Origin of the sequence: Halalkalibacter wakoensis JCM 9140, assembly GCF_000513095.1 — a bacterium.
In the GTDB taxonomy this organism is placed as follows: Bacteria; Bacillota; Bacilli; order Bacillales; family Bacillaceae_D; genus Halalkalibacter; species Halalkalibacter wakoensis.
Window position 1 is genome coordinate 57,672 of record NZ_BAUT01000003.1, and the last position, 57,671, is coordinate 115,342.

Here is a 57,671-nt window from a genome sequence, read left to right on the forward strand (position 1 = left end):
AGGAGATATGAATAAAGACGCCATCGTCGCTAAGTTTATGTGGGCTCTTGGGAAAACGAGCAATTTAAAAGAAGTAAAAGAAATAGTAGAAACACCAGTAGCAAGAGACTTGTCGGCACGGTGGGGATAGAAGAGTAGGGGAGAATGTTAAATCCATATTCATGCTAAGCTGCTGTAGAAAAAGACACAAGGAAACGGGGTTTCTCTAAAAGGTCAATATCAGACTTTTTAGGGACACCCCGTTTCTTTTTTATGTAAAAATAATCGTACTTTTTTCTAAAGGTAACCGGACATGCATTCGGTCATATTTTAATAAAAAAGGAGGAGGTTTGGTTCGTTTGAAAGCAACATTGCTCTGGATCACTGCTGGCATTATGGGGCTTTATATATTATATGCCTTGATATTTGGTCTATATCTTTTTAGATTTCAACCAATTACAGTTATGACAAATGAACAAGAGAGACTATTGGAGGAATCAAACCATGAGGAGTCTCAAGATCGCGTAGTGCTCGTTGAAGAGAGGGAAGAAGCGTTTTTGGCACGGATTCATTTAATACAACAAGCACAGAATTCACTAGACATCGCTTATCATACGATTCATGAGGGAACAGCAAGTGATCTTTTCTTTACGAGTATAGTAGATGCGGCTAATCGAGGTGTTCAAGTTCGTTTGATCCTTGACGGCATTCTTCATCATTTAAGAGGCAATAACAAAGACATTATTTATGCTTTTGCAGCTCATCCAAATATTGAAATTAAGTTCTACGAGCCATTTGATGCACTTCGTCCCTGGACATGGAATAATAGACTTCATGATAAGATCATGATCGTTGATCAAGAAATGGCTATGATAGGTGGAAGAAACATTGGTGATTCCTATTTTGCACCAGAAGGGTATGAAGGGGCTAAGTATGATCGGGATGTGGTCATTTTAAATACTCTGCCTGAAATGATAGAAGAAAGCGTGATAAGTGAGATTAAAGATTATTATGAACTTGTTTGGAATCATGATTACACAAAAAAAGCGATTAGGTCTGTCACAAAAAAACAGAAACATAGAGGGGAGAAAAGGTTAATAGAGCTTAAACAAGTAAAGAACAAATATACAAACGTCTTTCAGAAAGAATACAATTGGATTGATCAATCAGTTCCGACAACAGGGATAACGTTTCATCATAATCCCATTGAACGCTTCCATAAAGAGCCAATCGTATGGGAAACGATAAAAGGATTAATGAATCAAGCCGAGAATTCAATTTATATCCAAAGTCCGTATATCATTCCAAAGAATAACATGATTAATTATGGTGAAATAAGGAATCTGTCTGCTACAAATATGATTATTTTAACGAATTCATTAGCAGCAACGCCAAACGTTTTAGCTTATTCTGGTTATATGCAGCACCGGAAGAAGTTTGCCCACTCCGACTTTTTATTATATGAATACCAAAGTACGACAGAGTCCCTTCATACAAAAACATACATTTTTGATAGCAGAATAAGCGTTGTTGGATCATTTAATCTAGATTCTAGGAGCGCTTATCTTAGTACAGAATCTGTTGTAATAATTGATAGTAAGGAGTTTGCAGACCTTTTAGAGAGTAACATTGATTGTAAGATTGAAAAAGATAGCCTGCTAGTAGCTGGCGACGGGGCTTATGTTGAGGATCCTACTATAGAACCTTCTAAGGTTTCCTTTTTTAAGAGAGGCTTAACAACAGTATTAAATAGGGTTACAAGGCATTTTCAATATTTACTATAACAAGATAGGTTATTCTCAAGTTTGGGAATGGCCTTTTTTGTATGAGACTCTTTTCGTAGGAATGGTTGCTATTGATTGTTGGTAAATATAAAGTGAAACGGAGAGGCAATCCCGCCGTTCAGAGTAAGAAAGCGAGAGGTAGCGTGGAAAGTGAGCGGTTAAAGTGCAATCGAACGTTTTCCCAAATAAAAACGTTAAAACATCCATAACAATCTTGTCTTAAGATTAATTCGTAATTAAATGAACGATTTCATAAAGTTAGTTCATGAACAGTTCATAAAATAATGCTATTCTCATCTATAGTTCTTTTTACATGAAAATAAGGGGATGAAGAAAAGTGAATAGAATTTTAGTAGTCGATGATGATTCTCATATTCGTAAATTAATAAGGCTTTATCTTGAAAATAGTCAGTTTTCAGTAATAGAAGCATCTGACGGAAAAGAGGCTCTGGACGTTCTTTCACATCAGCAAGTTGATTTAGCAATTGTGGATGTCATGATGCCTGAAATAGATGGAATTGAGTTAACTGAAGACATTCGGTCCTTTTTAAATATCCCTATTTTAATGGTGACAGCAAAAGGGGAATCGCATGATAAAGTAAAAGGATTTAACGCAGGCACAGATGATTATTTAGTGAAACCATTTGATCCAGTTGAATTGATCCTACGAGTAAAAGCTTTATTAAAGAGGTACAATGTTATGTCAGACCATATTGTAAAAATTGGGTCAATTACAATTGATTTAGAGAAACATGTGATTGAATCGCCTGATAACGCCGTCCATTTAAAGAAAAAAGAATGTGAACTGCTTTTTATGTTAGCCAATTCACCCGGGAAGATTTTTACCCGAACTCAACTTATTGAGCAAATATGGGGATATGATTATGAAGGTGATGAAAGAACAGTTGATGTTCATATTAAGCGTTTACGTGAACATGTCGTACCTTTTCCTGATTTAACGATTACAACCGTTAGAGGTTTAGGATATAGGTTGGAGGAAGTATAGGTGTTTAAAAAAAGTCTATATGTAAAAATTGTCTTCATTTTTATTAGTGTCGTCATCATAAGCTTAATAACATCCTATTTAGTCACTTCATTCTTTTTTCATAGTGAAATGATCTTTGATGAAGAGGTTGCACATGTGACCACTGGAGTTGCTGAATTAATTGAGAGATCTGGCCCGGAGAATATTCCAGAGCTGATAGAAACATTACAAACGTATTATTTTGACATCTTGATTGTAAATGAGGATGGGGTACCATTTATAGAGACCACTTTCCCCACCGATGTTCCGACAGAAGCAATCGAAAGTTTGTTTCAAACAGTTGGACAGAACCCAACCATCCTCCCTTATGGAAAGAGAGAAGCGACGAGGGTTGTTGGGATGCCGATAGAAATTTTGGGTGAGACTTATGCGATGTTTGTTCATCTAAGCTATGAGGAGGAGTTAAGTGGGTTTAAAAGGGTCATTCATTTTGCCTTATTTCTAGTCCTTCTAATAGGAAGCTTATTGATTGTATTTTCTTCACGGTATCTCGTTAATCCGATCAAAAAATTAACCGATGCAGCAAAAGAAATGGCAAAAGGAAATTTTTCTGTTCGATTAAAGAGCAAAAATAAAGATGAAGTGGGCGAGTTAATTACAAGCTTTAATCATATGGCAACTGAAGTAGAAAAAATTGATAAAATGCGTGAAGACTTTGTTAGCAGTGTCTCGCATGAAATTCAATCACCTCTAACATCGATCAGAGGGTTTACTAAAGCGATAAGAGATGAAGTCGTACCGAAACAGCATCAAAAAGAGTATTTGGACATCATCTATCAGGAGACGGAGAGACTCTCAAGGCTTAGTGAAAATTTATTAAGACTTGCTTCACTTGATTCAGAGCATCATCCTTATCATCCTGAGACGTATAGGCTTGATGAGCAAATAAGAAGAACCGTTTTGGCAACAGAACCTCAGTGGAAGCAGAAAAATCTGCAAATTTCTTTGGAATTGGAGTCTGTTGAAGTGTATGCCGATCAAGATTTGTTAGAGCAAGTTTGGCTTAATCTACTTACAAACGCGATTAAATACTCACATCAGAATGAGAGCATTCGTATAGAAGTTGAAAAAGGTAAAAATATTAAAGTCAGCATCAAGGATACAGGGAAAGGCATTCCAGCAGAGTCCATCCCTTATCTATTTGATCGATTTTATAAAGTTGACAAAGCTAGAAGTAACAAAGTTTCCGGAAACGGACTTGGCTTATCGATTGTTGAAAAGATCTTAATGATTCACAAGTTCTCAATAGATGTTGAAAGTGAAGAAGGGAAAGGATCCATTTTTACGGTAACCATTCCGAATGAGGATGAAAGGAAAAAGACATCAGAATAAAAGGGAGCTGAAAGCCCAATTTATACCATAAGTTGGGCTTTCGCGTTCTTATTAAAAATAAAAACGTAGCATTTTTCTAAATACTCTAGACAAAACGAGCAATGTTGTGTAAAAATATAATTGTTGCATTAGGGAAACATATATTTTTTTATCCAAAAAGTTTCCTTTGTACAAGATAATTAGCGGTGGTAAAAAATAAATGAATGAAAAAGGAGAGGAAAACAGTGTTAAGAAAAAAGATTTTATTGATGTTTGTTATAGGTTTTGCGCTTTTCATGTTTGTTGGTTGTAACGCTGAAGAGACACAACAAGAAGAGGTTGCCGAAGAACAAGAAACAACGGGGGCAATAGATGAGGCCATTGAAGTAGCTGAAGAAGATGAATTGTTTATCACAACTAGTTTTTCTATCTTAGGCGATGTTATTAGTACCATTGTAGGAGACAGAGGTACGGTAGAATATATTGTTCCAATTGGTGAAGAACCACATGAATACGAGCCAGTTCCAAGTGATTTTCGAAAAGTTAGTGATTCAGATGTGTTCTATGTTAATGGTCTTGGGCTAGAGGAATGGCTAGAAAAGTTAGTTGAGAGTGTTGGAGATGTTGAAGTTATTTCAGTAAGTGATGGTGTTACACCTATTATGTTAGGAGGAGACGAGGAAGAAGATCCTCATGCTTGGATGAGTGTAGCAAACGTACAATTATATGTAGAAGCGATCGTTGCGGATTTAATTGAACGCGACCCAGCTGGAGAAAGCACGTATCGCGAAAATGCTGATGCTTATTTAGCTGAGCTAGAAGAACTAGACGCTTATATTAAAGCTGAAATTGAGGCAATTCCTGAAGAAAATCGAGTCATTGTTGTAAGTGAAGATGCTTTCAAATATTTTGGTGAAGCATACGGGTTCCAAACAGAAGGTGTTTGGGAAATCAATTCACATGAAGAAGGTACACCAGGACAAATTGCACGTGTCATTGATGTTGTAAATGATCAAAGCATTCCTGCAATCTTTGTTGAAACAACAGTTGACCGTCGATATATGGAATCTGTAGCAGGTGATACAGGTGTTGAAATTGCTGGTGAAGTATACACAGATGCTATTGGTCAAGAAGGCAGTGGTGCTGAGACATACATTTTAATGATGAAGCATAATGTGGATACATTTGTAAATGGTTTGAAATAAGTAAGCTGTATTTGCTAAGGTTATTGAACATAAGAATCAAGAACATCACACCATGCAAAAGCAGTTAATCTAAAAAACGAAGAAAGTAGCTCAATTAATTTTGGGCTGCTTTCTTTTTTTATGTTTGATTCCAGACGAATAATCCTATACAATAAAACGTAATAATTACGATTTAAATCAAGTTGAGAAAGAAGGGTTATGTTTTGTTGGAATGGACGATTATAGGCGGAGGAATACAAGGGTGTACTCTTGCTAATTACTTATTGAAAACAGGTCGAATAAATCGATGTAATTTAGCTATTATTGACCCCAATACAGAACCGTTAGCAACGTGGAAAAGATGTACAAAGGAAATTGAGATGCCTTACTTGCGCTCACCATCCATTCATCATCTTGACATAGATCCGTTTGCACTTGAAAAATTTGCAAAAGGGAAATTTGGTAAACAAAGTAAGCATTTCTACGGTCCTTATAATAGGCCATCATTGGAAATTTTTAATACGCATTGTGATATGCTGTTTGAAGAAATTAAATTAAAAGACAGTTGGATTACAGGAAAAGTGGAGAAGGTTGAGCGCTTTAAACAAAGATGGAGAATCTTCTTAACGGATGGAAAAATGATTGAAAGTAAAAATGTTGTGCTTGCGATTGGACTAAGTGATCATCCGCATTTACCGATATGGGCTAGTGATTTACAACAAGAGGGGGCAGATATTAATCATATTTACGATCAACCAAAGAAGAGACCTATAGGGCATCAAGAGAAACTATTGATTGTGGGTGGGGGAATTAGCGCTATCCATACCGCACTCAAATGGAGTAAACAAAAACCAGGAAAGGTACAATTGCTTACAAGACATTCTATAAGAACCCATCCGTTTGATTCAGACCCAGGTTGCTTGGGCCGAAACATATGAAATCGTTTGAAAAAGTAACATGTTTAAAGAAAAGAAGGCAGATGATTATGCAAGCAAGGTACCGGGGATCTGTTCCGCAAGAACTAAAAATGAGATTGCTACGGGAAGAGCGTGCAGGTCGACTAGACATTATTTTGGATGAAGTTGCGGAAGCAAGTTATAAAGACAGCCAAATTTACTTGACCTTAAATCATGGATCAACAGTAGCAGATCGAGTGTTATTAGCGACAGGTTTTCACGCCACTCCTCCAGGGATTCATTGGTTAAATGAGACCATTGAAAAAGAACACTTGCAATGTGCGACGTGTGGCTACCCTATTATTTCAGAAAAGTCGTTAGAGTGGGGAAAGAATCTTTATGTAATAGGTGCACTTTCAGAACTGGTTGTTGGACCAGTTGCCCGCAATATTTCTGGAGCTCGAAGAGGAGCCGAGAGAATAGTTTCTCAATTGATTTAGTGGACGGACAAAGTATAATAAAAAAAGCTGTTGAATAGTTTCAACAGCTTTTTCGTATATCTTAAGCTTCAATATACTGTGGAAGCGGATCATACAATGTCGACCAATCTTGTGTCATTTCTTTATCTGTTAGTAAACATTTATCAAGCGAATCTTTCACTTCCTTATGATCCATATCAATTCCAATGAAAACGAGCTCTGTCATACGGTCACCGAATTTCGGATCCCATTTTTCTTGAAGTTCTGGGTCTTCTAGAAGTGTTTGTTTTCTTTCGTCTTCTGGGTATGCTGCTACCCATTCTCCTGCGCCTTGTATCGTTACTAAAGATCCTGATTGAGAGATTAACCCAGCCATATTGTTTCGAGATGCTACCCAAATGAAGCCTTTTGCACGGACAACATCGGTAGGCCAATCCTCTAACCAGTTCATTAAACGCTCAGGATGAAATGGTTTTCTGCTACGATAGACAAAAGAAGAAACCCCGTATTCCTCTGTCTCAGGTGTATGTTCTTCATTTAATTCTTTAATCCAGCCAGCATATTGACTTACTTTCTCAAAATCAAATTTTTCCGTTTGTAAAATGGTAGATAATTCGACATTGGAAAAAGATGTAGGGAGGATGGTCGCGTCAGAATTAAGTTTTCTCATGAATTGAACTAACTCATCCAAATCGACTTTTTGTAACATCTCAACTTTATTTAAGATAATAACATTGGCAAATTCAATTTGATCGACAAGAAGATCAGATATTTCACGTGTATCAGACTCATCTGTACCCTCCTTGCGATCTAGCAGTGATTCTCCTGAAGCATAGTCTTCCCAAAAACGATTTGCATCTACTACGGTCACCATCGTATCTAACTTGCATTTTTTTGTTAAATCAATTCCTGTTTCTTCATCAATATATGTGAATGTCTGGGCAACGGGAACAGGTTCACTAATGCCAGATGATTCAATGACAATATAGTCAACACTACCGGCATCAACAATGCGCTCGACTTCCTTCATCAAATCTTCCTAAGTGTACAGCATATACAGCCATTCTGTAACTCAACCAACTTCTCTTCCGTCCTAAAAATACCAGTATTTTTAATTAGTTTTGCATCAATGTTTACTTCACTCATGTCATTTACAATAACAGCTACTTTTAAACCTTCACGATTGCTGAGAATGTGATTTAGTAAAGTGGTTTTACCAGAACCTAAGTATCCACTTAAGACGGTAACAGGTATTTGTTTCATTTAAATATCTCCTTTGATAGATAAAAATAAATAGTAATGATTACGATTTGTATTTTAGCTTTCTTTTTTATCTTTGTAAAGAGGGGTATTGTGAAAAGGATGAAATAGGGGCTTTTTGTTGAGGAAAGTCGAAATTTAGTTTACAAGGAACGAAAACTCTCTTATAATGCTTTTAGAGCAAAATTGAATATCGAGCAAATAGGTTTTTAGGAACGTTTCGTTCTAAACTAAGAGGGAAGTTGGTGCAAGTCCAACACGGTCCCGCCACTGTAAACGATGAGGAAGATTAGTATCGTCCACTGTGCGAGTTAGCATGGGAAGGATAATCGACAATGATTCGTAAGTCAGGAGACCTGCCTATTTGTCTTTAAGCTTCCTCGAGGAAAGGAATGTTTAAAAGTGCAGGATGTTTGCGATCCATTCGCAGACGGCGATTGTGTTGGTTAGCATGAACTAGATCCAATCTGTACCTTTTACATTCACGCTTTTCCATCGGACAAGCGTTTTTTTTGTTGCTCATAAATTAAGGGGGTAAGAAAATGAGTTTTGAGTTTTTGAAGAAGTGGGGTTTACTAGGTCTTGTTTTATTTGTCGCGATGTCTATTATTGTAGGCTGTGGCACGGTCGAACAAAACGAGCAAGGTGAACCAGCAGAAAATGAAGAAGAAATTGCTGAAACGGATGATGCTGTAGAAGAAGAGACGGGAGACCAGTTCCCAGTAACATTTGTTGACGATGCAGACCGCGAAATAACAATTGAGTCGGAGCCAGAAACTGTTGTTTCCATCCAACCAAGTAATACAGAAATTACTTTTGCTCTTGGTCAAGGGGATAAAGTAGTTGGTGTTTCAGATTTTGATAATTATCCGCCAGAAGTATTGGAAATTGAAAAGGTAGGCGGACAAGATATGAATGCAGAACTTATTTTAACACTGCTTCCAGATGTGGCTTTAGTGACAGATTATCATTACAGCACTCACGCTGATATTTTAGAGCAATATGAAGAAGCAGGAATTAATGTTGTTGTTGTCGGAAGTGCTACATCATTTGATGATGTATATGAAAAAATCAACATGATTGCGACTGCTCTTGGAGCACAAGAACAAGCAAGTGCCATTATTGCTGATATGCAAGAGCGCCATGATGCTCTTAAGACACTAGCTGAAGAATCGATCACCGATAAGAAAAAAGTATGGGTAGAAGTTTCGCCTTCACCAGACATTTTTACAACGGGACAAGGAACATTTATGCATGAAATGTTAGAATCGATTCAAGCCATTAATGCAGCAGAAGATCATGAAGGTTGGGTAAGTTTAACAGAAGAAGAAATTGTTCAGCTTAATCCTGATGTTATTATTACGACATACGGTTATTATGTAGAAAACCCTAAAGACGAAGTCCTATCACGTGACGGTTGGGCTGAGGTTCCAGCTGTGAAGGAAGAACAAGTATTTGATGTAGATAATGATACGGTTGTAAGACCTGGTCCTCGTTTAATCGAAGGAGTCGAGACACTTGCAGAACTTATCTATCCAGAAGTATTTAAAAAGTAAAATTGTTTGGTTGTATATATTAAGCGGAGGGTTTGTACTTGGTACAGCCCTCCTTGGCTTATTAGTGAGTAGTGTCGTGATTCCTGTACCAACCATATTACATATTGTAGCAGAAAACAGTTTCGGTCTCGGTTGGTTGAATGATGTTCCGAGAAATGAGGAAATGATCATTTGGAACATTCGGTTTCCAAGAGTACTACTTGCCCTTTTTGTTGGAGCATCGCTAGCACTAGCAGGTGCTGCCTTTCAGGGACTTCTAAGAAACCCATTAGCTGACCCTTATACGATTGGCGTGTCATCAGGTGCTGCTTTAGGCGCCGTTTGTGTATTGTTTTTTCAAATAACCATTGTTGGCTTAGGCAGCTTTACGTTGCCAGTTGTGGCAATTGCTAGTGGTTTTCTGACATTATTAATTGTCTTTGGACTTGTTCGATTAAGTAGTAGAAGTTTAGCAATTGAAACCATCATTCTTGCGGGGATCATCATTAGTGCCTTTATTGGTGCGATAACGTCTCTTATTATCTCTTTAGGTGATCGTGATTCGATGACCCAAATTATTTATTGGCTGTATGGCAGTGTAGGGATGAGAGGATGGAGTCATGTTCAGTTAATCATTCCTTTTATGGTTGTCGGTGCCTTTATTCTTTTTATGCATTATCGGGAATTAAATGCGTTGGCTTTAGGAGAAGATGCAGCGGACCATATTGGGGTCGATGTAAAAAGAGGAAAAACTTATATTTTAATTGGGGCTTCGTTATTAACAGGAGCAGCTGTTGCTGTTTCGGGATCAATTGGCTTTGTTGGACTAGTCATCCCACATCTTGTCCGTTTGCTCACAGGACCGAACCATCGTCATGTTCTGCCGTTATCCATGCTTACGGGTGGGGCTTTTCTGATTTTAGCCGATCTTGTTGCTAGAACGATTATTGCACCAAAAGAATTACCTATCGGTGTGATTACAGCTTTAATTGGGGCGCCAGTATTTGCTCTACTGCTAATTAAAGAAAGAATCGGAAGGAGGGGATAACAGATGATTGAAGTATGCAGCTTAGTTGGAGGTTATGGAAACAATACGATCATTAGTGACCTTCATTTGAATATAAAAAAAGGTGAATTCTTTACCCTTTTAGGTCCCAATGGAAGTGGCAAGACGACGTTATTTAAACTGATTACAGGCCAGCTACCTATTGAAAGTGGAGATATTCTCTTATCTGGTATCCCCATTCTTTCGATGTCAAAGCTCGAAAAAGCAAAAAAAGTAGCTGTTCTATCTCAGGAAATTCACGTTTCGTTTGATTATACAGTTGAAGAGATTATTAGTTTAGGCCGTTATCCTCATCAAAAGGGGTTGCTCAAACAATTATCAAAACGAGACAGAGACGTGATTAATGAAGTGATGGAACTAACTCAAGTTAGTCACTATCGTAAAACACAGTTTCGAATGATAAGTGGAGGAGAAAAACAAAGAGTATTGCTAGCAAAAGCGTTAGCCCAAGAGCCAGAAATTTTATTGTTAGATGAACCTACGAATCATTTAGATATTAAGCATACTTTTCAAATGCTAGATCTTATTAAAAAGCGACAAAAAGAAAAAGATTTGACCGTTTTTGCGATTTTACATGATCTAAATGTTGCATCTTTATATGCAGATCGTGTTGGACTCCTTCACGAAGGCAAATTTCTAGAAGTTGGCGATGTGAATACACTACGAAAAGCAGACCAATTAAAAACAGTGTATGAAGTGGAAGTTAAAACACAGTCACATCCAACTTTACCTAAACCACAACTCCTCATGACACCAAATTATTCCGAACCAACTGGAGATTTCCCATTTAGTGAGTCCTATAACATCAAGCAAAATGACCAATATATCCATGTTCAATTTGAGAAACCGCTTAAGACAATATCCAATGGGGTGTTAGGAGAAGGCATTCAATGGTTACAACATTTTTGTAATTTTCATGTTGATAAAAACTATAACTGTGATGATCCAAAGGCTGACTTACAAAGCTGGATGAAAAACAAGGGTATTCCTTCTGAATTAGCAGTTGGAATGATGACAGCTGTGAAACTGAAAGATATGGTTATGATGTCCAAAGAAACTGAAGGGATATCCATGTTTGTTCTTGTTACAGCTGGTGTTGGAAATGCCGTGGATATCACTTCGAACTCATTGACAAAAAAAGCAAGGACAATCGGTACCATTAATACGATGTTGTTCATTGATGCTCACTTCACTGATGGGGCACTAGTGAACGGATATATGTCCGCAACAGAAGCGAAAGTAAAAGCACTTCATGACCTACAGGTTAAAGATCCCCATACGCATACCCTTGCAACAAGTACGTCGACCGACGCGCTTTTAGTTGCTCTTTCCCAACAAGGGCTTCAGACAGCTTATGCTGGTTCAGGCACAGTTGTGGGAAAAGGAATTGGTCAGCTTGTCTATGAAGCGACAAAAAAGGCGATAGAGATGAATCTTCGAAAATAATGGTTTCATTGGAGGTGTTTATTATGAGCAATCGAATTGTGATTGCAGGTACGAGCAGTGGTGTTGGAAAAACAACCGTAACAATTGGTCTAATGGCCGCATTTAAGAAGCGAGGATTGACGGTTCAAGGGTTTAAATGTGGCCCAGACTATATTGACCCTTCCTATCATACAGCAGTAACTGAACGGGCTTCACGTAACTTAGACAGTTGGATGCTGACAGAGGAGACACTGCTAGATGTATTTACTCATGGAAGCGAAGGAGCAGATATGTCTATTCTAGAAGGCGTGATGGGTTTTTTTGATGGGAAAAACCCTGAAAACAACGATGGCAGTACAGCTGATATCAGTATCATCACGAGAAGTCCGGTTATTCTCGTCGTTGATTGTTCTGCTATGGCTAGAAGTGCTGCTGCTATCGTAAAAGGATTTCAAACTTTTGATGAAGAAGCAAAAATCGTCGGTGTCATCGCAAATAAAGTGGGAAGTGAAGGCCATTTTCAGTTAGTGAAAACCGCCGTCGAGAAAGAATGTAACATTCCGGTTATTGGGTATGTGAAGAGTGAATTAGGAATTGAAATGCCTGAGAGGCACCTGGGTCTTATACCTTCCATTGAAAGAGGCGAGTTGGAGCCTTTTTTTGATCAATTGGGTGAACTTGTTAGTCAAACCATTGATCTCGATCAACTTCTAGAACTATCTGCTGCCGAGTCATTGCCTGCTAAAAGCCTTTCTATGTTTAAGCGAGCTGAACAATGTGTAGTACGAGTAGCAGTTGCAAAAGATGCAGCTTTCAACTTTTATTACCCTGAAAATCTAGAGCTGATGGAAGCAAAAGGCATGGAGATCGTTTATTTCTCACCATTGGCTAATGAACCGTTACCTGCAAATGTTGATGGTCTCTATATTGGTGGTGGTTTTCCTGAGGAATTTGCGCCTGCTCTTGCTCAAAATGACATTTCAAAAAAGGCAATAAAAAAAGCAATTGAACAAGGAATGCCCACGTTAGCAGAGTGTGGTGGATACATGTATTTATCGGAGGCAATTAAGACTAGTGATCACCTTAGTCATGAAATGGTAGGAATTATACCTGGAGTGGCAAAAATGGAGAAGCATTTAATGGCTTTAGGATATAGAGAAGTCCGAGGAATGAATGAAAATTTTTTACTTGGTGATCAAGTAGCAAAAGGACATGAATATCATTATTCTAGTTTTCATAACCAATCAGACGATTTTCTTCATGCATATGAAACGAAAGGGATGCGAGGAACAGGGAAGGAAGGGTATGTAAGCCATCATCTAGTTGCTGGATACACCCACTTTCATTTTGCTTCTTGTCCGGATATGATTGATAATTGGAAGCGCAAATGCGTGGAGACTATGCCTAATGAGGAGAAAATATGAAACAGTATAACATTCCAAAACGTAATAAAGAGATTGGGAAACAAGTAAAGCAGTATATAGATACATTAACAAAACCAATCGGTAGTTTAGGTCGATTAGAAGAGCTTGCGATTGAGTTAGCCGAAATGAAAAATGAGAACTTTCCTAGTGTAGAACAGCCAGGGATTCTCGTTTTTGCAGCAGATCATGGGGTTACGGCACAAGGAGTGTCGGCCTATCCACAGGAAGTCACAGAACAGATGGTTCATAATTTTTTAACTGAAGGAGCCGCAATTAATGTTTTTAGTAGCAGATAGGGGCCAAGTTAGAGATTATCGATATAGGTGTAGCTGTTTCACTCGAACATGCAAAACTCATAAACAAAAAAATCCGATACGGTACTGCTGATTTTTTCGTAGAGGATGCTATGTCGCGTGATGAAGCGAAAGCGGCGATTGAAGTTGGGTATGTGCAGGCAAAAGATATGATCCAAAAAGGAATAAACTGTTTAATCCTTGGTGAAATGGGAATTGGCAACACTACGTCAAGCAGTGCAATTGTTTCTTTTTTGGGCGATGAAGAAGTTGATGCAGTAGTAGGAATGGGTACCGGAATTTCTTCGGAACAATTGCAGCATAAAGGAAACATTATTAAACAAGCGATTGAAAAACGAAACCCAAATAGCGAGGATCCGATTGATGTACTATCGAAAATAGGTGGGTTAGAAATTGCGGGCATGGCAGGGGCCATGATTGCAGCTGCTGAAAATAGAACTCCGATTCTTGTAGATGGATTTATTTGTACGACAGCTGTACTAGTTGCTAAAGAACTTGCACCTCATGTAGTTGATTACATCATTCTAGCTCATAAATCGAGCGAACCAGGACATGCCATTGCAACAAGCTTATTGAAGAAGAAGCCATTAATTGATTTACATTTAAGGTTAGGGGAAGGAACGGGAGCTGCAATAGCTTATCCAATCGTTCAATCTGCAACTCTTATGTTAAAGGAAATGGCTACCTTTACTTCAGCAGGCGTTTCGACAAAAACATAACGATTTATATGGAGGGGAATATGAAAACAGAAAAACAAAGAGGACTCACTTTCGTTTATACCGGTGATGGGAAAGGCAAAACGACTTCTGCGATTGGTTTAGTCGTTCGAGCTACTGGAAGAGGTTTGAAATCAAAAATCTATCAGTTTATTAAATCACCTGAACGGTCATACGGCGAACAAATTGCTCTTAAAAAATTAGGAGTTGAAATGGTTCAACTTGGAATTGGATTTACTTGGACAAAGACACCAGAAGAACATAGAGAGGCATTACGAAACGGATGGCCAAAAGCAAAGGAAGCCGTTATGAGTGGAGAATATGACCTTATTATTTTGGATGAATTAAATAATGCATTGGCGATCGATGCATTTCCGGTCGAAGACGTTTTGCCATTACAGGAAGTGATAGATGTTATTAAGAATAAACCAACACATGTTCATCTTGTGATTACAGGAAGAAATGCTTTGCAAGAAGTAAGAGACTTAGCAGATCTGGTATCTATTATTGAACCCGAAAAACATTACTACAATGAAGGAATTCCGGCTGTAAAAGGAATCGAATTTTAATTGGCTCGACCAATGAGTAAACGAGGCAGGAGGGATTTGCTATGAACGACGCTATTCCATTAATGATCCAAGGGACGCATTCGGATGCAGGGAAATCTGCGCTTGTGACAGCACTCTGTCGAATATTTACAGAAGAAGGATATAAGACCGCTCCGTTCAAATCACAAAACATGGCTTTAAATTCATATATCACCTTGGATGGAAAAGAGATTGGTCGCGCTCAAGGTGTTCAAGCAGAAGCATGTGGGATAAAGGCAACAACAGATATGAATCCCATTCTAATTAAACCTAGCGGCGAATATCAATCGCAAATTGTTGTTCATGGGGAAGTATTTAAAAACATGCAGGCTGGAGAATATAGACAAGATTTCTTTCAGCAAGGATTAAATATTATAAAAGAGTCTTACGAGAGGCTGTCAAAACAATATGAACGAATTGTGATTGAAGGAGCAGGTAGCCCTGCTGAAATTAATTTGAATGATCGTGAACTTGTTAATATGCGTGTAGCCCAAATGGCGAATGCTCCTGTTATATTAGTCGGTGACATCGAAAAAGGTGGGGTATTTGCAAGTTTAGTTGGGACATTACAGCTTCTAGAAGAAAAAGATCGAAAACGAGTAATGGGCGTCTTTATTAATAAATTTAGAGGAGATGTAGAACTCCTCAAACCAGGTCTCACATGGTTTGAGGAATATACAGGCATTCCTGTGTTAGGCGTTATCCCGTACATAGAGAATTTACGGATTGAAGCAGAAGATTCTGTCGTCTTAAATCAGTACGCAACAAAGGTTGATTCCTCAAAAGAGCTAGATATTGCGGTGATCCGCTATCCGTTTATTTCAAACTTTACAGACATCGATCCTTTTTTTGAAGAACCAGATTGTTCAGTGCGATTTGTACAAAACGTTGAGCAATTGGGTCAACCTGACTTAGTAATATTACCAGGAAGCAAAAATACGATCGAAGACATGATGTTTTTGCACGATACCGGTTTAGCTAACAGAATTTTGCATTTAGAACAGGATACGAAGACGACAGTAGCTGGTATTTGTGGCGGGTATCAAATGCTTGGACAGAGTATTGAAGATGAGTTTGGGGTGGAGTCTTCATATACCCATGTTGACGGACTCGGTCTGATCGAAATGAAAACATTCATGAATCAGCAAAAAATGACGATTCAATCTGAAGGAATTGCTCAATTTAAAGGAAAAGAAATTCCGGTTTCTGGTTATGAGATTCATATGGGTGAATCTCGTTACAAAAAAACTGGGAACGAACTTGTGAAATTAGCTGATCGATGTGAGGGGACAGTTTCAGAAAATGAACGGATTATCGGAACGTACTTTCACGATATTTTTCATAATGATGTTTTTAGAGAAGTATTTCTCAATGAAATCCGCATTCAAAAAGGCCTTGAACCCATTTTTCAACGAGCGTCGTTTGAAAAAAAGAAAGAAGACGGCTTTAACATGTTGGCGAATGTCGTTAGAGAAAGCATTCAGTTAGAAAGGATTCAACAAATGATGGGGGACTTTTCGAAAAAAATGGGTAGTCATGAGGAAGAGAAAAGGAAGTAATCAAAATGGTTTTTGTATTTGATACAGGATATGATCCGATTTTAATGCTCTGTTTTATCATTGTAGCAGCTATCTTATTGGATTTGCTTATAGGAGACCCTAAATGGATCCCACACCCGGTTGTCCAAATAGGTAAGCTGATTACGTTTATTGAATCGAGATTAAACAAAGGAAAATATATAGTCAACAAAGGATACCTTCTTACTGTTTCCGTTATAAGTGTAGTGTTTTTAGTTACCTATCTCATTGTCTATGTTTCGTATCATTTTCATATTTTTGTTGGAGTGCTAGTGGAAATTTACATCATCTCAACGACAATTGCCATTAAGGGTTTACGTTCGGCTGCAGTAAACGTTTTTATCCCACTAACTAGTGGGGACTTACAAGAAGCAAGATATCAGCTAAGTATGATCGTAGGCCGTGATACAAAGGAGCTATCTGAAAGTGAAATTGTTAGAGGAACGGTTGAAACAGTAGCTGAAAATACGGTTGATGGAATTACAGCTCCATTGTTTTGGGCATTCATTGGAGGGGCTCCTTTGGCAATGGTGTATCGAGCAATTAATACGTTAGATTCTATGGTTGGTCATAAAAATGAACAATTTCTTTATTTTGGGCGAGCATCTGCGAAACTTGATGATGTTGCAAATTGGCTACCAGCAAGAATAACAGCCTGTTCGATGTGGGTTGCTTCCTTTGTAATAAAAGGTTCGCATAAGCTACATGCATGGAAAATTACTTGGAGGGACGCTCGTAAGCACCCTAGTCCCAATAGTGGCTGGTCAGAAGCGATGGTGGCAGGTTTACTAGGTATTCAATTAGGTGGTATGAATTATTACAATGGAGTTGAGTCTAAAAGAGCTCTAATGGGTGAAACGTACAGGACGTTAAGACGCTGTGACATTAATAAAGCAATTGGTTATATGCATGGAGGTTGGATCGTTTTTTTTATGTTTGGAGTTAGTGTTTTGTTAGGAATAAGATGGATGTAGGTGAGGTGAAACGATGAAATGGCCGAATCATGGGGGACAACCTGAAACAATGAAACAGTTATTTAATATAAAACCGGAACACAAAATGTTGGATTTTAGTGCTAATCTAAATCCACTTGGGCCTCCTTCTTGGTTAAAGCAAGCATTAGAAGAGCAATATGACACACTTGTTCATTATCCCGAACCATCGTATGATCAGAGTCATTTGGCATTAGCGAAGCATGAGGGAATACATAAAGATCAGGTTTTACTAACAAATGGCGGAGCAGAAGCGATTTTTTTAGTAGCGAAATACTTTGAAAAGAAAAACGCATTAATTGTTCATCCAACTTTTTCGGAGTATGAACGAGCGTGTCAACATTATCATTTAAAGGTCGATCATGTTTTTTATGATATCGACAACGAATTTCAATTACCGATGTCGTGCATCCTTGCAAAGCTCCCCGTAACAGATGTAATCTTTTTGTGCAGACCGAATAATCCTACAGGAACGGTTGTGAAAGAGGAAGACATTATCCAATTATTAAAAGCAGGAAAAAAATTTGGTACAACCATAGTTGTAGACGAAGCTTTTGTAGACTTTTTACCAGGTTCGATAGCACCATTAACAAAATGGTTAGCCTCTTATTCAAATATAATTTTGTTGCGATCCCTGACAAAGATGTATACAATTCCTGGACTTAGAGCTGGCTATCTCATAGCTACTGAAAACATCATCCAGACCTTGAAGGATGTGCAAATTCCTTGGAGCATTAACGCTTTAGTAAACTCAATTATTCCTAAGTTGCTAAGTGATACGATGTTTGTTGAGCAAACAAAGCAATGGTTACAAGAGCAATCTCATTATGTAAGAAAAACATTAACGCAATTAGATTTTTACCTTTCTCCTTCAAGTGTTAATTTTTATTTGTTACAAGATCTAAAGCGGCCGCAAACAGATGAGCTTTTTCAATTTTTATTACAACATGGAATCGTTACAAGGCATACGCATAATTTTAAAGGTTTAGACGGGAAGTATATTCGCATTGCCGTTCGTTCAAAAGCTGAAAATGAACAATTTCTCCATTTCCTGAAGAAATGGAGAAATGAATGATGATTTCGTTTATTTCAGGTGGTGCCCGTTCAGGAAAAAGTCAGTTTGCAGAGAAGCTCGCTGTTTCAGCTTTTCATGAAAGAAAAAGTCGATCTGAGAAAGTCTCCTTGTATTACGTTGCAACATCGAAAAGAAGTGATGCTGAAATGAAGGAGCGAATTCGGATTCATCAACAAATGCGAATAGTAGACTGGGAGACAATAGAAGAGCCTTATGACTTTTCGTTGTTCCTTTCTACATGTACGAAACAAGACGTCCTATTAGTTGACTGTGTAACGATTTGGCTAAATAATGTGATGTTTAATCAAAAGTGGGGCATTCACAAAATTGAAGAAACCGTTGACAGATGGATCAAGATTATAAAAGAAAAAGAACTTTATGTTATTTTTGTTTCCAATGACGTGAATGAAGAGCTACCTCATTATTTTTCGCGTGAGGTACTCCAATATGTGTGGACATTGCAACATGTACATAAACGGTTGGTTACGCAAGCTGAACAAGTAATACAAGTTACAGCAGGACTTCCGATTTTTTGGAAGGGGGAAGCATAATGAAACAACTATTGTATGGTTTTTTATTGGCGATTCAGTTTCTTACGAGATTACCTGTTCCGGTCCAATGTCCATGGAATAGAGACACTAGTAGATGGGCAATCCGAAGTTACCCCCTTGTGGGGATGATTATGGCGGTTTTCCTTATGGCCATTCATCTTTTATTGGAGCCGTTTCTTCCTCTATCTATGATGGTACTGGTCCTTTTAACTGCTTGGGTTTGGTTAAGTGGTGGCTTGCATTTAGATGGTTGGATGGACGTGGCAGATGCAGTAGGATCAAACAGGTCGCTAGAAAAAAAGTGGGAAATTATGAAGGATCCCCATGTAGGAAGCTTCGGAATCATTGCACTATTTTTTTTATTAGCTTGGAAATGTCTATTGGTTTATTTACTGATTGATGGAGGCACTCTTATTTATTCCTTTTTATTTGTTTTAGCTTTTTCTCGATTAGGTGCCGTTATTCTTATGCTAGCTCTGCCCACAGCGAAACAACATGGGTTAGCTTGGGAATGGAAAATGAATATTAGCTGGTTTGACGGTTTATGCGCTTTTTTACCTATTGCTATTATTCTCTTTTGGTTTAATGACTTTCTCTTTTTACTGCCAGCATACATATTCTTTTATATTCTCTTCGGTGCATGGATGGCTTATCAATTTAAAGGATCTAACGGTGATTTGTTAGGGGCGGCGATTGAAGGAGGAGAATTATGGGGACTTGCCATCATATGGACTTATTTCTCGTTCGTCATGGGGTAACGACTTGGAATAAAGAGAAACGCTATTTAGGTCAGACGGACGTAAGTGTGATTAAAAGCGAGTTAAATGAGTTAGATGAGTTAAAAAACGAATTAAAAAAGATTGAATTTGACGGTGTCTTTTCGAGTGATTTGCGACGCTGTCAAGAAACATTGTCTTATTTGGAAGTTCCGTCACACAGTTTGATTGATAAGAGATTAAGAGAAATTAACTTTGGAGATTGGGAAGGAAAAACGTATGAAGAGCTCCAGCATGTTCCCATCTATCGGCAGTGGCTAGATCAACGGGAAAGTGTGCGAATACCAAATGGAGAATGCTTTGAATCATTTCAGTCTAGAATTGATTCATTTATAAATGAGCTATTTAAGCGGGAAAGACCATATAATAACGTTCTCGTCTTATCTCATGGAGGCGTTATTCGTTATGTCGTCTCAAAATTGTTACCGCATGTTTCGTTTTGGAGTGTGTCAGTAGAGCATGGACAAGCAATTAAGTTGTCATTTATTTGGCAGGAAGGAGAATGGCTATGCAACTCGTTATCGGAGGTGCCTTCTCAGGAAAAAGAAAAATTGTAAGAAAAATGGGGAAGAGCAGCTGGTTATCTGCATATAATCGTGATCCTTTGTCTAAATGGGATTCTATTTGGGAAAAGGACTCCCTGTTAGTGCTAGAGGGCTGGGAAACCTGGGTAGCACATGAAATCGAAAAAAACGAAAAACTTGCTAACATCCGATTGAGTATAAGAGAGTTCTTACAACAAATGAAAAGGGAAGAGAAAAGAAGAGACAGTGAAATCATTCTTATTGTTTTAGAAGTAGGAAGAGGGATTGTTCCGATTGAGAAGAGGGACCGGCTGTTAAGGGATCTTCTAGGATGGATAGCCCAAGATGCTGTGGAAATTGCCGATGAGGTTCATTATGTTTGGAATGGACTACATCAAAAATTAAAATGATATTCTCTTGACTCATCAAGGTATAATCATAAAAAATCAACGAAAAAATCTCCAATACAATTGTATTGGAGATTTTTTCGTTTGTAGATTGCATTTATTGAACACTGACGAGTTCGACAGGTCCGTGGTCATCACAGTGATCACCATGTACATGGTGTAATCGCCCGTTGACAAGATAGTCCATATGATCTCCGTGAGGGACTAGCTCATGACCGCAATCTGAGTCATGAGAACAACCACAATTCATTGGTACACATTCAACTGGGTTTGTTTCAGATACTGGGATTGTGCATTCATCCCAATGTCCATTATGTTCATGATGAAGATGCCCATTGTGAACATAATCAATATGATCATCATGTTTTATTTTCGTATGACCACACGCGACACTATGCTTATGAGGATGTTTTTCATGAATCGAATGTTCTTGCGCCATGTTGAAACCTCCTTTTACTAATTTATTTTATCTTTTCCCTATAGTAGTTTGATTAAACAGTTTTGTCGGTAACTGTAATGAGGTTGTTGTAAGAGAATGAGCAATGTATAAACAAAATTGTTTCTTTTAAAATAAATCGTAAAATTTACGATTTAGTTCTTGACGGTTATAAGAGCAGCTATGTATAGTAAACAAGTGCAAATAATAATGATTTCGATTTATTTGAATAGGAGTGAATAAATATTGATTAGAAATAAGGCAATTATCCTTTCTTTGTTTACAGTTCTTCTCATTTTTGTAACAGGTTGTAACCAAAGTGAAAGTACTTCTCAATCTCAGAACGACAGTGTGGGGGAAGGGGAAGAAAAGTCGTTAACGATGTTGTTCAGCTTTGCCTCTACAACAATAGATCCTCATCAAGACTGGATGGGAGTGCGTGCAGGCATTGCAGAGACGCTAGTAAAAGTGGATGAAGATCTAGAAATTAAGCCATGGTTAGCGGAATCTTGGGAACAAAACGATGAGAGAACGTGGACGTTTACGATTAGAAAGGATGTCACATTCCATGATGGTACCGCAGTTGACGCAGAAGCTGTTAAAACTTCATTTGAGCGTCTGCTGGAAGTCAACGGAACACTTGGATCCAATCTAAAAATTGCATCCATGGAAGCAAGCGGACAGGAGATTACGTTTACAACGACTGAAGAGTATCCAGCGTTTGTCTCAGAATTAGTACATCCAAATGCTTCTATTATCAAGGTTGATGTAGAAAACATTAGTGAACAACCAATAGCAACTGGTCCATTTCAAGTAGTTGAGTTCACATCAGAAACAGAAATAAAGCTTGAAAGATATGTTGATTATTGGGATGGAGCAGCAAATATAAATGATGTGACAATTAAGTTCAACTCTGATGGAAATGTTCGTGCTCTTGCTCTTCAATCAGGAGAAGCAGATATTGCCTATCATTTGCCTCCTGAAGCACTAGACCCAATTGAAACGAGTGAAAACCTTCTAGTTGAATCGGTTTCGAGTTTGCGTGCGCATTTTATTCTTTATAATGCAGCAAAACCTGCTTTACAAGATGTGAACGTTCGAAAAGCCATTGATCTACTTCTAAATCGTCCCATCGCAGTAAGTGAAATCATGAATGGGCATGCAACAGCGGCAAATGGTCCGTTTAACCCTAACTTTGCATTCGCAAGTGAAGAAGAACCAGAACAGTACAATCCAGCTCAAGCAGAGGCTTTCCTAAAAGAAGCTGGATTTGAGAAAAATGAAAATGGGAAATTAGAAAAAGACGGAGAGGTTCTTACATTAACATTAGCAACGTTTCAAGGAAGACCTGAATTGCCTTTAATGGCTCAATATTTACAAGCAGAAGCGGCAAATATCGGATTGGAATTGAATATTATAACAGTTGAAAATATTGATAGTTACTTATGGGATCAACAAGATGAATGGGATATAGCAACTTATTCTATCTTAACAGCTCCTAGGGGAGACGGTGGATATTTCTTGAATGTTGCTTACTTACCAGAGGGCTCTTTGAATCCAGGTCAAATTAATATTCCAGAGTTAAATGAATTAATCCAACAGTTAAATGTAACAGCTGACGTCGATGAGCGAGTTGCTTTGCAAAAGCAAGCGGTCGAAATCATTCAGGAAGACGTTCCGCAATCATTTATCTTATATCCTCATATCATTGTAGGTGTTAATGAACGCGTCAAAAACTGGAGCCCAGGTACGGAAGAGTATTACCTAATTACAAATAAAATGGACGTAGAATAGCAAAAGAGTGAAAGTGCCTTTTTAAAGACACTTTCACTTTTCTTGTTCGTTTAAAAGATTTCGGCAGGTGAGAAAAATGAAGATTTTATCCATTGTTGGTTCAAGATTTGTCCAGTTACTCATCATGATTTTAGTGCTCTCTTTTGTGACTTTTTTATTAATGAAAATCACACCGGGGGATCCCATTAGAGCCATTTTAAAAGTAGATGATGTTATTTCAACAACAGTAGAAGAAGAGAAATTAAGGAAAGAATATGGTTATGATCAACCGGTATTAGTTCAATACGGTCAATGGCTTTGGAATGTTGCTCAATTTGATTTAGGAGAGTCTGTCATTGCGAAAAGACCGGTACTGGATATGATTATGAGCAGATTGCCAGCAACAGTTGCATTAACGATAGGAGGCATGATTGTACTTTTTATGATTTCCATTCCATTAGGAGTGTTAGGCGCTGTCTATGAAGGTCGATGGCCGGATTATGTAAGCAGGTGGATCGCGATGATGGGAGCTTCCATTCCGAGTTTTTGGTTAGGTTTGTTATTAATTTATGTTTTCTCTTTAACCTTTAACCTTTTACCAGTCATGGGGACAGGAACACTGGCTCATTTTGTTTTGCCATCAATCACACTAGGTATTGCAATGGCCCCAATGTATATTCGCTTATTACGAGAACGACTCATTGCTACATTACAAAGCTCTTATATTGAAGCAGCAAAAGCAAGAGGGTTACGGAAAGAGCGGGTTCTTCTTTTTCATGCCATTAGAGGGAGCCTCATTCCACTCGTTACTATGTTTGGTTTAAGCATTGGCAGTCTTCTTGGAGGAATAACGGTTATTGAGATCCTCTTTTCCTGGCCGGGGATGGGGGAGTTAATAGTAAATGCCGTGATGCAGCGTGATTACCCTGTGATTCAGGGATACATTATTATAGTGGGATTTTTAGTTGTGATATCAAATCTTATTGTAGATGTGATGTACGTATTGATTAACCCGCAAATCAAGCAAGGAAAGGAGGCAGGGTGATGGAAACAGCATTGACCAAAAATTCTCGATTGTTTCGTAACCCTAATCTGAGTATAGGAATAATCCTTGCGCTCTTCCTTGCATGTATTACGTTTTTGGGAGGCGTTCTTGTCCCGCATGATCCTTTTCAAATTGATATGAATAATAGGTTGCAAGGTGTGTCTTCTGGCAACTTACTTGGGACGGACCAACTAGGTCGAGACGTATTTTCAAGAATCATTTATGGTGCTAAGTTGACAATTGGTTTAGGGATGTTTGCCATAATGATGTCTATTTGTATCGGTGTTCCCATTGGACTTCTTTCTGGTTACATCGGTGGAAAAATAGATGCCTTATTTATGAGGATGATCGACGGCATTTTAGCTTTTCCTGACTTCATACTTGCCATTGCCATTGCTGGAATGTTAGGTCCTAGTTTAACCAATATTATTATTGCAATTGTGTTAGTCAGATGGATTGTTTATGCACGTGTTGTTCGCGGATTAGTCTTGGCCGAAAAAGAAAAAGAGTATGTACTCGTGTCAAAAGTTTCTAATTCGAGCTCGTTCAAAACGATTCGTATGCATTTGCTGCCGCAAGTGATGCCAGACATTATTGTCATGGCAGCGATTGACGTCGGAAAAGTGATTTTACTTATTTCCGCATTATCCTATATCGGTCTTGGAGCACAGCCACCACTTCCAGAATGGGGGGCCATGCTTAACGATGGACGAGGGTATTTTCAAGTTGTCCCTTCTTTAATGATTTATCCTGGACTTGCTATTATGTTAACTGTCTTATGTTGCAATTTACTAGGTGATGGACTGAAAAGTTACTTTGATATTCGAAAAGGGGGGAATGGTTTGTGAGCGAATTTCTACTGTGTATTCAGAATTTAAATATTCAGATAAGATCTGGGGAAAAAACTCTTTTAAGAAACGTCAATATTGAGGTGAAGAAAGGGGAGGTTGTGGGACTCATCGGGGAAAGCGGAAGTGGAAAAAGTTTAACGGCTAGAGCCATTATGGGTCTGCTTCCACATGGAATGAATCTAAATGGTCAGATTCTATTTAAAAATGATGACTTAGTAAGTCTCTCTGCAGAAGCACATCGTCAACTTTTAGGAAATGAAATTGGTATGATTTTTCAAGATTACCGTGGGAGCTTTACTCCATTTATAAAAATAGGAAAGCAAATGGTCGAGACCATTTGTACGCATCAAAAGGTTCGAAAAAAAGAGGCGCAAAGTATAGCTTTGCAAGTTCTTGATAAAATGGGTTTGGAAGCAAACCGAGTCTTCTTTAGTTACCCGTTTCAATTAAGCGGTGGACAATTGCAGCGTGCTTCGATTGCAATGGCTATTTCACTAAAACCCTCATTATTAATATGTGACGAAATGACAACAGCACTTGATGTAATGAATGGTGAAAAGGTATTGCATTATATAGATGAAGTTCGCAGAGAAACCGGTTGTGCAGTGTTAATGATTACGCACGATCTAGCTCAAGCATATAAACGAACGGATCGAATGTATGTGATGAACCAAGGAGAAATTGTTGAAGAGGGACTACCCGAACAAATTCGTTGTCACCATCAACATCCATACACGAAAAAGCTGTGTTCTTGTTTACTTGCTCTTCCTGGAGAAACATTAATAACGGATGAAAGAGTGATGTCTGGATGAGTTTAGTTGTAGAAGGTCTTTCCAAGCGCTATTCCAAAGGAGTTCAAGCATTGAATTCAGTCTCCTTTTGTGTCAATGAAGGGGAATGCATAGGAATTGTAGGAGAGAGTGGCAGTGGGAAAAGTACGTTGGGTAGAATTTTATTAGGATTGGAAACGTATAAAGAAGGCAGGATTACTTATCATGGTAAGCCAATAGCTCCAAGGAAACGTTCTGATTTAAGGCAGTTTCGGAAAAGAGTTCAAATGGTCTTTCAAGATTCGACAAGTACGTTGAATCCAAAATTACCAATTTGGAAAAGCATACTTGAGCCATTAGATAACTTTAAGGAAATCACTCCCTCTTTTATAAAAGTAGAAGGTCTTTCAAGAAAAGAAATAGCTCAAGAACTTTTAGAAATAGTTGGATTAGAGAAAGACATGGTGGATCGTTATCCGGGAGAGTTAAGTGGAGGACAAAAACAACGTGTGAGTATTGCAAGGGCTATCAGTATTGAACCATCCCTTCTTGTATGTGATGAACCTACAGCTAGCTTAGATGTTACAGTACAAGTGCAAATTTTACGTTTGTTGAAACAGCTTCAACAACATACGAATATGACCATTTTATTTATTTCTCATGATATAAGGGCGGTTTCCTTTTTATGTGAGAAGGTAATGGTACTAAAAGATGGCTTCATGGTCGATCAATTTGAGTTATCACAATTATATGATGACAAACGCCATCATTATACGAAGGCTTTAATTCAAGCAGCAAGGATTGATTAAAGAACGAAAGATAGATAGATTGAGGGAGAAACATATGAAGCTAGCGACATCGTCTTCACTAGAATTAAAAGAAACAAAGACTTTTACTCATAGAGAGTATTTAACACTGGCTATCCCTCTTATTATTTCAGGGATCTCCACTCCGATATTAGGTGCAGTTGATACGGCTGTAATTGGTCAAATTCCTGACGCGGCTGCTCTTGGTGGAGTAGCAATAGGAGCGGTCATTTTTAATACGATGTATTGGTTGCTTGGCTTTCTCAGAGTAAGTACAAGTGGATTCACGGCACAAGCTGAAGGGGCAAACAATCAAATGGAGATGCTATTATCTTTCCTGCGACCAATGATGATCGCTGTTTTGTTTGGTTTGCTTTTTATCATCTTGCAGAAACCTATTATACATGTAGCTTTACAAGTATTTGGTGGAAGTGAAGCAGTATCTAGTTTTGCTGCTGATTATTTTTCTATTCGAATATGGGGGGCTCCTTTTATTCTGCTAAGCTATGTAATGATCGGTTGGTTGATTGGAATGGGTAAGGTTCGGTTAGCTTTAGCCACTCAGATTACGATGAATCTTTTAAATATCATTTTAGATATTGTTTTTGTATTAGGATTAGGAATGGGCGTTACAGGAGTAGCGTATGCGACCGTTATTTCTGAAATCAGTGCTGTTCTGTTTGGAGCATGGGTGATTTTTCAAGCAAATAGGGACAAGATCTCACAAGTAAACCAGCAAATGTTACTAGAGTCGAAACCTCTTCTAAAGATGCTGAGAGTAAATAGAGACTTTTTCTTGCGGACCGTTTGTTTATTAGTTATGACCGGTGTCTTTACAGCAAAAGGTGCAAGTATGGGAGAAGTAACACTAGCAGCCAATGCAATTTTACTACAAATTCATTATATTATGGCTTATTTATTTGGCGGGTTTGCAAATGCTCGAGTATTCTTGTTGGAAGAGCGATAGGAGGAAAAAACCTCTCACTTTATAAACGTGCATTTTCGTTATCTGGACAATGGGGATTTGGTTCGGCGATTTGTTTGTTTTTTGTTATCTTGTTGTTGGGTGAATCGATCGTTGCATTATTTACGACGTTACTAGATGTAAGGCTACTAGCTAACGATCTACTAATTTGGTTGTTCATCTTTCCATTTGTGGGATTTTGGGGATTACAATTAGAGGGGATTTTCTCTGGAGCTACAGAGGCCAAATCTGTTAGAGACTCCATTGCTCTTGCATTAATTATATTTTCAGCAGCAATCTGGTTCTTTGTACCGATTTACGAGCAGCATGGAATTTGGTTGGCTTTTGTCTTGTTTAGCTTCGGGCGATCCTTCTTTTTATCATTGTATGTACCAAGATTAACAAAGACTAAATTTTAATCAGTGCTGTTTGTTTTTGTAATAGAGGGGTAGGAAGACGGGGAACGGATTGGTTACGCTTTTAGAGAAACGAGAAAAGCTATAGGGGTGTCCTAAAAGACTGAAAAATGCCTTTTAGGATACCCTCCTTTTATATAATAGATAAGAAAAACCCACCAGCAGCGCCTGCTAGGACAATTACCCAAGCTGAAGCTTCCAAAAGACCAACATACTAAACAAAATGGCAGCAAAAGCAAAGTCTTTTGCTGATAAAATGGAACTCGTCCAAATCGGATGATATAGAGCAGCGATTAAAATGCCAACAACAGCAGCATTTACACCCATTAAGGCACCTTTAATCTTAGGGTTCCGTCTTAGTGAATTCCAAAAAGGCAGTGTACCTATAATGAGGAGGAAAGCTGGTAAGAAGATAGCAACTGTTGCTAAAAGCCCACCTTGCCATCCATTTATAACAGCACCAATATACGCAGCAAACGTAAATAAAGGACCTGGTACAGCTTGGGCGGCACCATATCCAGCCAGAAACTCTTCTTCACTCAACCAGCCAGTTGGAACAAATTCTCGCTCAAGTAAAGGCAAGACAACGTGTCCACCTCCAAAGACGAGGGAACCAGCTCGGTAAAAACTATCGAACATTGCAACCCAACTAAGATTTGTCATTTCTCTAAAAATAGGCAAAGCAATTAGTAAACCAAAAAACAAGGTCAAACAAATTACTGCAAAGCGATGCGAGATCGGAAATGTAACAGGTTCTGAATCATCGTCAATTACATGTTGCCTATATAAAAGATATCCAATAAAACCAGCGACAAGAATAACCCCAACTTGAGTGAAAGCTGTTTGCCAAAGCAATGTCGTGACAACAGCAAATAATGCAATCGTTTTTCTTTTTACATCCGGAGTCAAATTTTTAGCCATACCTAAAATCGCATGAGCAACGACAACGACGGCAACAATTTTTAAGCCGTAAATCCAGCCTGCCTCTGTAAATCCAAGGCTATGTAATAACAATGCAAACACAATTAAAGCGATAACCGAAGGAAGTGTAAAACCTAGAAACGAGACAATCCCTCCTAAAACCCCCGCCCGCATGACACCAATTCCAATACCAACTTGGCTACTCGCAGGACCAGGTAAGAATTGACAAAGCTACTAAGTCAGCATAACTTTTCTCATCCATCCACTTTCGTCTGCGAATATATTCATTGTGAAAATAGCCTAAATGAGCCACTGGTCCACCGAAAGAAGTGAAGCCAAGCCTTGTTGAGACAAGAAAAATTTCGATCAATAACTGTAATTTATTCGTTTTTTTCTCTTCCACCTTTGATCACCTTCCTTATTTCTTAATTTCCTTAAATAACTCATAAGCTTTTGTCCGAGCTTCTTCCAATAACATTTGCCCTTTTGCTGTCGTTGAATAATACTTTCGAACCTTTCCATCCACTTTTTGCTCTGTTTTTATGAGCAAGCCATTTGCTTCCATGTTATGAAGGATAGGGTAGAGAGTTCCGGCGCTTAAGTCGTACCCATGTTCTTTTAATTCTTCCAACATCCACAGGCCAAATATGGGTTTTTCATTTGCGTGATGCAAAATATGTATTTGGATAAAGCCTAAAAATAGCTTCCTTAAAACTCGATCACTCAAACAATTCCTCCTTAACTTTTCATTATCGAAAACCGATATTACAACGGTAACAAATTGAACTGAAAGGTTCAATAAAGAGACGAGAAAGTTAATAAAACATTTACATAAAAAAACTCTCTCTCCTGATCAAAAACAGGTTGAGAGAGCACTTCTGTTAAGTGTTTGGAAAAAGTTGTTGTAAATCTTTCTTGAATTCAGGATGGATTTGGATTTGAGCCCGAATTTGTTGGACCATTTTTTCTGCTTGTTCGACCGTTTCTGCCATCCCTAGCTTAATCAATACCCCAATGGCCACACTACCTGTGCGGCTTTTACCACCTTTTCAATGAAGGACAACTCTTTTGTTGTCTTTAAATGCTTCGACTACGAACGAGATGGCTTTTTCTAAGTTCTTTAGTTGGTTCCTCTCCCCGTCTACTAGAGGAATGTGAATCCAGTCTATTTGTTCATTAGGAACAACACTATCTGTAGCTTCAGCACGAAGGTCAACAACATAAGTAATAAGCTCTGAATCTGTTATGTTGCTTACTTCTTTTTCTCCACACATAAATATCCCTTTAATTAACGACTTGAAAATCAGACAATATCAATCACCTCTATTATATTTTAGCTAGTTTCTGGGTTTGTGACAACTTGACTATTTCCATTATCATAAAAATGTAAAGCAAACGACAAAATTCTTGTTTTTGCGTTTACATTCTATTAACAACACGACTATACTGTTAATAGGAGGTTGATCATCAATGTCTACAAAAGTTACGCCTCAATACATATTGGATTCAAAACAGATGTGTCAACAGTCTGGAATGGATCCGAATGAAGTTAGAAAACCGAGTGTAAACATGACAGCTCATCAATTAGAAAAAAAACAGAAATCATATAGAGAAATTTTAGAAGTAGTTAGCTTCTTCTCATATAAACTGTTGCATGCTTTAAAAGGTACTCCTATTTTAGTCGTGATTTCAGATGAAAAGGGCTTCATTCTTGAAATGGTTGGAGACGAAACGATTAAAACGACAGTTCAGCAATTAGGAATCAAGTCAGGAGCCCAGTTTACTCAGCATGATATGGGGACAAATGTCATTAGTTTAGCCTTGCAACAGCGACACCCTATTCAACTAATTGGTGATGATCATTATCATAAATTTCTACATGGTACAGCCTGTTATGGTGTTGCTTTTCATTATACGGATATGGATAACCTGTTAGGTAGTATATCGATTATGACAACAGTTGAATTACAAAATCCATTATATTTAAATATGTTGTCCAATATCGTTGATTCGATTGAGCGCGAGCTACTACTAAGAAAACAAAATAGAAAATTGAATATAATGAACCAAATTATGCTCAGCCGGACTAGAAACGCAATCATCATTACAGATGTGAATGGAAAGGTAATCGAATATAATCAATTTGCTGAGAAACTTTCAGGATTTTCGAGAGATGAAATAATAGGAAAAGATATATTTAATTCAGCAATTACAGGAAAGTATTTCGAACAAGTCATACATTCTCAAAAAATATTTAAAGATGTTGAAATGAAATTTACAAACAATCGTGGTGAAACGATCATTTGTTTATTTGATGCACAACCCATTTTTGATAATCAAAATGCAAAGATGGTCGGTGCGTTTGCTCAACTCCGTGATATTACAGAGCGTTATTTAATGGAAGAAAGATATAATTACTTAGCTTTTCATGATGAACTGACGGGGCTACCTAATAGACGTTATTTTTATCACGAACTTCATAAACTATTTGAAATAAGGCAAGAAGTTGTTGAAGATATTGCTCTTTTATTAATTGATTTAGATGGTTTCAAAGTAATTAATGATACATTTGGTCATAGCAATGGGGATCAATTACTTAAATCGGTCACAAAGAGGTTGAGAGATTGTTTAGAGCCTGAAGATCTCCTAGCGAGAATTAGTGGCGATGAATTTATTATCCTATTAAAGAATTATCAAACTGAACATAATGTTACGGCAGTAGCTGATAGACTCATTAAAGAGTTTAATCATCCATTTACGATCAACAATAACGAATTTCATACGACAGCAAGCATTGGGATTGCCTTCTATCGTGTTGATGATGAAACAGACATTGAAGACTATATGGTCCAAGTAGATACAGCAATGTATAAGGCAAAAGCTCATGGGAAAAACGGATATACGATTTTTAGACCTGAAATGTACAAAGATTCAAGTGAGGAGCTTTTTCTGGAAACACAACTTCGAAAAGCAGTTGAACAAAATGAATTCGTTTTGCATTATCAGCCACAAGTAAACATTCATACGGGAGAAATGATTGGATTAGAGGCTTTAATTCGATGGGATCACCCAGAGGTGGGAATGATACCACCTTGCAAATTTATCCCTTTAGCGGAAAAAACGGGGTTAATTGTTTCGATTGGTGAATGGGTGTTAGAAGAAGCTTGTCGTCAAAATAAAGAATGGCAAGAAAAAAAGATTCTTCCTAAAGTAAAGGTATCTGTTAATTTATCTACTCAACAGTTTATAAAACAAGACTTAGTTGATGTAATGAAAGAGACTCTTAAAAAGACAAACCTTGATCCGCACTGTTTAGAGGTGGAAATAACGGAATCAATGGCTATGGACTTTAGCAGAGCAGTAAAAGTGCTAAATGAAATAAGTGAACTTGGTGTTTCTATTAGCATGGATGATTTTGGAAAAGGGTATAGTTCTCTAAGTTATTTGAAACGATTTCCAATTCATTCTCTAAAAATTGATAAATCGTTTGTTAATGATATTTTAGTAGATGAAAATGATGCAAAGATTGTTGGCACGATCATTGCTATGGCTCATGGATTAGGTATGAAAGTAATAGCAGAAGGTGTAGAGAATAAAGAACAACTTCAGTACTTGAAAGAGCAAAACTGTGATCAAGTTCAAGGCTATTATTTTATGAAACCATTATCACCTTATGAGCTAGAAGCTAATCTGGATCAGATGATAAGAGATTTTCAAAACAAAAAATAACGTACGAGGAAGATGAGACGTAGATGGAAAAAGTTGCGGCAATACTAGCAGATCACTTTAAAAAGTGGGGAATAACTCATGTTTTTGGTATACCAGGAAAAGCAGTAGTACCTTTATTGTTAGCGATTGATCAAAAAGAGATTGAGTTTGTGTTAAGTAAGCATGAAAGTGGAGCCGGTTACGAAGCAACAGGTTATTCGCTTTTGAGCGAAAAGATAGGTGTTGCAGTTGGGACATCAGGACCAGGAGGAACTAATCTTATTACAGCAGCTGCACAAGCAAAAGCCTCTCATATTCCCATTTTAATTATTACAGGCCATCCATCGATGAAAGATACCGGAAAAGCGCAAGGGCAAGATTCCACGCTATTTGGTACAGATTTAGTGGATTTGTTCAAACCTGTCACTAAATTCAGTGCAAGAGTAGAAAGAGGAGATTTACTGAAAGCTTATTTAACACATGCTCTGGAAAAAGCTTACTCAGGTGTCAAAGGGCCCGTGCATCTAACCATTCCCGCAGATGTGTTAATGGAAGAAATTCAGCCCTTTTCAATTAATTTGCCAATTCCGCAAGAAATGCTTTCTCCTAAGCTGCACGAGGTCATTGACTTACTAGAAAAAGCTCAGAATCCTGTTTTGTTTTTAGGAAAAGGTGTTCACTCTAGTAAAGCATATGAAGAAATAAGGTTGTTGGCAGAACATTGGAACATTCCAGTTGTAACAACTCCGGGGGGGAAAGGGACTTTTCTGAGTCGGCACCCACTGTCATTAGGGGCTTTTGGTCTAGGAGGAACGGAAAAAGCACATCATTATTTTAATTTAGGCATTGACCTTATGGTTGTTATGGGCACAAAATTAAGTGACATGTCTTTAGCAGGTTTACATAAAGAGATTTATCCCAAACAGGTCATTCATTTTGATTATGAGCAAACGTTTGTAGGGAAATCATTAGAAGTACCTACTCTATTTGTCTCGGGTGATATAAAAGCAAACGCAAAGGAAATATTACGTATTGTCCGTGCGAAAGACAATCAATTTGATCAAATGGATCCTGAAAAAATGAGCTAGAATTAGAAGTTGGGGAAGAACAGGAATCATTTATTTCAGCTAGGAAGGCGATTTCCGTTATGAATCATGTTCTTCCGGAAGAAAGCATTCTTTTCGGAGATGATGGAAGTCACACATTTTATGCGATTCAAGGGTACGATATAAAACGAACAGGTACTTTCTTTTTTGATGACGTGTTTGGGGCAATGGGACATGCTATAGGGTATTCTATTGGTGCAAAATTGGCTGCACCAAATAAAAAAGTGATCTGCTTAACCGGTGATGGCTGTATGTTAATGCAAGGAACAGAAGTATCGACAGCAGTAAATGCACACGCGGCTGTGATTTTTATTGTTTTGAACAACAGTGTATTGGATATGGTAGATAAAGGGATGAAAGCTCATGTAGGTAAAGCTGTTGGGACAGCTTTAGAATCACCAGTCCAAATTGCAAATTTCGCTGCGTCTATGGGGGCTACCTCTTATACATGTAGAACTTCTGCACATTTAAAGGAGTCCCTTGAACGAGCATTAGAACGAGAAGAAACAACCGTAATTGAAGTAATTGTGGACCATAATGAAATCCCGCCGACTATGAGGAGGGGATGACAGGGAGTGAAGTAAATGACACAAAAAGATGAAAGATATAAAAAGGGAATGGAAGTACTTGGAAAATTAACCGACGAAACGAACTTAAATTTACTAAAAAGATTTAATGATATAAATTCTGACTTTGAAGATATGATGATCTCATTTGGATACGGAGAAATTTGGACGAGAGACCAATTAGATTTAAAGCAAAGAGCATTAATTACTTTGTCGTCCTTAATTACTCAGGGAGCCTTTGACGCATTACGTTTTCATGTAAGAGCAGCTTTGCATGCTGGGTTAGAGCCTAAGGAAATTGTTGAAGTGGTTATTCATTGTGCTGCATATGCTGGATTTCCTAAATCGGTAACGGCTTTTCCAATTGTTATGGAAATTTTTGAAGAAGAAGGCATTAAATTGGAAGGCAACAATGAATAACGCAAAAAAACATACTTGTTGTATAGACGACAGCAGGTGTGTTTTTTTTGTATTTACATGAAACCATTTCCCGGTGAATAATGTCGATGATTGAAGAAGCAGAAGAAGCATATCTTTCGGTTAGATTGCAGACATTGTAAAAAAGAACAAGTATAATACATTTAATGATGTTAAAGAAATAGGAGCTAAAAACATGTATCGTAACCTAGAAGAATGTATTTTGGATTTAGAAAAACATGGTCAATTAGTACGAATTAAGGAAGAGGTTGATCCAGACCTTGAAATGGCGGCTATTCACCTAAAAGTTTTTGATGCAAATGGTCCAGCCCTGTTATTTGAAAATGTGAAAGGATCCAAATTCCGAGCCGTATCCAATCTATTTGGGAACATCGAACGGAGCAAATTTATTTTTCGTAAAACGTTAGAAGCAACACAAAGTGTGATTGCCCTACGAAATGATCCGATGAGTGCTTTGAAAAATCCTTTCAAGCATGTTAGTTCAGGGATAACGGCAACAAAGGCATTGCCGCTCAAAAAATCAACAAGTGCCATGTCAGACTTTAAAGAAATTGAAATATCGGATCTGCCTCTTATCCATCATTGGCCAGACGATGGTGGAGCATTTATTACGCTGCCTCAGGTGTATTCTGAAGATCCTACTAAGCCTGGCATGATGAATGCTAATTTAGGAATGTACCGTGTCCAGCTTAACGGAAATGAATATGAGGAAAATAAAGAAATTGGATTACATTATCAAATCCACCGGGGGATTGGGGTACATCAAGAAAAAGCCAATCGACTGGGCAAGCCTTTAAAGGTAAGCATTTTTGTGGGGGGGCCACCGGCTCATACGCTTGCTGCAGTCATGCCTCTTCCAGAAGGGCTTAGTGAACTAACATTTGCTGGTCTGTTATCTGGCCGTCGTTTTCGTCATACATATGTTGACGGCTATTGTATTAGCCTGGATGCTGATTTCGTCATTACGGGGGAAATTCACCCTGAAGAAACGAAACCAGAAGGTCCTTTTGGTGATCATTTAGGATATTATAGTTTAACGCATGATTTTCCTGTTATGAAAGTTCATAAAGTATATGCAAAAGAACAAGCAATTTGGCCGTTCACAGTTGTTGGTCGTCCTCCGCAAGAAGATACGGCGTTTGGCGATTTGATTCATGAAATAACAGGTGATGCGATTAAGCAAGAAATTCCAGGAGTGAAAGAGGTACATGCTGTTGATGCGGCAGGAGTACATCCTCTTTTATTTGCAATCGGAAGTGAGCGTTACACACCATATCAAAAAGTCGAACGGCCAACGGAACTACTAACCCAATCCAACCGGATTTTAGGCACGGGTCAATTGAGTCTTGCAAAGTATTTGTTTATAACTGCAGAAGACAAAGAACCTTTAGCCACTCGAAATGAAGAGGCATTTTTAGCGCACATGTTAGAACGAATAGACTTAAAGAGAGATATTCATTTCCAAACAAATACGACCATTGATACGCTAGATTATTCAGGTACAGGATTAAATACAGGTAGTAAAGTGATTTTTGCAGCTTATGGTGAGAAGAAAAGGGAGTTGTGTGAAGAGGTACCAAAGCCATTGAAAAACTTCACCAATCCTAATGTAATTATGCCTGGTGCTGTGGCTGTCGAAGCTCCTCCATTTACTTCATATGAGAATGCAGAAGAGGAAATGAGAGGTATAGCTAAAGAAATCGAAAAACAAGGTCCGCTCACAACTTGCCCATTTATCATTTTATGTGATGATAGCACGTTTGTAAGCGAGTCGATGCACAATTTTCTCTGGGCAACCTTTACACGTAGCAACCCATCACATGATATTTATGGAGTAAAAAGTTTTTATGAATATAAACATTGGGGTTGTGAGAATGTCATCATTGATGCACGAATAAAGCCACATCATGCTCCTCCTCTTATTCCAAACGAAGAGGTAATGAAGAACATTGAACGTTTTTTTGTTGAAGGGGGCAGTTTAGGTCGCCTTGTTAATTAGGTGGGAAAACCCTTGAACTAATGTAGTTGGTTTGAGGGTTTTTCTCGTTTCTTGCAATAGATGAAAATCTTCGAGCTTAGAAAGGTGGTTTGTGATAAAGATCACAGCGAAAGCCTTCATTCACTAGTAATATAAACGTATAGAAAGTTTACTTTCTATTTCGAAAACGGGTTTTAGGAGGCGGGTCTATAATGAAGTTTAATATTCGTGGTGATAATGTTGAAGTGACACCAGCTATACGAGAGTTTATCATGAAAAAAGTTGAAAAATTAGAAAAATATTTTGATGGAGCTATTTCTGCGGACGTTCAAGTGAAATTAAAAAGTATATGATAAAGACACAAAAGTTGAGATCACCATTCCGTTAAAATCGTTAGTTCTTAGAGCAGAAGAGCAACATATAGATATGTATGCTGCCATTGATTTAATTGTGGATAAGCTAGAGCGTCAAGTTCGTAAATATAAAACGAAAGTAAATAGAAAGCCTAGACAAACAAAAGCTAGCCAAAAAATCGATGCAGCGGTTATGCTCTTAGAGCCTGAAGTTGACACAGTGGAGGAAGAAGCGTTCCAAGTCGTACGAACAAAAAGATTTCATTTAAAACCGATGGATACAGAGGAAGCTATTTTACAAATGAATATGTTAGGTCATCAATTTTTCGTATATACCGAAGCAGAATCACTTGAAACTCATATTGTGTATCAAAGAAAAGATGGGAAATATGCCATTATCGAAATAGAATAATGAAAGTAAAGCATCTTGACTTCAGTCAAGATGCTTTTTTCCAGTGAGTGAAGGCAAGGAGTTTATTTTAGTAGTTTGTACCTTGGATTTGTTGTTCAGCCATTTGAACTAAACGCTTCGTAATTTCTCCACCTACAGAGCCATTGGCACGTGCTGTGGAATCTCCTCCAAGTTCAACACCAAATTCTTGGGCAATCTCATATTTCATTTGATCAAGGGCTTCTTCCACGCCTGGAACTAAAAGGTTGTTGTTATTGTTTTGTGTCATTTCTAATCACCTCTTTTTTTAGTTTCGAGGCTTATTTTAAGCTTTTAGAAATATATTATACATAAGTTGTACAATGATTATATTTTGTGAAATGGTTGTGAATTTCCTATATACTGAGAGCTCCCTTAATTTGAACTTTTTCCTGCATTATGAATTGATATAGCTTTCTAAATAATAGAAAAACTGAAAACGTACGCATCCTTGTGAAAAACATGATAAAATAGACTATATAGAGCTTGAAAAGTATGTTGAGATGGACCATTTTTTCATCTTATCAAGGAGGATTTATATTGTCATTTTTAAGAACGGTCACAGGTGTTTGGAAAAGTCATGAGGAAACGAGTGAAAAGCCCAAATTAGAAGGGTTAAATACGAGATATTATAAGAAAAGTCGTGAAGCTGTTATTGAGCTTATTAAGAAGACGATTCATAATAATAAATTTGCAAATTGGAAAGTGACAAATGTTGATGAAGAACGTGGTGAAGTGGTGCTTGAAAAACAAGGAGTATCAAAAAGCATAATGGTTATTACTGTCTTTAAAATCACTCCAATTAAATCAGCTGTTGATGTGTATTGTTCCAAACAAGGCTCATTTGGTGATTTAGGGAGTAGTTATAAAAACATTCTTCTCTTCTTCAAAGCACTTCACACAGAAATTCAGCCAGAGGATCAGAGGTAAGCTTAAAAAATATAAGAAAGTAGGTTTGGTTTACGTGACAGAAAAATGGTTAGTTGGTGTAGATGTTGGTGGAACAACAGTGAAGATGGCTTTCTTTACTCAAACAGGTGAAATGATAGCTAAATGGGAAATAGATACCGTGACAAAAGAGAATGGTAAACATATTCCACGTGACATATCAGATTCGATTCAGCGTAAATTAGAAGAATTAAAGCAATTAAAAGACAACGTTATTGGAATTGGAATTGGAGCTCCAGGACCAGTTAATTTCGAAAATGGAGCCATTGAGGTAGCTGTAAATCTCGGTTGGGAGGATTTCCCATTAAAAGAAATGTTAGAGAAGGAAAGTGGACTACCAGTTGTTGTTGACAATGATGCAAATCTTGCTGCTTTAGGAGAAATGTGGACAGGAGCTGGAGAAGGCGCAAATGATTTAATTTTTGTAACACTCGGTACAGGTGTTGGTGGAGGAGTAATAGTAAACGGGAAGATTGTACATGGGAAAAATGGCGCAGGTGGAGAAATTGGGCATGTGACATCAGTTATTGAAGGAGGAGCTGCATGTAATTGTGGTAAGAACGGTTGTTTGGAGACAATCGCCTCTGCAACTGGTATTGTTCGATTGGCAAATGAGCAGTTGCAAACCAAACAAGTAGAAAGTTCCATGAGAGATTATTATCTTGAACATAATACGGTCACAGCCAAGTTAGTGCTTGATGCTTTTAAAGAAAATGACCCAATAGCTAAACAGGTTATTGAGTATGTTTCTTTACATTTAGGACTTGCCTTAGCTAATTTGGCGAATGGCCTTAATCCAGAAAAGGTTGTCATTGGTGGTGGCGTATCTAGAGCTGGAATTGCGTTGTTAGAACCGATTCAAGAGCAGTTCTCTCGTTTTGCTTTTCCAAAAGTATTAGAGGCAGCCGAATTAACCATTGCTTCTTTAGGGAACGATGCAGGAGTTGTCGGTGGAGCTTGGTTAGCCAAGACGAAACTAGGATAAGTAGTTCTTATGATAAACTAAAGGCTTGAGAGAAGGTTTCTTCTCTCAAGCCTTTTTAGTACCATAAATTATTTAATTCTTAGTTCACTTTCTGCATCAAAGAAATGAATTTTGTTCATATCTAATGCTAATTCAACTTTCTCTCCCATTTTCACGTCAGAACGTGCATCAATACGAGCAATGAAGTCTTGACCAGCTACTTTTGAATAGAGGTAAGATTCTGCTCCTAATAATTCAGAAACGTCTACAGTGGCCGTGAATTTAGAGTCAGGAGATGATTCTAAGAATAACAGTTCATCATGAATATCTTCAGGTCTTACTCCTAGGATCAATTCTTTGTTTAGGTAATTTTTTTCTTTTAACGCTTTTAGTTTACCTTCTGGAATTCTTACTTGTACATTGTCACCTAACTGGAAGAAACCATCTTCAGTAATCGTACCTTTTAGGAAGTTCATTGCTGGTGAACCAATGAACCCACCAACAAAGACGTTGTCCGGATTGTCATAAACTTCTTTTGGTGTCCCTACTTGCTGGATAATACCGTCTTTCATAATAACGATACGGGTTGCCATTGTCATTGCTTCAGTTTGGTCATGCGTTACATAGATCGTTGTTGTTTGTAGACGCTTGTGTAATTTTGTGATTTCTGCACGCATTTGAACACGAAGCTTTGCATCTAAGTTTGATAATGGTTCATCCATTAAGAAAACTTGAGGGTCACGAACAATTGCTCGTCCTAAAGCGACACGTTGACGCTGACCACCTGACATTGCTTTTGGCTTACGATCAAGCATTTCAGTAAGACCTAGTATTTTAGCTGCATCCTTTACACGTTTATCAATTTCTTCTTTTTTAAACTTACGTAGTTTCAAACCAAACGCCATGTTATCGTATACATTCATGTGTGGATAAAGAGCGTAGTTTTGGAAAACCATTGCAATGTCACGGTCCTTTGGTGCGACATCATTGACACGACGTTCACCAATATACAGGTCACCTTTAGAAATATCTTCAAGACCTGCAATCATACGTAAAGTTGTAGATTTTCCACAACCAGATGGTCCGACGAAAACAACAAACTCTTTATCTTCTATATGCAAGTTGAAATCTGTAACAGCAGTTACATCTCCGTCATAAATTTTGTAAACGTTCTCTAATTTAATTTCACCCATTATTATCGCTCCTTTAAGTCTTTGATATGACCTAAGTATAACTTTTGGAACCGTTTTCGTATACGGTAATAGTGCATAAAAAAAGATGCACTGTATTTGTGCACAGTGCATTAATGGATGTTCCTTTCTATTAACAATGCCAAATAAATCGAAACAGCACTTCTAAAATGACGAATATCGATCCCTGTTTTTTCTATAAACTTATCAACTCTGTATTGCATTGTATTTCGATGCAGAAAAAGTTTTTTAGCAGCATGAGAAATATTCATATTGCAATCCAAATACACTTTAATGCTATGAATCAATTCACGTTCCTCTATAATTTGGCTTAATGTTTGGTCGGTAAATTTCTGCAACGTGACCGGGGGCGCTTCCCCAATTAATAAAAACGGTAGTTCTTCTTCCCCTTTATAGATAGGTTTGTTGACGAGTTGTTTTACAATTTGAAACGTTTCTCTTTCCAATTGATAACGACTCTTAGCCTCAGTAAGGGCCACATTACCAATGCCAATGTACAAGGATATTTCAACAAAAAAATCACTTGCAACCGTATCAACAATTGATTCAAATAAATGTTCAACAGTATCTGTCATTTTCGGTTCCAAATCAATAAAAACTCCAGAAAATGGATTTTCCCAAATAACAATCGTTTTTGCGGGGAAGAAACTTTTTAAAACATCCGTAAAAGTATCCCATTCTTGTAGTTCTTCTTTCAATTGAAAATGAATAAAACGGAGGTTTTCATTAAGTTGGTCATCATCGCGAATGTCATTGCCTTCAAAAAGCAAAGTAGCCCACCATGATTCTTCGGCGTTTCTGGGGGCAAAGTCGCGTTGTTCTTCAATAGGGTTAAGAAAAATTCGTAACATGTCAAGTTCTGACTTATGTATTTCATTAATGGGAAATCCAATCACTATATTGTCTGGTGTTTGGAACCAATGGTAGTTACGATTTGTTGTGTTTCGGTCAGGACTAACTGTAAATCGATCCCCAAAATGGGCTCTTAGTTTATCAAGCATTCAATTATTAATTCCTTTCAATGAAATGATGTGTTAAGTATAACAAATTAGCTTGGTCAAGTTAAATAAACAAAACTGAACGTATAAGATAAGAACTTCCTCTGCTTCTCATACATACAAATAAGTAGAAATGCGTTTGAAAGGGTTGAGCAAAATGAATAAAGAGCTAAACCTTCTAACGAATGGATTGATGCTGATTGGCTCAATTTTCTTCTTAATCGGATCTTGTTTGGCTTTTAAAATAGCCTGGGACAAAATGTGAAGCATACAGTTATTAATGTAGCATAAAAGCGCCGTTATAGAGGCGCTTTTATCTCTTTTTATCACTTATACCAACTAGCACCTAGGATAATGAGCAAAATGACAAGCACCACGATTAAGGCGAAGCCAAAGCCAAAACCAGAACGAGGTGCTGGGGGATAACAATATCCACCGTACCCGCCATATCCTGCGTACCATGGACTATAGTAACCCATCACGACACCACCTTTCAGGAGGGTTACTACACACTATGCATATGCCTTGAATCATGAGCTAGGTATGTGTGGAATTTTTCTTAATAATGCAGCAACTAATAAAAGGAAAATGTTAGAAATCAATTTAGTAGTCTGTTATGATAGTAAACAAAAATGTCAGAATGGGGAAGGCTATGTGGGTTAATGATTTCATTGTATATATCATGGTCCTATTTCTTTGTTTAGGGGCAATCGATAAACTATCGGGCAATAAATTTGGTCTTGGACAGAGCTTCACGAATGCTTTTTATACGATGGGGTCCTTAACGCTTGCAATGGTTGGAATTGTTTCATTGGCACCTGTTATTTCAGCCATTTTAACACCTATTATCTCTCCTGTTTATAGTTTAGTGGGAGCAGACCCTGCAGCATTTGCTAATACAATATTAGCACTTGACATGGGTGGATATGCTCTGGCAAAAGAGATGGCGCTAACGCCTGATGCTGAACTGTTTGCCTGGGTTTTTCTTGGTACAATGATGGGGCCGACCATTGTTTTTACCATTCCTGTTGCTTTAGGGATAATTGAAAAAGAAGACCATCCTTACTTTGCTAAAGGAATCCTTCTTGGGATCATTACGGTGCCAATTGGCTGTTTAGCAGGAGGGTTGATTGCGAACCTAGATCTTATGATCGTCCTCAAAAATTTAATTCCAACAATTGTCTTATCACTATTCATTTCACTTGGTCTTTGGAAGAAAACAAGTATGATGATTAAAGGATTTCAATACTTTGCAAAAGGAATCGAGAGCATCGCGATTATTGGTCTTACAGCGATTATTATTGAAACATTAACAGGATTTAGCCTGATTCCCAATATGACTCCTATTGATGAAGGAATTAAAATTGTCGGGATGATTGTTATCGTATTAGCAGGAGCTTTTCCGTTTGTTACGTTCATCAATCTAGTATTTAGTAAGAAGTTAAAGAGTGTGGGCTCATTATTGAAAATAGATGAGAAGGCTGCTGCTGGATTAATTGCATCGTTAGCTCATGTTATTCCAATGTTAACTTTACTAAAGGAAATGAATTCAAGAGGCAAGGTATTCAATGTAGCCTTTGCCGTTAGTGGAGCGTTTGTAGTAGGAGGGCACTTAGGGTTTGTTGCAGGGTTGCAAAAAGAGATGGTGTTTGCAATGGTGGCAGGGAAGCTGATATCTGGTATTTCTGCTTTAGTATTAGCTCATTTTGTCATGAAAAAGGAAGATATGTATTGACTTTAGAGCATGTGAGCTCATCTGATCAGACGCTGCATTTGTTTGGATTTTTTATGTATGATACGATTTTAAAGGAACTCTACCAAATGTCAGAACTAGGAGAGAGATTTATGTTAGAAAAGGAACAAATAAAAAAACAGATGTTAGAGGGATTTTTGTTCAGACATGCAACGAAAGAATTCGATTCCGACAAAATCATTTCAGATGAAGACTTTCAATTTATTTTAGAGGCAGGAAGATTGTCACCAAGTTCTATCGGACTTGAACCTTGGAAGTTTGTTGTTTTGCAAAACAAGGAAAAGAGAGAAAAATTAGCAGAAATAGCATGGGGAGCAAAAGGTCAATTGCTGACAGCTAGTCATTTTGTTATTATTTTGGCGCGTACAAGTAAAGATGTTACATATAATTCTGAATACATTACAGATCATTTTAGAACCGTAAAAAAAGCTCCAGAAGAAATTGTTAAGGAACTTCCAGCACGATATCAACATTTTCAAGAGAAGTTTGGGGTGCTTGATAATGAGCGTACGATATTTGACTGGTCTTGTAAGCAAACCTATATAGCTTTAGGGAATATGCTAACGGCCGCTGCTCAAATTGGCATTGATTCTTGCCCGATGGAAGGTTTTCATTATGAAAAAGTGCACCAATTTCTCGATGACCAAGGATTATTAGAAAATGGTCATTTTGATGTTTCTGTGATGGCAGCTTTTGGTTATCGAAAAAACGAGCCACGACCAAAAACAAGAAAGTCATTAGAAGATGTTGTTACTTGGCTCACGTAATGTTTTTAAAAAGGGGTGTCCCAAGGTCAGATGAGACCTTCGGGAACAACCCTAAACTAATTGTTTTAGCTGAGCAAGGATTGCTGCAAAAGACTCTTCGTTGTTCACCTTTCGAAAAGAGGAAAATGGATTTCTCTTTTCTTCTAATCGCTGTATAACAGCTGGGACAGTAAAAGCACTTGGAGTCAAGGTCTCAGTGATTTCATCCCAATCTAATGGGGTTGCAACAAGGCCCTTCTCGTTTCCTCTTGTAGAATAAGGAGCAACAATGGTTTTTCCTTCATCATGTTGAATATAATCGAGATATAATTTGTTGTTTCTATTTTCTTTAACCGTTCGGTTGTGAATAAATCTGGCTGTTGTTCACATAAGAACTGACAAACAAATTGAGTGAATATTCTTGTCTCTTTATACGTAAATCGGTCTGTTGGAAGGGGAATATAAACCTGTAACCCTTTGCCACCAGAAGTTTTGACAAATGAAGTAAGTTTAAATTGATCAAAAATTACTTTCATCTGTTTGGCTGCAATAATGGCTAATGAAAATTCTTCGACAGAAGGCGGATCTAAATCAAAAACGATTTCTGTAGGGTTAACGGTGTATCTGGTTTGAAAAGGAATATGTAATTCGAGTGCAAGCTGATTTCCTAACCACAAAAGGGTTTCCAAGTCATTACAAACAATATAGTTAATATCTTCAACGGTTTCCGTTTGAATAAAATCTGGTGCGTATTCGGGACAATGTTTTTGGTAGAAGCTTTCACTTCCCGATCCATGTGGAAAACGAATGACGGTTAACAACCGGTCTTTTAAAAATGGCAATAAAAATGGCGAAGCTTTCTGTAAGTAAAGCAAATAGTCATCCTTTGTCACGCCAATTGCTTCCCAAAGAGGCTTGTCTGGATTTGTTATATGAATGTGATCTGGTATTGGATGTAATTGGCGTTGCATGTTTTGCCATGTGCAATTTTGCGGGTCCTCATGGAATTGAAAAGCGTGAAACCTAGGTTCGCGTAATTGTTTTCCATCAAAGTCAATGCAAGCAATAGAGACACAAATGGAGGGTGGTAACTCCCATATATGGTTAGAAGTGTTTGTACCATTCGTTTGGAAAAAAGAGAACAATGTTTTTTCTTCATCTGTTGTCAACCCATGTCGGAAGTTAACAATTTCCGTTAGCCTCTCACCTTGATAAATGGCTCCATGAAAATATCCATTGGTTTTATCATACTTGGTTAAAATGACGGACACGTATCGATAATTTTTTATTTTCAACCAATTTCCTGTACGTTTTGCTCGTTCCCACTTACTATTCAACCTTTTGGCGACAAGACCTTCTCCGTTGTACGTAACAATGTTCGACCAAAGTTTTTTTGCATCGTTGCTCAAATCGATGACTTGTAAGCGTCGATCATCCTCATAATTTACAGTAGATGGCAAATTCTGCTTATGAAAAAGAGAATACAATTTCTCTTTTCGAACGTCTAACGTTAAATGTTCAAGTAACTCACCTTTTTGTTCAATTAAATCAAAGCTAATAAAATGACATGGAAATTCGGCTGCATGTTTTTTGATAACGGTCTGGTTTTTCATTCTGCCTCTAACCTGAACAGTGTGGAAATGACTTTGATAATTATTTACTAAATGAACGATTTCCCCATCAAGTGTAAGGGGAAGTTGGTCTTTTATTTGTGGAAACATGTTTTTGCAATAAGCAATAATTTCAGGAAATTGCTTATTTAAAATGTTCCCCGTGCGACTAATCAATGTTGGTTCAGGGTCATACCAGTGCAACAAACAACGAAAGCCATCATACTTTGTTTCGTATATCCAGCCTTCTTCAATAGGTATTTCAAGTGCAGGTGTTAAGAGCATTGGTTTCACGTGGGCCACTCCTTTTTCAAACAACCGACTAATAGTTAAGCTGTAACAAAATTGCAGTCGTCATACATAATCACCATAAAATAATTGCACATTAAGAAAAAAAGTAGGTGATCGTTATGCATACCGTTTGGAAAGGGAGCATTAGTTTTGGACTAGTAAACATTCCAATTAAACTTCATACCGCAACGGAAAACAAAGATATTAAGTTGCGTCAGCTTCATAAAGAATGTCATACCCCGATAAGCTATCAAAAGATTTGTCCAGGGTGTGAAAAAGAAGTAACAAACGAAGAGATCGTCAAAGCATATGAATATGCCAAAAATAAATTTGTCATCTTAGATGACGAAGACCTAGAAAGGCTAAAAAAAGAAAATGAAGACAAAGCAGTTGAAATTGTTGATTTTGTGAAGTTAGAGGAAATTGATCCGATCTACTTTGAAAAAAGTTATTTCATCGCACCAGATAACGGCGGGGCAAAGGCGTATTCGTTATTAAGAAAGGCTTTAACTGAGTCCGGAAAAATTGGGATTGCTAAAATCATTATTCGTTCAAAAGAACAATTGGCTGTTGTACGCGTATATAAAGAAACACTTTTGATGGAAACGATTCATTTCCCGGATGAGGTTCGTAACGTTCAAGACGTCCCTAATGTTCCTAGCGAGCAACTAGTGGAACAACGGGAATTAGATACAGCTCTTATGCTCGTTGACCAATTAACAACCACTTACGATCCTGAAAAATATACAGATGACTACCGAACAGCATTAATGGAATTGATAGAAGAAAAGAAAACAGGCAAAGAGACAGTCACAGCAACAGAAAAAGAGCCTGCACCTGCTTCAAACGTGACAGACTTAATGTCTGCCTTGCAAGCATCTCTTGACAAAACAAAAACAAAGAAACCGACAACAAGGAAAAAGAAGGCCGTTACTGCCAAAAAAGAACCAGCAGAAAAAGCAACATCAGCTCGAAAAAACGCATAACCTGGAATGAAGAAGAGGTTCGAATTTAGAATCTCTTCTTCTTTTATGTAAAAGGAAATCGACAAATGTCTTTAATTCTATAGAATTACTAAGGGTTTCTATAGTAAACTAGTTCTATTAACTAATTTTGTTAGTAGAAGGGATTCAATTATATGAAATTAATCACAAAGCTAATTCTTGGTTTAGGGTCTATTTTCGCTATCATCCTGTTACTGAGTACAACGCTTTTTTACACACTTACTGAACAAAATACTTATATTCGTGAAATTGTCGTTGAAGATCATGAGAAAGTTATGTTAGCAGAATCGTTAAAAAATCACACGAGTATGATTGCGCGAGAAACAAGAGATCTGCTCTTACTAGAAGGAGATGAACCACGGGTAGCGGAAAAAGTGGTATCCATCCGTGAAACGATTCATGATAAGGTGATTCTACTTGATACGATACAGCAAGTGTCAGCGGAAGAAGAATCAAGGGCTTCTCTTTCATCTGTCCGAAGTCTTTCTAATGCTTATGACGACATGATTGAAACTGTCATTTCGTTAGCCTTGTCGAATAATGTAGAAGAGGCGACAAACCATTTACTAAGTGACAATCAAGAGTTGCGTAGAGCAATGATTGCAGAAGTTGACGTATTTGTTGAACTGGAAGAAACGAAGATGTTAAGTCGTCTCGCTGAGGCTGAAATGGCTTATGAAAATTCAGTACGCTTCTTGGTCATTTTCACTGTCATTTCGCTTATCTTGATGGCGATTATTACTTATTTAATCATTAAAAATATTAATTCTAGCATCAACAGTGTGCGCAAAGTTATTACAAGTGTAAATGAACATTCTCTAGAGGAATTACCTCGAATAGAAATTAAGTCTAAAGATGAAGTTGCGGATATCGCAATTGCTTATAATACGATGGCTGACTCTTTGGAGAAAATATCAAAACAAGAAAAACAATTCGCAGAATCGTTGAAGGAAGAGAATTGGATTAAGACTCGCTTTGCTGAAATAACCATGAAGTTTCAAGGAATAAAAGAATTAAATGAATTTGGTGCTGTATTTATTACAAATGTTTCTCAATTTGTAAAAGCTACATATGGTGTTGTTTATATAAAAGAAAATGGAAACACATTAACAAAGATTGCGGCCTATGCTAGTGATGATTCAGATGTTGGTACAAAGAAAATACATCTTGGTCAAGGGTTAGTAGGACAGTGTGCAGCTGACAATGAAAAGATGGTACTCGATGCGTTACCAGAAGGGTATGTTTCTACTCGTTCAGGATTAGGGGAGGGGAGTCCGACTTCATTAATTCTATTACCAATACAACTAGAAGGTGATGTAGTGGGTGTATTAGAATTAGCTAAATTTGAACCCTTTACACAATTAGAAGTAAGAATCCTTGATCAATTAACTCAGTCTTCAGGTTCGAGCATTGAACGTATTTTAGATCATATGAAAATTGAAGAACTACTTGCAGAATCCCAAACTCAATCAGAAGAGTTGCAAACTCAGTCAGAAGAACTTCAACAACAACAAGAAGAACTTCGATTAATTAATGAACAATTGCACGAGCAGTTTAAACAATCCGATGAGAAAAAGCAAGAACTTGAAGGAATTAGAAAGGATTTAGAAGAAAAAAATCGAAATATAAAACTTGGATCAAGATATAAATCGGAGTTTTTAGCAAACATGTCACATGAGTTACGAACACCACTTAACAGCATGTTAATCCTCTCGCAACTATTATCAGAGAACCAAAATGGAAACTTAACGGATAAACAAATAGAACATGCATCTACAATTTATTCGTCAGGGAAAGACTTGCTTGAGTTAATCAATGATATTTTAGATTTATCCAAAATTGAATCAGGGAAAGTTGAAGTGTATCCAGAAGAAGTACTTATTAGTGACATTAAAGCCTTTGTTGAGAGACAGTTTGAACCAATTTCTGCTCAAAAAGGATTAGATTTTTCTATTAGAGTCGAGCCTGGAACACCGTCCATTATTTATACAGATGACCAGCGTCTCAAACAAATATTAAAAAACTTGCTTTCGAATGCGTTTAAATTCACAAGTGAAGGAAAAGTAGAGTTGTATTTACAGAATGGAAAGGAAGCAGAAGGAATAAAAGTAGCTTTTTCTGTTATTGATACTGGTATTGGTATTAAAAAGGAAAAGCAACAAAGTATTTTTGAAGCCTTCTATCAAGAGGATGGGACGATTACTCGTAAATATGGTGGAACCGGTCTTGGATTATCTATAAGTAGGGAACTATCAGAATTATTAGGTGGTCGTATTGAAGTTGAAAGTATTGAAGGCGAAGGTAGTATTTTTACGTTACACTTACCAGATTTTGATAAAGGATCTGAACACGTTCAAGCGGTTTTAGATGAAGTTGCCGTCACAGTCGAGGAAGAAGAAGTCTTAAGAGAAGTGCAAATGAATGAAACAGCGAAAGTGAGTGAAATTGAACGAGCCAATTTCAATGACGAAGATACTGAAAAGGAGCAATTACAAAACAAAACCGTACTGGTTGTAGATGATGATATGCGAAATGTATTTTCATTGACGGCCGCTTTGGAAATGCAAAATATGAATGTGTTGTTTGCAGAAAATGGAAAAGAAGCGCTTGATGCATTACAGGAGCATTCTTCAATTGATATTATTTTAATGGATATTATGATGCCAGAAATGAATGGATACGAAGCCATGCAAGCTATTCGTGAAAATCAAGAGTGGGAACACTTGCCCATTTTAGCATTAACGGCAAAAGCGATGAAAAACGATCGCGAAAAATGTATTGCAGCCGGAGCTTCGGATTATATTAGTAAGCCGGTTAATATGGAGCAGCTATTATCGTTGATCAAAGTATGGCTCCATAAATAGTAAGTAAGAGTGAATGGTCTTAACCAAAGTATGGAAAAGAAAAATGGAATGAAAAGATGCAATCAATTGATAAGCGGAGTGAACAGGTAGGCATCGTCAATGTTCTACTCCGTTCCATAGTTCCAATCCCTTTTCCGCAGAAAAGAGGAGTAGAAACAGTATGATGAACTCACTTCAGACTGAGTCTCAAACGGAAAGAATACAAGAAATTGAACAAATAGAAATTAAATTATTGCTTGAGGGCATTTATGAAACATATGGATATGATTTTAGAAACTATGCGTATTCGTCGATTAAAAGAAGAGTTTGGTATCGAGCTCAAATTGAGAATGTGAATACCATTTCAGAATTTCAAGCTCGTGTTTTATATAAACCTGAACTGATGCAGCAATTGCTTCGTGACTTTTCAATCAATGTTACAGAGATGTTTCGTGATCCGAGCTTTTTTAAAGCCTTCCGTACTGAAATTGTTCCTGTTTTGCAGAAACTTCCATTTATTAGAATATGGCATGCGGGATGTTCCTCAGGTGAAGAAGCGTATTCAATGGCGATCCTATTATGGGAAGAGGGGCTTTATCATAAGACAAAAATTTATGCTACTGATATGGATGAAGACATTATTGAAAAAGCCAAAAAAGGAAAGGTTTCTCTTGAACAGATGCAACTTTACACAAAAAATTATCAACAAGCTGGAGGGAAGAAGGAGTTTTCTGAATATTATTCCGTTGAGGATAACTATGTTGTGTTGCATCCATTTCTAAAAGAAAATATTGTTTTTGCTCATCATAACTTAGTTACGGACCACTCTTTTAATGAGTTTCACATGATAGTCTGTCGGAATGTATTGATTTATTTTAATAAAAAGTTGACCAATAGAGTGTATGATCTATTTTATGATAGCTTGAGTGATAAGGGGTACCTTGGACTTGGATCAAAGGAATCAATAAGTATGTACAGCTCAGCTGATCTGTTTGATGAAGTGAATACAAAAGAGAAAATCTATAATAAAAAGTCAAAGGTGAAATAAAGGGGTATTTCTATGTCTTCTACTGACAAAGTAGCAATATTAATGGTTGATGACCGTCCAGAGAACTTGATGGCTTTAGAAGCCGTACTAGAATCGGAACATTATTTGTTAGTCGGTGCGAGTTCTGGTGAAGAAGCTTTAAAAAAGGTATTACAATATGACTTTGCTGTCATTTTGTTAGATGTTCAAATGCCTGGTTTAAATGGGTTTGAAACGGCTGAAATTATAAAAAAACGTCAAAGTTCAAGCCATATTCCAATCATATTTATAACGGCATTAAGTCAAGCTAATGAACATGTATCAACTGGTTATTTAACAGGAGCCATTGATTACATCTTTAAGCCATTCAACCCTGTCATTCTCAGAAGCAAGGTTGAATCTTTTGTGAAAATATACCGAAATCAAAAAGAGATAGAATGTAAAAATGCTCAATTAGAAAAAGAAGCGTTAGAATTGCAAAAAAAACAAAATAACTTAGAGCAAATAATCGAGGAAAAGACAAAAGCCATACGAATTGCCAATGAAGAACTTCAAGTTTCACAGGAACGGTTTCGAAAGATCTTTCAATTGAGCCCAAATTTAATGGCTATTCGCTCTTTAATTGATCGGCGCTATATTGATGTGAATCATAGTTGGTTTCAGTTTAGTGAATATACCCACGAGGATTTAAAGGAAAAGCATGATGATTTATTGAACATTACGCTACATACAAAGGATTTGCATTCAATTCATATTCCTGTTGATTTATGTGAGAATCTCTATAATAAAGAAGTGGCTTACACGACCAAGCTTGGTGTTAGACGTGAAGGACTATTGTCGACGGAGACAGCTATTATAAATGGAGAGCCTTGTATTATTAGTACGATTACAGATATAACAGAAAAGGTTCGATTGGAAAAAGAAGTGTCTCGTTTGGACCGGTTAAATTTAGTAGGGGAAATGGCAGCTGGGATCGCTCATGAAATACGTAATCCGATGACAACCGTTTTAGGATTTTTGCAGTTAGCGAAAAATCAGAATAATGAACCACAGCCGGACGAATACATTGATCTAATGATTGATGAATTGCATCGAGCAAATGGAATTATTACAGAGTTTCTGACGTTAGCAAAAGATAAAGCAAATAATCGAAGAGAAAAAGATCTCAATTCAATTGTGAAAACATTGCATCCTTTACTAAGAGCAGAAGCCTTAATGAATAACAAAGAAGTTCTATTAGAATTAGAAGAGTGTCCTCCCCTACTTTTAGATGAAAAAGAAATAAGGCAATTAATTTTAAACATTGGTTTAAACGGATTAGAAGCCATGGATGCAGGTGGCTCGTTGAAAATAAGAACGTATACTGAAGAGGATACCGTCATATTAAAAATTTCTGATAATGGTCCTGGTATTCCAGCAGATGTATTGGAAAACATCGGTACACCCTTTTATACGACTAAGGATGAAGGAACTGGATTAGGCCTAGCAATTTGCTATAGTATTGCTTCAAGGCATCAGGCAACCATTGACATAAAAACCACTAAGCAAGGGACTGATTTTATTATTTCCTTTCAAGCAATTAACGTTGAGACGAAGCCTGCTTTTAATCGACTTTTATAAAGGATTTTAAAAAAAGATGTTTCATTTTCGAGTAAATAGGGTAATAAACGAATAACCAAATCGTTTTTACTGGAGGAATTCGTTAATGAATGAAAACGTAAAATATTCACACCTGCGAAGATCAGTAGAAAAAAAACTTACGAGAAAAACAAGTGAAAAGGAAAGGTTATTGATCAAGTGGATGATCGATAAATCAATAAAAAATAAGGAAATTTCACACACATAATCTTCATGATGCTACTACATACATAACGATTCACACAATCCCACCATTTCTGTGATAATTCGCTGGAATTGATTCATACTAATTGGAGAAAAAGAAGGAGGGATTGTATTGAAACAACAAGATAAAAATTCATATCAATCTTCAGAAGAAGTAGCAGCAAATTCGTATCAACCTTCTGATTACAAAAGCTCAAAAGAGGTTGAAAAGGGTTTAGCCATGACACATGAACAAGTCAGCGATACTTACGTTGAAGGGACCATTGATGGTCAGATAAATGATTATGAAGGACAGAATATCGATCTAAAGCAACAGAGTTATGAAAAAGATGTTTTTAAAAAAAGATAATGTTTTAGAGAGAGGATACAACAAAGACTTCCCTTTTGTATCCTCTTTTGTATTACTTAAATAGTTTCCGAATAGCTTTACCTGAAGCGCGCCCTGCAACTCGACGACCAATACGTTTTCCTACCTTGCCTTTTCGAACAGCGTCGATATCATTCCAAATGCGTAATATTTTGTAAATGGAAGATTTCAAACTCATGGAATCCCTCCTTTTTTCTGTAAGTGTACCATAGAAAATGAATGATACTTCTTTCTTATTTTCTTAAAAGAAGTATAGCTCATTCATATTGAGTCACATTAAAAGGAGAATGAGGAATGGAGGGATTTGTTTATGTTTAAGAAAAAACAGAATCGATCCAAATCACAACTTATGGTTAGTTCAATGATTGGTGGTGCACTTGGTGCCGCTGGAGTTCTCTATATGAATAGTGAACGTGGAAAAGAGTTAAAGCAGAATCTTGAGAAGACATTACATGGTTCTGAAGGGGCCATATCCGACTCTCTTTTAGAACTTGCAAAAGAATGGGCCAATTTTGGAGATGTAGTTAATACAACATCACAAACTCAAAAGGATTAAGCGAGCATTAAGGGGGGCAGGATTGTTTGCCTTCCTTTTTCTGGTCTTTTTTCATCAACATTATTACATAGTTAATTGCTGTACCACTTTATTGTACGTGTGATAAAATGAACATGAAAAAGGTGGGATCAGCATGGAATTTGATAATTGGAGATGGGACGTATTTGTTCGATCTTTAGAAAGAATACAGTGGAGTGATATTGGAATTGCAATCGCCATTTTCTCGGTATTCTTACTGTTTAGGAAAATTTTTACAACATACATATATAAACTTATTTTAGCGTCATTAAGAAAGACGCCAACCGATGTTTTTTCTAATGTACTCCTCTCATTTGAGAAACCACTCCGGGTATTTTGGGTAGTCATAGGTACCTATTTAGCACTCGTCTATTTACCGTTTCATATTACAACGATTGAATTTGTTGAGCATCTTTATCGATCGATTATCATTATTTTGATTGGTTGGGGAGCCTATAATTATACATCTCAATACTCGATGGCGCTAATTAAATTTGCAAGAAATGTGGACATTGATGAGGAAAGCATGTTAGTTCCTTTCCTATCGAAAATATTACGATTTGCTGTTATTGCGCTCGTGATTGTCGTGGTCGCTAGCGAATGGGGATATGAAATCAGTGCATTCATTGCAGGGCTAGGTTTAGGTGGACTAGCCTTTGCCCTAGCAGCTCAAGATACAATTGGAAACTTTTTTGGTGGAGTCATTATCATAACAGAAAAGCCTTTTTCCAAAGGAGATTGGATTCAGACTCCTTCTGTTGAGGGGCTGGTCGAAGATATTAATTTTCGAAGCACTCAGATCCGAACGTTTTCTGATTCAATCGTAACAATACCGAACTCTACATTAGCGAATGAACCGATTACAAACTGGTCAGAGATGGGAAAACGCCGAGTTTCGTTCTCTTTAGGAGTAACATATTCCACGTCTCAAGAGAAGCTTGAAACATGTGCTAGACGTATTGAATCTGTCTTACGTTCCCACAATGAAGTGGATCAGGAATTAATTATGGTTCGATTTAGTGAGTTTAACAATTCGAGCTTAGATATTTTTATATACTTCTTCACAAAAACAATTGCCTGGGTAGAGTGGTTTCGTATTAAAGAAGAAATTAATTTTGAGATTATGAAAATCTTAGAGGAAGAACAAGTATCTGTAGCCTTTCCGAGTCGGAGCATCTATATGGAGCGTGACAAACCCCTATCTGAAAATGAATTTGAGATAATGAAAAAAGAGAGCTCAAGCGAAAGCTGAGCTTTTTTTGTGCTCATAAAGAATGGCAGTTTGTTGCAACATAAGGAGAGCAACTACGTTAGAAAGGAAGGGATAATAGCTTGAAAAATTTAACAGTTACCTATAAAATATCGGTGGTAATAGCTCTTATATTTGTTATATGGGGCGCGTTGTTTCCAGAACAACTTGGTAATATAATGGGCATTGCACAAGCTTTCTTCTTGAGTGCTTTTGGGTGGTTTTATAATTTAGCTGCCACATTCTTTTTAATTTTTTCTCTCATTTTAATCTTTAGTAAGTACGGAAGAATCAAGCTTGGAAAAGATACGGATAAACCAGATTTTAATCGTGCTACATGGTTTGCTATGCTGTTTAGTGCAGGAATGGGGATAGGGCTTCTCTTTTATGGTGTTTCTGAACCAGTGTCCCATTATGCAACTCCTCCAACAGGGGAAGGCAGCACAGAAGCATCGGCTTTACTTGCCTTACGTTATACGTATTTGCACTGGGGCTTTCATGCATGGGCTATCTATGCCGTTGTTGCCTTAGCACTGGCCTATTTTAAATTTCGTAAAGATGCACCTGGTTTAATGAGTGCTACTCTACACCCTGTATTAGGTGATCGAGTGAAAGGGCCAATTGGGTATACGATTGATATTATTGCGGTATTTGCAACCATTTTTGGTGTATGTGCATCACTCGGTTTAGGAGCCCAACAAATTAATGCAGGCTTAGGATATTTAATCGGCATTCCGGTTAATTTTACTGTTCAATTAATCATTATTTCGATCATAACGGTTCTCTTTATTATATCGGCTACAACGGGTATACAAAGGGGAATTAAGTATTTAAGTAATACCAATATGGTACTAGCCACACTCTTGCTTATTGGAATGCTCATATTAGGTCCTACCTTGTTCCTGTTAAACTTGTTCACACATACAATGGGTGAATACATTCAAAACTTGCCACAAATGGGTTTAAGAATTTTCCCATTTGATGAACAACGAGCGGCTTGGACTCAAGGCTGGACTATTTTTATTGGGCTTGGTGGATTTCTTGGTCTCCTTTTGTCGGGATGTTTATTGCTCGAGTATCAAGGGGAAGAACGATTAGAGAATTTACCATTGCGTCCTGGTCGTTCCTACCATCGTTTGTGCTTTTTGGTTTTGCGTCTTTGGAGGGACTGGAATAAATCTTGATTTACTTCACGGAATTGATGTTGCAGGACAAAGTTTAGAAACAGGTTTGTTTTTTGTTTATGAACATCTACCATTTGGTGGATTTCTCTCAATTATTACAGTTTTACTCATTACAACATTTTTTATCACATCGGCAGATTCAGCGACATTTGTGTTAGGAATGCAAACAACGGAAGGGGATATGGATCCGTCCAACTGGATCAAAGTGTCTTGGGGACTTATTTTATCGGCATCAGCCATTGTCTTAATGGCTTCAGGTGGTTTGCAAGCTTTACAAACCGCGATCATTGTAAGTGCGTTCCCTTTAACTATTGTTCTTTTAGTAATGAGTGTAGGGATATTAAAAATATTTAAGACAGAATTAGGAGGATTTAAACGAACAAGAAAGAATGAATAATATAATGACTCCAGGCATGTAATAAGGTGTCTGGAGTTTTTTTGTGTGAAGCAATGAATTGACAAGGTAAATCATTTTTTTAAACTGATACGGTTATTTTATTTCTTATTCGTCAAAACTTTTACTACTCCGATTATATGAGGTGTTCAAATGAAGGCAATTATATCCATCTTTCTTCTTTTAGTGTTAGTAGGGTGTGGACAAGTGTCTGGTGAAATGACATTAGAAGAAATAAATGACAGTCAATCTGTAACATCAGCGAACAATAATGAACCTTTTTTATCATTTCGCTGGATTGAAAAAGGTTATGATGGCACATTCGTACCGATAAAAAATAAAGTTGATCAAAGTTCTCAAGAAATTTACCAACAATTCGGAGACCCGATTTCAAGAGGACATTATGAAGGTGGGATCTATTGGGAATATGATCAAGCAACTTATTTTTTCAATCCAGATACGAATCGATGTGTAGCAATTGCCATAAATATAGAAGAACATAATATTACGAGTGAAGAGATGAAAAGGCAATTAGGTACTCCAGATCAAAGTGAAATGAATGAAATGGACGGATTTTGGATGTATATTTATCAATTAGGAGAATATGAACTTTTGTTTGAGACAGAACAAAAAGAAGGACCGTTGTTGTATGCTTGGCTAAAGAAGACATTATAAAATGAAGTTGAAAGAGTTGCGAAAAAGGGTCAAACACCCCTTTTTAGCAACTCTTTTTTGGTTTAAATGAGCTTTTTTATTAAAATTTTCTAAAAAAAAGAAAAAAATGGTTGCAAGCAAAACACATCTGTTATATTATAATTTCATAAGTTACAAACTGTATTAATACAGAAGGAATTGAAAGGGGGAAACATTTTGAGTCAGGAAACAAAGCAGGAGTTTCAGCTTCGTGCTGAACTTGAACCTGAATTTAAAGAAATTTTAACAGAGGATGCTTTATCGTTTGTGGAAGGGATATGTCGCTCTTTTGAGGTGCGGCGTCAAGCGCTTCTTAAGAGAAGGCAAATTCGTCAGCAAGAAATCGACAATGGGGTGTTACCTACTTTCCTTGAGTCAACGAAACATATTAGAGAAGCTGATTGGAAGATTGCGCCACTCCCAAAAGACTTACAAGACCGTCGCGTCGAAATTACAGGACCTGTTGAGCGTAAAATGGTTATCAATGCTCTGAACTCAGGTGCCC

The 57,671-nt window shown here is 37.4% G+C and carries 52 protein-coding genes, 7 pseudogenes and 1 riboswitch (2 of these 60 cut by a window edge); of the genes and pseudogenes, 47 read left to right on the top strand and 12 right to left on the bottom strand.

Annotated elements, in window-relative coordinates:
- The 7 genes from JCM9140_RS02565 to JCM9140_RS22245 form a co-directional block, all read left to right on the top strand.
- Positions 1-130: the end of an asparaginase gene (locus JCM9140_RS02565; RefSeq protein ID WP_034741941.1), read on the top strand. It extends 863 nt beyond the left edge of the window; only the last 130 of its 993 coding nucleotides appear in the window; its start codon lies beyond the left edge, outside the window; its stop codon occupies positions 128-130.
- A gap of 199 nt (positions 131-329) precedes the next feature.
- On the top strand, positions 330-1,763 hold the full coding sequence (locus JCM9140_RS02570) for a phospholipase D-like domain-containing protein (protein WP_034741944.1): 1,434 nt from the start codon (positions 330-332) through the stop codon (positions 1,761-1,763).
- Between the two features lie 337 nt (positions 1,764-2,100).
- Positions 2,101-2,769 (top strand): response regulator transcription factor, encoded by a 669-nt coding sequence (locus tag JCM9140_RS02575; RefSeq protein ID WP_034741947.1) that lies wholly within the window; start codon positions 2,101-2,103, stop codon positions 2,767-2,769.
- On the top strand, positions 2,770-4,140 hold the full coding sequence (locus JCM9140_RS02580; protein WP_034741950.1) for a sensor histidine kinase: 1,371 nt from the start codon (positions 2,770-2,772) through the stop codon (positions 4,138-4,140).
- Between the two features lie 224 nt (positions 4,141-4,364).
- Entirely contained in the window at positions 4,365-5,324 is a 960-nt protein-coding gene (locus tag JCM9140_RS02585; protein ID WP_235715257.1) for a metal ABC transporter substrate-binding protein, read from the top strand.
- 203 nt (positions 5,325-5,527) lie between these two features.
- Positions 5,528-6,241, top strand: coding sequence for an FAD/NAD(P)-binding protein (locus JCM9140_RS22240; RefSeq protein WP_052002012.1), 714 nt, complete (start codon positions 5,528-5,530; stop codon positions 6,239-6,241).
- Entirely contained in the window at positions 6,238-6,699 is a 462-nt protein-coding gene (locus JCM9140_RS22245) for a hypothetical protein (protein WP_156314729.1), read from the top strand. The genes JCM9140_RS22240 and JCM9140_RS22245 overlap by 4 nt, the downstream gene beginning before the upstream one ends.
- A gap of 61 nt (positions 6,700-6,760) precedes the next feature.
- Here the strand turns inward: JCM9140_RS22245 and JCM9140_RS02595 are convergent.
- Positions 6,761-7,941 (bottom strand): annotated as a pseudogene (locus JCM9140_RS02595) (GTP-binding protein).
- A gap of 183 nt (positions 7,942-8,124) precedes the next feature.
- A riboswitch (cobalamin riboswitch) is annotated at positions 8,125-8,316 on the top strand.
- Positions 8,317-8,480: 164 nt separating this feature from the next.
- Between JCM9140_RS02595 and JCM9140_RS02600 the strand changes: the two are divergent.
- The 13 genes and pseudogenes from JCM9140_RS02600 (at position 8,481) to JCM9140_RS02660 (ending at position 20,910) form a co-directional block, all read left to right on the top strand.
- A complete protein-coding gene (locus JCM9140_RS02600) occupies positions 8,481-9,494 on the top strand; it encodes an ABC transporter substrate-binding protein (protein WP_034741955.1) in 1,014 nt (337 codons plus the stop codon).
- Positions 9,457-10,521 (top strand): FecCD family ABC transporter permease, encoded by a 1,065-nt coding sequence (locus JCM9140_RS02605; RefSeq protein ID WP_034741957.1) that lies wholly within the window; start codon positions 9,457-9,459, stop codon positions 10,519-10,521. The genes JCM9140_RS02600 and JCM9140_RS02605 overlap by 38 nt, the downstream gene beginning before the upstream one ends.
- Before the next feature lie 3 nt (positions 10,522-10,524).
- Entirely contained in the window at positions 10,525-11,985 is a 1,461-nt protein-coding gene (locus tag JCM9140_RS02610; protein WP_034741960.1) for an adenosylcobinamide amidohydrolase, read from the top strand.
- Positions 11,986-12,008: 23 nt separating this feature from the next.
- Positions 12,009-13,388 (top strand): cobyrinic acid a,c-diamide synthase CobB, encoded by a 1,380-nt coding sequence (locus JCM9140_RS02615; protein ID WP_034741964.1) that lies wholly within the window; start codon positions 12,009-12,011, stop codon positions 13,386-13,388.
- Positions 13,385-14,421 (top strand): annotated as a pseudogene (gene cobT / locus JCM9140_RS02620) (nicotinate-nucleotide--dimethylbenzimidazole phosphoribosyltransferase). Before JCM9140_RS02615 ends, cobT begins: the two are co-directional and overlap by 4 nt.
- Positions 14,422-14,441: 20 nt before the next feature.
- Positions 14,442-14,987, top strand: coding sequence for a cob(I)yrinic acid a,c-diamide adenosyltransferase (locus JCM9140_RS02625; protein WP_439644258.1), 546 nt, complete (start codon positions 14,442-14,444; stop codon positions 14,985-14,987).
- A gap of 41 nt (positions 14,988-15,028) precedes the next feature.
- The gene (locus JCM9140_RS02630; RefSeq protein ID WP_034741967.1) at positions 15,029-16,564 is read left to right on the top strand and encodes a cobyric acid synthase; all 1,536 of its coding nucleotides are present in this window, start codon (positions 15,029-15,031) and stop codon (positions 16,562-16,564) included.
- A 5-nt stretch (positions 16,565-16,569) separates the two neighbouring features.
- The gene (cbiB, locus tag JCM9140_RS02635; RefSeq protein ID WP_052002014.1) at positions 16,570-17,556 is read left to right on the top strand and encodes an adenosylcobinamide-phosphate synthase CbiB; all 987 of its coding nucleotides are present in this window, start codon (positions 16,570-16,572) and stop codon (positions 17,554-17,556) included.
- A 13-nt stretch (positions 17,557-17,569) separates the two neighbouring features.
- Positions 17,570-18,649, top strand: a complete 1,080-nt coding sequence (cobD, locus tag JCM9140_RS02640; RefSeq protein ID WP_034741971.1) for a threonine-phosphate decarboxylase CobD — start codon at positions 17,570-17,572, stop codon at positions 18,647-18,649.
- A complete protein-coding gene (locus JCM9140_RS22250) occupies positions 18,646-19,200 on the top strand; it encodes a bifunctional adenosylcobinamide kinase/adenosylcobinamide-phosphate guanylyltransferase (RefSeq protein WP_081727536.1) in 555 nt (184 codons plus the stop codon). The genes cobD and JCM9140_RS22250 overlap by 4 nt, the downstream gene beginning before the upstream one ends.
- A complete protein-coding gene (gene cobS / locus JCM9140_RS02650) occupies positions 19,200-19,958 on the top strand; it encodes an adenosylcobinamide-GDP ribazoletransferase (protein ID WP_034741974.1) in 759 nt (252 codons plus the stop codon). The genes JCM9140_RS22250 and cobS overlap by 1 nt, the downstream gene beginning before the upstream one ends.
- Complete coding sequence (locus JCM9140_RS02655) at positions 19,910-20,533, top strand: histidine phosphatase family protein (protein WP_081727537.1); 624 nt, start codon at positions 19,910-19,912, stop codon at positions 20,531-20,533. Before cobS ends, JCM9140_RS02655 begins: the two co-directional genes overlap by 49 nt.
- Positions 20,485-20,910 (top strand): bifunctional adenosylcobinamide kinase/adenosylcobinamide-phosphate guanylyltransferase, encoded by a 426-nt coding sequence (locus JCM9140_RS02660; RefSeq protein ID WP_034741977.1) that lies wholly within the window; start codon positions 20,485-20,487, stop codon positions 20,908-20,910. The genes JCM9140_RS02655 and JCM9140_RS02660 overlap by 49 nt, the downstream gene beginning before the upstream one ends.
- A 94-nt stretch (positions 20,911-21,004) precedes the next feature.
- Here JCM9140_RS02660 and JCM9140_RS02665 read toward each other — a convergent pair whose 3' ends face one another.
- Positions 21,005-21,346, bottom strand: coding sequence for a hypothetical protein (locus JCM9140_RS02665; RefSeq protein WP_034741980.1), 342 nt, complete (start codon positions 21,344-21,346; stop codon positions 21,005-21,007).
- A 243-nt stretch (positions 21,347-21,589) separates the two neighbouring features.
- Here JCM9140_RS02665 and nikA point away from each other — a divergent pair, with 243 nt between their 5' ends.
- The 7 genes from nikA to JCM9140_RS25085 all read left to right on the top strand — a co-directional run bounded on the left by nikA (position 21,590) and on the right by JCM9140_RS25085 (position 27,971).
- Positions 21,590-23,137, top strand: coding sequence for a nickel ABC transporter substrate-binding protein (gene nikA / locus JCM9140_RS02670; protein ID WP_052002017.1), 1,548 nt, complete (start codon positions 21,590-21,592; stop codon positions 23,135-23,137).
- 76 nt (positions 23,138-23,213) lie between these two features.
- Positions 23,214-24,161, top strand: a complete 948-nt coding sequence (gene nikB, locus JCM9140_RS02675; protein ID WP_034741986.1) for a nickel ABC transporter permease — start codon at positions 23,214-23,216, stop codon at positions 24,159-24,161.
- The gene (nikC, locus tag JCM9140_RS02680; protein ID WP_034741989.1) at positions 24,161-25,009 is read left to right on the top strand and encodes a nickel transporter permease; all 849 of its coding nucleotides are present in this window, start codon (positions 24,161-24,163) and stop codon (positions 25,007-25,009) included. Before nikB ends, nikC begins: the two co-directional genes overlap by 1 nt.
- Positions 25,006-25,824: an ABC transporter ATP-binding protein gene (locus JCM9140_RS02685; RefSeq protein ID WP_034741992.1), complete on the top strand. Its 819-nt coding sequence runs from the start codon at positions 25,006-25,008 to the stop codon at positions 25,822-25,824. Before nikC ends, JCM9140_RS02685 begins: the two co-directional genes overlap by 4 nt.
- Positions 25,821-26,591, top strand: coding sequence for an ABC transporter ATP-binding protein (locus JCM9140_RS02690; RefSeq protein WP_034741994.1), 771 nt, complete (start codon positions 25,821-25,823; stop codon positions 26,589-26,591). Before JCM9140_RS02685 ends, JCM9140_RS02690 begins: the two co-directional genes overlap by 4 nt.
- Positions 26,592-26,625: 34 nt before the next feature.
- Positions 26,626-27,555, top strand: coding sequence for an MATE family efflux transporter (locus JCM9140_RS02695; RefSeq protein ID WP_369384388.1), 930 nt, complete (start codon positions 26,626-26,628; stop codon positions 27,553-27,555).
- Positions 27,534-27,971, top strand: a complete 438-nt coding sequence (locus tag JCM9140_RS25085; protein ID WP_369384391.1) for an MATE family efflux transporter — start codon at positions 27,534-27,536, stop codon at positions 27,969-27,971. Before JCM9140_RS02695 ends, JCM9140_RS25085 begins: the two co-directional genes overlap by 22 nt.
- 130 nt (positions 27,972-28,101) lie before the next feature.
- Here the strand turns inward: JCM9140_RS25085 and JCM9140_RS02700 are convergent.
- The 4 genes and pseudogenes from JCM9140_RS02700 to JCM9140_RS22255 all read right to left on the bottom strand — a co-directional run bounded on the left by JCM9140_RS02700 (position 28,102) and on the right by JCM9140_RS22255 (position 30,163).
- A pseudogene (locus tag JCM9140_RS02700) lies at positions 28,102-29,292 on the bottom strand (chromate transporter).
- Positions 29,293-29,307: 15 nt separating this feature from the next.
- On the bottom strand, positions 29,308-29,616 hold the full coding sequence (locus tag JCM9140_RS02705) for a PadR family transcriptional regulator (protein WP_034741996.1): 309 nt from the start codon (positions 29,614-29,616) through the stop codon (positions 29,308-29,310).
- Positions 29,617-29,770: 154 nt separating this feature from the next.
- Entirely contained in the window at positions 29,771-29,911 is a 141-nt protein-coding gene (locus tag JCM9140_RS23500; RefSeq protein ID WP_166485445.1) for a protein-tyrosine phosphatase family protein, read from the bottom strand.
- Positions 29,912-29,938: 27 nt separating this feature from the next.
- Positions 29,939-30,163 carry a dual specificity protein phosphatase family protein gene (locus tag JCM9140_RS22255; RefSeq protein WP_052002018.1) on the bottom strand — a complete coding sequence of 75 codons (225 nt, stop codon included), beginning with the start codon at positions 30,161-30,163 and terminating at the stop codon, positions 29,939-29,941.
- Positions 30,164-30,359: 196 nt separating this feature from the next.
- Between JCM9140_RS22255 and JCM9140_RS02715 the strand changes: the two genes are divergently transcribed.
- The 6 genes and pseudogenes from JCM9140_RS02715 to hpf all read left to right on the top strand — a co-directional run bounded on the left by JCM9140_RS02715 (position 30,360) and on the right by hpf (position 37,450).
- Positions 30,360-32,618, top strand: coding sequence for an EAL domain-containing protein (locus JCM9140_RS02715; RefSeq protein ID WP_034741998.1), 2,259 nt, complete (start codon positions 30,360-30,362; stop codon positions 32,616-32,618).
- Between the two features lie 23 nt (positions 32,619-32,641).
- Positions 32,642-33,685, top strand: a complete 1,044-nt coding sequence (locus JCM9140_RS25090) for a thiamine pyrophosphate-binding protein (RefSeq protein WP_369384389.1) — start codon at positions 32,642-32,644, stop codon at positions 33,683-33,685.
- A gap of 59 nt (positions 33,686-33,744) precedes the next feature.
- A complete protein-coding gene (locus tag JCM9140_RS25095; RefSeq protein WP_369384390.1) occupies positions 33,745-34,272 on the top strand; it encodes a thiamine pyrophosphate-dependent enzyme in 528 nt (175 codons plus the stop codon).
- 15 nt (positions 34,273-34,287) lie between these two features.
- Positions 34,288-34,689 carry a carboxymuconolactone decarboxylase family protein gene (locus tag JCM9140_RS02725; RefSeq protein WP_034742001.1) on the top strand — a complete coding sequence of 134 codons (402 nt, stop codon included), beginning with the start codon at positions 34,288-34,290 and terminating at the stop codon, positions 34,687-34,689.
- Between the two features lie 193 nt (positions 34,690-34,882).
- The gene (locus JCM9140_RS02730; RefSeq protein WP_034742004.1) at positions 34,883-36,706 is read left to right on the top strand and encodes a UbiD family decarboxylase; all 1,824 of its coding nucleotides are present in this window, start codon (positions 34,883-34,885) and stop codon (positions 36,704-36,706) included.
- 191 nt (positions 36,707-36,897) lie between these two features.
- Positions 36,898-37,450, top strand: a pseudogene (gene hpf, locus JCM9140_RS02735) (ribosome hibernation-promoting factor, HPF/YfiA family).
- Between the two features lie 67 nt (positions 37,451-37,517).
- Here the strand turns inward: hpf and JCM9140_RS02740 are convergent.
- Positions 37,518-37,718, bottom strand: coding sequence for an alpha/beta-type small acid-soluble spore protein (locus JCM9140_RS02740; RefSeq protein WP_034742007.1), 201 nt, complete (start codon positions 37,716-37,718; stop codon positions 37,518-37,520).
- 290 nt (positions 37,719-38,008) lie between these two features.
- On the opposite strand from JCM9140_RS02740, the gene JCM9140_RS02745 reads away from it, so the two are divergent.
- Positions 38,009-38,398, top strand: a complete 390-nt coding sequence (locus tag JCM9140_RS02745) for a hypothetical protein (RefSeq protein WP_052002019.1) — start codon at positions 38,009-38,011, stop codon at positions 38,396-38,398.
- Between the two features lie 34 nt (positions 38,399-38,432).
- Complete coding sequence (locus tag JCM9140_RS02750) at positions 38,433-39,401, top strand: ROK family glucokinase (RefSeq protein ID WP_034742010.1); 969 nt, start codon at positions 38,433-38,435, stop codon at positions 39,399-39,401.
- A 68-nt stretch (positions 39,402-39,469) separates the two neighbouring features.
- On the opposite strand, the gene JCM9140_RS02755 is transcribed toward JCM9140_RS02750, so the two are convergent.
- The 3 genes from JCM9140_RS02755 to JCM9140_RS22920 all read right to left on the bottom strand — a co-directional run bounded on the left by JCM9140_RS02755 (position 39,470) and on the right by JCM9140_RS22920 (position 42,068).
- The gene (locus JCM9140_RS02755; protein WP_034742013.1) at positions 39,470-40,573 is read right to left on the bottom strand and encodes an ABC transporter ATP-binding protein; all 1,104 of its coding nucleotides are present in this window, start codon (positions 40,571-40,573) and stop codon (positions 39,470-39,472) included.
- A 110-nt stretch (positions 40,574-40,683) separates the two neighbouring features.
- Positions 40,684-41,592, bottom strand: a complete 909-nt coding sequence (locus JCM9140_RS02760; protein WP_034742016.1) for a PucR family transcriptional regulator — start codon at positions 41,590-41,592, stop codon at positions 40,684-40,686.
- 323 nt (positions 41,593-41,915) lie between these two features.
- Positions 41,916-42,068, bottom strand: a complete 153-nt coding sequence (locus tag JCM9140_RS22920; RefSeq protein ID WP_081727538.1) for a YjcZ family sporulation protein — start codon at positions 42,066-42,068, stop codon at positions 41,916-41,918.
- Between the two features lie 173 nt (positions 42,069-42,241).
- Here JCM9140_RS22920 and eutH point away from each other — a divergent pair, with 173 nt between their 5' ends.
- Positions 42,242-43,324 carry an ethanolamine utilization protein EutH gene (eutH, locus tag JCM9140_RS02765; RefSeq protein WP_034742019.1) on the top strand — a complete coding sequence of 361 codons (1,083 nt, stop codon included), beginning with the start codon at positions 42,242-42,244 and terminating at the stop codon, positions 43,322-43,324.
- Between the two features lie 110 nt (positions 43,325-43,434).
- Positions 43,435-44,109 carry an NAD(P)H-dependent oxidoreductase gene (locus JCM9140_RS02770; RefSeq protein ID WP_034742100.1) on the top strand — a complete coding sequence of 225 codons (675 nt, stop codon included), beginning with the start codon at positions 43,435-43,437 and terminating at the stop codon, positions 44,107-44,109.
- Positions 44,110-44,160: 51 nt separating this feature from the next.
- Here JCM9140_RS02770 and JCM9140_RS02775 read toward each other — a convergent pair.
- Positions 44,161-45,992: pseudogene (locus JCM9140_RS02775) on the bottom strand (DNA ligase D).
- 116 nt (positions 45,993-46,108) lie between these two features.
- On the opposite strand from JCM9140_RS02775, the gene ku reads away from it, so the two are divergent.
- The 5 genes and pseudogenes from ku to JCM9140_RS25100 all read left to right on the top strand — a co-directional run.
- Complete coding sequence (gene ku / locus JCM9140_RS02780) at positions 46,109-46,975, top strand: non-homologous end joining protein Ku (RefSeq protein ID WP_034742021.1); 867 nt, start codon at positions 46,109-46,111, stop codon at positions 46,973-46,975.
- A 152-nt stretch (positions 46,976-47,127) separates the two neighbouring features.
- Positions 47,128-49,857: a response regulator gene (locus JCM9140_RS02785; protein WP_034742025.1), complete on the top strand. Its 2,730-nt coding sequence runs from the start codon at positions 47,128-47,130 to the stop codon at positions 49,855-49,857.
- A 163-nt stretch (positions 49,858-50,020) separates the two neighbouring features.
- A complete protein-coding gene (locus JCM9140_RS02790) occupies positions 50,021-50,884 on the top strand; it encodes a CheR family methyltransferase (protein ID WP_034742103.1) in 864 nt (287 codons plus the stop codon).
- 12 nt (positions 50,885-50,896) lie between these two features.
- Entirely contained in the window at positions 50,897-52,483 is a 1,587-nt protein-coding gene (locus JCM9140_RS02795) for a response regulator (protein ID WP_034742027.1), read from the top strand.
- 334 nt (positions 52,484-52,817) lie between these two features.
- A pseudogene (locus tag JCM9140_RS25100) lies at positions 52,818-52,985 on the top strand (YozQ family protein); the annotation flags it as partial.
- 121 nt (positions 52,986-53,106) lie between these two features.
- Here JCM9140_RS25100 and JCM9140_RS23505 read toward each other — a convergent pair.
- Positions 53,107-53,250 (bottom strand): hypothetical protein, encoded by a 144-nt coding sequence (locus tag JCM9140_RS23505; protein ID WP_166485446.1) that lies wholly within the window; start codon positions 53,248-53,250, stop codon positions 53,107-53,109.
- A gap of 132 nt (positions 53,251-53,382) precedes the next feature.
- On the opposite strand from JCM9140_RS23505, the gene JCM9140_RS02805 reads away from it, so the two are divergent.
- From JCM9140_RS02805 to aceB, 5 genes and pseudogenes are all read left to right on the top strand, one after another.
- Entirely contained in the window at positions 53,383-53,628 is a 246-nt protein-coding gene (locus JCM9140_RS02805; RefSeq protein WP_034742033.1) for a hypothetical protein, read from the top strand.
- 133 nt (positions 53,629-53,761) lie between these two features.
- A complete protein-coding gene (locus JCM9140_RS02810) occupies positions 53,762-54,898 on the top strand; it encodes a mechanosensitive ion channel family protein (RefSeq protein WP_034742037.1) in 1,137 nt (378 codons plus the stop codon).
- An 80-nt stretch (positions 54,899-54,978) separates the two neighbouring features.
- A pseudogene (locus JCM9140_RS02815) lies at positions 54,979-56,476 on the top strand (glycine betaine uptake BCCT transporter).
- Between the two features lie 150 nt (positions 56,477-56,626).
- A complete protein-coding gene (locus tag JCM9140_RS02820; RefSeq protein WP_034742039.1) occupies positions 56,627-57,148 on the top strand; it encodes a DUF4309 domain-containing protein in 522 nt (173 codons plus the stop codon).
- A gap of 195 nt (positions 57,149-57,343) precedes the next feature.
- On the top strand, positions 57,344-57,671 hold the 5' portion of the coding sequence (gene aceB / locus JCM9140_RS02825; protein WP_034742041.1) for a malate synthase A. The gene runs 1,271 nt beyond the window's last position; 328 of the gene's 1,599 nt are visible here — the first part of the coding sequence; its start codon is at positions 57,344-57,346; its stop codon lies off the right edge, out of view.

Bases quoted from the DNA above. Each gene is read 5' to 3' on its own strand.
- JCM9140_RS22245 (WP_156314729.1), top strand. From the start codon at position 6,238: ATGAAATCGTTTGAAAAAGTAACATGTTTAAAGAAAAGAAGGCAGATG.
- JCM9140_RS02600 (WP_034741955.1), top strand. From the start codon at position 8,481: ATGAGTTTTGAGTTTTTGAAGAAGTGGGGTTTACTAGGTCTTGTTTTA.
- JCM9140_RS02610 (WP_034741960.1), top strand. From the start codon at position 10,525: ATGATTGAAGTATGCAGCTTAGTTGGAGGTTATGGAAACAATACGATC.
- JCM9140_RS02615 (WP_034741964.1), top strand. From the start codon at position 12,009: ATGAGCAATCGAATTGTGATTGCAGGTACGAGCAGTGGTGTTGGAAAA.
- JCM9140_RS02625 (WP_439644258.1), top strand. From the start codon at position 14,442: ATGAAAACAGAAAAACAAAGAGGACTCACTTTCGTTTATACCGGTGAT.
- JCM9140_RS02630 (WP_034741967.1), top strand. From the start codon at position 15,029: ATGAACGACGCTATTCCATTAATGATCCAAGGGACGCATTCGGATGCA.
- cbiB (WP_052002014.1), top strand. From the start codon at position 16,570: ATGGTTTTTGTATTTGATACAGGATATGATCCGATTTTAATGCTCTGT.
- cobD (WP_034741971.1), top strand. From the start codon at position 17,570: ATGAAATGGCCGAATCATGGGGGACAACCTGAAACAATGAAACAGTTA.
- JCM9140_RS22250 (WP_081727536.1), top strand. From the start codon at position 18,646: ATGATGATTTCGTTTATTTCAGGTGGTGCCCGTTCAGGAAAAAGTCAG.
- cobS (WP_034741974.1), top strand. From the start codon at position 19,200: ATGAAACAACTATTGTATGGTTTTTTATTGGCGATTCAGTTTCTTACG.
- JCM9140_RS02655 (WP_081727537.1), top strand. From the start codon at position 19,910: ATGGGGACTTGCCATCATATGGACTTATTTCTCGTTCGTCATGGGGTA.
- JCM9140_RS02660 (WP_034741977.1), top strand. From the start codon at position 20,485: ATGCAACTCGTTATCGGAGGTGCCTTCTCAGGAAAAAGAAAAATTGTA.
- JCM9140_RS02665 (WP_034741980.1), bottom strand. From the start codon at position 21,346: ATGGCGCAAGAACATTCGATTCATGAAAAACATCCTCATAAGCATAGT.
- nikB (WP_034741986.1), top strand. From the start codon at position 23,214: ATGAAGATTTTATCCATTGTTGGTTCAAGATTTGTCCAGTTACTCATC.
- nikC (WP_034741989.1), top strand. From the start codon at position 24,161: ATGGAAACAGCATTGACCAAAAATTCTCGATTGTTTCGTAACCCTAAT.
- JCM9140_RS02690 (WP_034741994.1), top strand. From the start codon at position 25,821: ATGAGTTTAGTTGTAGAAGGTCTTTCCAAGCGCTATTCCAAAGGAGTT.
- JCM9140_RS02695 (WP_369384388.1), top strand. From the start codon at position 26,626: ATGAAGCTAGCGACATCGTCTTCACTAGAATTAAAAGAAACAAAGACT.
- JCM9140_RS22255 (WP_052002018.1), bottom strand. From the start codon at position 30,163: ATGTGTGGAGAAAAAGAAGTAAGCAACATAACAGATTCAGAGCTTATT.
- JCM9140_RS02715 (WP_034741998.1), top strand. From the start codon at position 30,360: ATGTCTACAAAAGTTACGCCTCAATACATATTGGATTCAAAACAGATG.
- JCM9140_RS25090 (WP_369384389.1), top strand. From the start codon at position 32,642: ATGGAAAAAGTTGCGGCAATACTAGCAGATCACTTTAAAAAGTGGGGA.
- JCM9140_RS25095 (WP_369384390.1), top strand. From the start codon at position 33,745: ATGAATCATGTTCTTCCGGAAGAAAGCATTCTTTTCGGAGATGATGGA.
- JCM9140_RS02725 (WP_034742001.1), top strand. From the start codon at position 34,288: ATGACACAAAAAGATGAAAGATATAAAAAGGGAATGGAAGTACTTGGA.
- JCM9140_RS02730 (WP_034742004.1), top strand. From the start codon at position 34,883: ATGTATCGTAACCTAGAAGAATGTATTTTGGATTTAGAAAAACATGGT.
- JCM9140_RS02740 (WP_034742007.1), bottom strand. From the start codon at position 37,718: ATGACACAAAACAATAACAACAACCTTTTAGTTCCAGGCGTGGAAGAA.
- JCM9140_RS02755 (WP_034742013.1), bottom strand. From the start codon at position 40,573: ATGGGTGAAATTAAATTAGAGAACGTTTACAAAATTTATGACGGAGAT.
- JCM9140_RS02760 (WP_034742016.1), bottom strand. From the start codon at position 41,592: ATGCTTGATAAACTAAGAGCCCATTTTGGGGATCGATTTACAGTTAGT.
- JCM9140_RS22920 (WP_081727538.1), bottom strand. From the start codon at position 42,068: ATGGGTTACTATAGTCCATGGTACGCAGGATATGGCGGGTACGGTGGA.
- eutH (WP_034742019.1), top strand. From the start codon at position 42,242: ATGTGGGTTAATGATTTCATTGTATATATCATGGTCCTATTTCTTTGT.
- JCM9140_RS02770 (WP_034742100.1), top strand. From the start codon at position 43,435: ATGTTAGAAAAGGAACAAATAAAAAAACAGATGTTAGAGGGATTTTTG.
- ku (WP_034742021.1), top strand. From the start codon at position 46,109: ATGCATACCGTTTGGAAAGGGAGCATTAGTTTTGGACTAGTAAACATT.
- JCM9140_RS02785 (WP_034742025.1), top strand. From the start codon at position 47,128: ATGAAATTAATCACAAAGCTAATTCTTGGTTTAGGGTCTATTTTCGCT.
- JCM9140_RS02790 (WP_034742103.1), top strand. From the start codon at position 50,021: ATGAACTCACTTCAGACTGAGTCTCAAACGGAAAGAATACAAGAAATT.
- JCM9140_RS02795 (WP_034742027.1), top strand. From the start codon at position 50,897: ATGTCTTCTACTGACAAAGTAGCAATATTAATGGTTGATGACCGTCCA.
- JCM9140_RS23505 (WP_166485446.1), bottom strand. From the start codon at position 53,250: ATGAGTTTGAAATCTTCCATTTACAAAATATTACGCATTTGGAATGAT.
- JCM9140_RS02805 (WP_034742033.1), top strand. From the start codon at position 53,383: ATGTTTAAGAAAAAACAGAATCGATCCAAATCACAACTTATGGTTAGT.
- JCM9140_RS02810 (WP_034742037.1), top strand. From the start codon at position 53,762: ATGGAATTTGATAATTGGAGATGGGACGTATTTGTTCGATCTTTAGAA.
- JCM9140_RS02820 (WP_034742039.1), top strand. From the start codon at position 56,627: ATGAAGGCAATTATATCCATCTTTCTTCTTTTAGTGTTAGTAGGGTGT.